Annotated in this window: 59 protein-coding genes; 28 read left to right on the top strand and 31 right to left on the bottom strand. The window is 34.6% G+C overall.

Annotated elements, in window-relative coordinates:
• Nucleotides 1-78: 78 nt before the first annotated feature.
• Entirely contained in the window at nt 79-717 is a 639-nt protein-coding gene (locus tag K0R77_RS09920; protein ID WP_300351852.1) for an MBL fold metallo-hydrolase, read from the bottom strand.
• A 62-nt stretch (nt 718-779) separates the two neighbouring features.
• On the opposite strand from K0R77_RS09920, the gene K0R77_RS09915 reads away from it, so the two are divergent.
• Nucleotides 780-1,991, top strand: coding sequence for a type IX secretion system plug protein domain-containing protein (locus K0R77_RS09915; RefSeq protein ID WP_300351850.1), 1,212 nt, complete (start codon nt 780-782; stop codon nt 1,989-1,991).
• Nucleotides 1,992-2,117: 126 nt separating this feature from the next.
• On the opposite strand, the gene K0R77_RS09910 is transcribed toward K0R77_RS09915, so the two are convergent.
• The 4 genes from K0R77_RS09910 to K0R77_RS09895 form a co-directional block, all read right to left on the bottom strand.
• Nucleotides 2,118-2,378, bottom strand: a complete 261-nt coding sequence (locus tag K0R77_RS09910; RefSeq protein WP_300351849.1) for a hypothetical protein — start codon at nt 2,376-2,378, stop codon at nt 2,118-2,120.
• Nucleotides 2,378-2,605 (bottom strand): hypothetical protein, encoded by a 228-nt coding sequence (locus tag K0R77_RS09905; RefSeq protein ID WP_300351848.1) that lies wholly within the window; start codon nt 2,603-2,605, stop codon nt 2,378-2,380. The genes K0R77_RS09910 and K0R77_RS09905 overlap by 1 nt, the downstream gene beginning before the upstream one ends.
• A 216-nt stretch (nt 2,606-2,821) precedes the next feature.
• Nucleotides 2,822-3,844, bottom strand: a complete 1,023-nt coding sequence (gene hemH / locus K0R77_RS09900; protein ID WP_300351847.1) for a ferrochelatase — start codon at nt 3,842-3,844, stop codon at nt 2,822-2,824.
• Nucleotides 3,845-3,931: 87 nt separating this feature from the next.
• Nucleotides 3,932-4,810: a NifU family protein gene (locus K0R77_RS09895; protein ID WP_300351845.1), complete on the bottom strand. Its 879-nt coding sequence runs from the start codon at nt 4,808-4,810 to the stop codon at nt 3,932-3,934.
• 151 nt (nt 4,811-4,961) lie between these two features.
• Between K0R77_RS09895 and K0R77_RS09890 the strand changes: the two genes are divergently transcribed.
• Nucleotides 4,962-5,477, top strand: coding sequence for a gamma carbonic anhydrase family protein (locus K0R77_RS09890; RefSeq protein WP_300351844.1), 516 nt, complete (start codon nt 4,962-4,964; stop codon nt 5,475-5,477).
• 78 nt (nt 5,478-5,555) lie between these two features.
• On the opposite strand, the gene K0R77_RS09885 is transcribed toward K0R77_RS09890, so the two are convergent.
• Entirely contained in the window at nt 5,556-6,002 is a 447-nt protein-coding gene (locus K0R77_RS09885) for a hypothetical protein (RefSeq protein WP_300351843.1), read from the bottom strand.
• A 64-nt stretch (nt 6,003-6,066) separates the two neighbouring features.
• On the opposite strand from K0R77_RS09885, the gene K0R77_RS09880 reads away from it, so the two are divergent.
• A complete protein-coding gene (locus K0R77_RS09880) occupies nt 6,067-8,193 on the top strand; it encodes a helix-turn-helix domain-containing protein (protein WP_300351842.1) in 2,127 nt (708 codons plus the stop codon).
• Nucleotide 8,194: 1 nt separating this feature from the next.
• On the opposite strand, the gene K0R77_RS09875 is transcribed toward K0R77_RS09880, so the two are convergent.
• Complete coding sequence (locus tag K0R77_RS09875) at nt 8,195-8,644, bottom strand: hypothetical protein (protein ID WP_300351841.1); 450 nt, start codon at nt 8,642-8,644, stop codon at nt 8,195-8,197.
• A 2-nt stretch (nt 8,645-8,646) separates the two neighbouring features.
• Nucleotides 8,647-9,093, bottom strand: a complete 447-nt coding sequence (locus K0R77_RS09870) for a hypothetical protein (protein WP_300351840.1) — start codon at nt 9,091-9,093, stop codon at nt 8,647-8,649.
• A gap of 179 nt (nt 9,094-9,272) precedes the next feature.
• Here K0R77_RS09870 and K0R77_RS09865 point away from each other — a divergent pair, with 179 nt between their 5' ends.
• Entirely contained in the window at nt 9,273-10,277 is a 1,005-nt protein-coding gene (locus K0R77_RS09865) for an LLM class flavin-dependent oxidoreductase (RefSeq protein ID WP_300351839.1), read from the top strand.
• 66 nt (nt 10,278-10,343) lie between these two features.
• Nucleotides 10,344-11,465, top strand: coding sequence for a 3,4-dihydroxy-2-butanone-4-phosphate synthase (gene ribB, locus K0R77_RS09860; RefSeq protein WP_300351838.1), 1,122 nt, complete (start codon nt 10,344-10,346; stop codon nt 11,463-11,465).
• Nucleotides 11,466-11,559: 94 nt separating this feature from the next.
• Here ribB and fmt read toward each other — a convergent pair whose 3' ends face one another.
• The 5 genes from fmt to folK all read right to left on the bottom strand — a co-directional run bounded on the left by fmt (nt 11,560) and on the right by folK (nt 17,628).
• On the bottom strand, nt 11,560-12,507 hold the full coding sequence (gene fmt / locus K0R77_RS09855; RefSeq protein WP_300351837.1) for a methionyl-tRNA formyltransferase: 948 nt from the start codon (nt 12,505-12,507) through the stop codon (nt 11,560-11,562).
• A 114-nt stretch (nt 12,508-12,621) separates the two neighbouring features.
• On the bottom strand, nt 12,622-14,523 hold the full coding sequence (locus K0R77_RS09850; RefSeq protein ID WP_300351835.1) for an ATP-dependent DNA helicase RecQ: 1,902 nt from the start codon (nt 14,521-14,523) through the stop codon (nt 12,622-12,624).
• Between the two features lie 74 nt (nt 14,524-14,597).
• Complete coding sequence (locus K0R77_RS09845; protein ID WP_300351833.1) at nt 14,598-16,043, bottom strand: OmpA family protein; 1,446 nt, start codon at nt 16,041-16,043, stop codon at nt 14,598-14,600.
• 56 nt (nt 16,044-16,099) lie between these two features.
• Nucleotides 16,100-17,191, bottom strand: a complete 1,092-nt coding sequence (locus K0R77_RS09840; RefSeq protein WP_300351831.1) for an OmpA family protein — start codon at nt 17,189-17,191, stop codon at nt 16,100-16,102.
• Nucleotides 17,192-17,214: 23 nt separating this feature from the next.
• Entirely contained in the window at nt 17,215-17,628 is a 414-nt protein-coding gene (folK, locus tag K0R77_RS09835) for a 2-amino-4-hydroxy-6-hydroxymethyldihydropteridine diphosphokinase (protein WP_300351829.1), read from the bottom strand.
• 18 nt (nt 17,629-17,646) lie between these two features.
• Here folK and sppA point away from each other — a divergent pair, with 18 nt between their 5' ends.
• Nucleotides 17,647-19,401 carry a signal peptide peptidase SppA gene (gene sppA / locus K0R77_RS09830; protein WP_300351827.1) on the top strand — a complete coding sequence of 585 codons (1,755 nt, stop codon included), beginning with the start codon at nt 17,647-17,649 and terminating at the stop codon, nt 19,399-19,401.
• A 69-nt stretch (nt 19,402-19,470) separates the two neighbouring features.
• Here the strand turns inward: sppA and K0R77_RS09825 are convergent, their stop codons facing one another.
• From K0R77_RS09825 to lnt, 6 genes are all read right to left on the bottom strand, one after another.
• Nucleotides 19,471-19,731, bottom strand: coding sequence for a GlsB/YeaQ/YmgE family stress response membrane protein (locus tag K0R77_RS09825; RefSeq protein ID WP_300351825.1), 261 nt, complete (start codon nt 19,729-19,731; stop codon nt 19,471-19,473).
• A 57-nt stretch (nt 19,732-19,788) separates the two neighbouring features.
• Nucleotides 19,789-20,742: a signal recognition particle-docking protein FtsY gene (ftsY, locus tag K0R77_RS09820; protein ID WP_263003514.1), complete on the bottom strand. Its 954-nt coding sequence runs from the start codon at nt 20,740-20,742 to the stop codon at nt 19,789-19,791.
• 106 nt (nt 20,743-20,848) lie between these two features.
• Nucleotides 20,849-21,001: a DUF4295 family protein gene (locus K0R77_RS09815; protein WP_082002123.1), complete on the bottom strand. Its 153-nt coding sequence runs from the start codon at nt 20,999-21,001 to the stop codon at nt 20,849-20,851.
• 19 nt (nt 21,002-21,020) lie between these two features.
• Nucleotides 21,021-21,203 (bottom strand): 50S ribosomal protein L33, encoded by a 183-nt coding sequence (gene rpmG, locus K0R77_RS09810; RefSeq protein ID WP_027373683.1) that lies wholly within the window; start codon nt 21,201-21,203, stop codon nt 21,021-21,023.
• A 3-nt stretch (nt 21,204-21,206) separates the two neighbouring features.
• Entirely contained in the window at nt 21,207-21,449 is a 243-nt protein-coding gene (gene rpmB, locus K0R77_RS09805; RefSeq protein ID WP_076451540.1) for a 50S ribosomal protein L28, read from the bottom strand.
• A 209-nt stretch (nt 21,450-21,658) separates the two neighbouring features.
• Nucleotides 21,659-23,299, bottom strand: a complete 1,641-nt coding sequence (gene lnt / locus K0R77_RS09800; protein WP_300351820.1) for an apolipoprotein N-acyltransferase — start codon at nt 23,297-23,299, stop codon at nt 21,659-21,661.
• A 53-nt stretch (nt 23,300-23,352) separates the two neighbouring features.
• Here lnt and K0R77_RS09795 point away from each other — a divergent pair, with 53 nt between their 5' ends.
• On the top strand, nt 23,353-23,781 hold the full coding sequence (locus tag K0R77_RS09795) for a VanZ family protein (protein WP_367182723.1): 429 nt from the start codon (nt 23,353-23,355) through the stop codon (nt 23,779-23,781).
• 106 nt (nt 23,782-23,887) lie between these two features.
• Here the strand turns inward: K0R77_RS09795 and proC are convergent, their stop codons facing one another.
• From proC to K0R77_RS09770, 5 genes are all read right to left on the bottom strand, one after another.
• Nucleotides 23,888-24,691 carry a pyrroline-5-carboxylate reductase gene (gene proC / locus K0R77_RS09790; RefSeq protein WP_300351819.1) on the bottom strand — a complete coding sequence of 268 codons (804 nt, stop codon included), beginning with the start codon at nt 24,689-24,691 and terminating at the stop codon, nt 23,888-23,890.
• Between the two features lie 219 nt (nt 24,692-24,910).
• Entirely contained in the window at nt 24,911-25,273 is a 363-nt protein-coding gene (locus K0R77_RS09785; RefSeq protein WP_300351817.1) for a hypothetical protein, read from the bottom strand.
• Between the two features lie 10 nt (nt 25,274-25,283).
• Nucleotides 25,284-26,297, bottom strand: a complete 1,014-nt coding sequence (gene murB, locus K0R77_RS09780) for a UDP-N-acetylmuramate dehydrogenase (RefSeq protein ID WP_300351815.1) — start codon at nt 26,295-26,297, stop codon at nt 25,284-25,286.
• A 51-nt stretch (nt 26,298-26,348) separates the two neighbouring features.
• Nucleotides 26,349-26,807 (bottom strand): hypothetical protein, encoded by a 459-nt coding sequence (locus tag K0R77_RS09775; protein ID WP_300351813.1) that lies wholly within the window; start codon nt 26,805-26,807, stop codon nt 26,349-26,351.
• 33 nt (nt 26,808-26,840) lie between these two features.
• The gene (locus tag K0R77_RS09770) at nt 26,841-28,046 is read right to left on the bottom strand and encodes a pyridoxal phosphate-dependent aminotransferase (RefSeq protein WP_300351811.1); all 1,206 of its coding nucleotides are present in this window, start codon (nt 28,044-28,046) and stop codon (nt 26,841-26,843) included.
• A 281-nt stretch (nt 28,047-28,327) separates the two neighbouring features.
• Between K0R77_RS09770 and K0R77_RS09765 the strand changes: the two genes are divergently transcribed.
• The 6 genes from K0R77_RS09765 to K0R77_RS09740 all read left to right on the top strand — a co-directional run bounded on the left by K0R77_RS09765 (nt 28,328) and on the right by K0R77_RS09740 (nt 35,113).
• On the top strand, nt 28,328-30,760 hold the full coding sequence (locus K0R77_RS09765; protein WP_300351809.1) for a T9SS type A sorting domain-containing protein: 2,433 nt from the start codon (nt 28,328-28,330) through the stop codon (nt 30,758-30,760).
• A 103-nt stretch (nt 30,761-30,863) separates the two neighbouring features.
• A complete protein-coding gene (locus K0R77_RS09760; RefSeq protein ID WP_300351807.1) occupies nt 30,864-31,319 on the top strand; it encodes a DUF1801 domain-containing protein in 456 nt (151 codons plus the stop codon).
• Nucleotides 31,297-31,947, top strand: a complete 651-nt coding sequence (locus tag K0R77_RS09755; protein ID WP_300351805.1) for a YiiX/YebB-like N1pC/P60 family cysteine hydrolase — start codon at nt 31,297-31,299, stop codon at nt 31,945-31,947. Before K0R77_RS09760 ends, K0R77_RS09755 begins: the two co-directional genes overlap by 23 nt.
• 165 nt (nt 31,948-32,112) lie before the next feature.
• Nucleotides 32,113-32,418: an NIL domain-containing protein gene (locus K0R77_RS09750; RefSeq protein ID WP_300351803.1), complete on the top strand. Its 306-nt coding sequence runs from the start codon at nt 32,113-32,115 to the stop codon at nt 32,416-32,418.
• Nucleotides 32,419-32,602: 184 nt separating this feature from the next.
• Nucleotides 32,603-33,157: a LemA family protein gene (locus tag K0R77_RS09745; protein WP_300351801.1), complete on the top strand. Its 555-nt coding sequence runs from the start codon at nt 32,603-32,605 to the stop codon at nt 33,155-33,157.
• A gap of 3 nt (nt 33,158-33,160) precedes the next feature.
• Nucleotides 33,161-35,113: a DUF2207 domain-containing protein gene (locus K0R77_RS09740; protein WP_300351799.1), complete on the top strand. Its 1,953-nt coding sequence runs from the start codon at nt 33,161-33,163 to the stop codon at nt 35,111-35,113.
• Nucleotides 35,114-35,216: 103 nt separating this feature from the next.
• On the opposite strand, the gene murA is transcribed toward K0R77_RS09740, so the two are convergent.
• Nucleotides 35,217-36,524, bottom strand: coding sequence for a UDP-N-acetylglucosamine 1-carboxyvinyltransferase (gene murA, locus K0R77_RS09735; protein ID WP_300351797.1), 1,308 nt, complete (start codon nt 36,522-36,524; stop codon nt 35,217-35,219).
• Complete coding sequence (locus tag K0R77_RS09730) at nt 36,524-37,192, bottom strand: DUF4290 domain-containing protein (RefSeq protein WP_300351795.1); 669 nt, start codon at nt 37,190-37,192, stop codon at nt 36,524-36,526. The genes murA and K0R77_RS09730 overlap by 1 nt, the downstream gene beginning before the upstream one ends.
• 189 nt (nt 37,193-37,381) lie before the next feature.
• On the opposite strand from K0R77_RS09730, the gene K0R77_RS09725 reads away from it, so the two are divergent.
• A complete protein-coding gene (locus K0R77_RS09725; RefSeq protein WP_300351793.1) occupies nt 37,382-38,815 on the top strand; it encodes an alpha-amylase in 1,434 nt (477 codons plus the stop codon).
• A 138-nt stretch (nt 38,816-38,953) separates the two neighbouring features.
• Here the strand turns inward: K0R77_RS09725 and K0R77_RS09720 are convergent, their stop codons facing one another.
• Together K0R77_RS09720 and K0R77_RS09715 are read right to left on the bottom strand one after the other, a co-directional pair.
• Nucleotides 38,954-39,367, bottom strand: coding sequence for a thiol-disulfide oxidoreductase DCC family protein (locus K0R77_RS09720; protein WP_300351791.1), 414 nt, complete (start codon nt 39,365-39,367; stop codon nt 38,954-38,956).
• A gap of 9 nt (nt 39,368-39,376) precedes the next feature.
• On the bottom strand, nt 39,377-39,835 hold the full coding sequence (locus tag K0R77_RS09715; RefSeq protein WP_300351789.1) for a heme-binding domain-containing protein: 459 nt from the start codon (nt 39,833-39,835) through the stop codon (nt 39,377-39,379).
• Between the two features lie 226 nt (nt 39,836-40,061).
• Here K0R77_RS09715 and der point away from each other — a divergent pair, with 226 nt between their 5' ends.
• The gene (der, locus tag K0R77_RS09710) at nt 40,062-41,372 is read left to right on the top strand and encodes a ribosome biogenesis GTPase Der (protein WP_300351787.1); all 1,311 of its coding nucleotides are present in this window, start codon (nt 40,062-40,064) and stop codon (nt 41,370-41,372) included.
• Between the two features lie 101 nt (nt 41,373-41,473).
• On the top strand, nt 41,474-42,124 hold the full coding sequence (gene upp, locus K0R77_RS09705) for a uracil phosphoribosyltransferase (RefSeq protein WP_300351785.1): 651 nt from the start codon (nt 41,474-41,476) through the stop codon (nt 42,122-42,124).
• Here the strand turns inward: upp and K0R77_RS09700 are convergent, their stop codons facing one another.
• Together K0R77_RS09700 and K0R77_RS09695 are read right to left on the bottom strand one after the other, a co-directional pair.
• Nucleotides 42,125-42,814: an alpha/beta hydrolase gene (locus tag K0R77_RS09700; protein ID WP_300351783.1), complete on the bottom strand. Its 690-nt coding sequence runs from the start codon at nt 42,812-42,814 to the stop codon at nt 42,125-42,127.
• 89 nt (nt 42,815-42,903) lie between these two features.
• Nucleotides 42,904-43,557, bottom strand: a complete 654-nt coding sequence (locus K0R77_RS09695; protein ID WP_300351782.1) for a ComF family protein — start codon at nt 43,555-43,557, stop codon at nt 42,904-42,906.
• 95 nt (nt 43,558-43,652) lie between these two features.
• Between K0R77_RS09695 and queD the strand changes: the two genes are divergently transcribed.
• The 4 genes from queD to K0R77_RS09675 all read left to right on the top strand — a co-directional run bounded on the left by queD (nt 43,653) and on the right by K0R77_RS09675 (nt 46,662).
• Entirely contained in the window at nt 43,653-44,099 is a 447-nt protein-coding gene (gene queD, locus K0R77_RS09690; protein ID WP_300351780.1) for a 6-carboxytetrahydropterin synthase QueD, read from the top strand.
• A 26-nt stretch (nt 44,100-44,125) separates the two neighbouring features.
• On the top strand, nt 44,126-44,899 hold the full coding sequence (locus K0R77_RS09685) for a UDP-2,3-diacylglucosamine diphosphatase (RefSeq protein WP_300351778.1): 774 nt from the start codon (nt 44,126-44,128) through the stop codon (nt 44,897-44,899).
• 195 nt (nt 44,900-45,094) lie between these two features.
• Nucleotides 45,095-46,084 carry an acyl transferase gene (locus tag K0R77_RS09680; RefSeq protein ID WP_300351776.1) on the top strand — a complete coding sequence of 330 codons (990 nt, stop codon included), beginning with the start codon at nt 45,095-45,097 and terminating at the stop codon, nt 46,082-46,084.
• A 32-nt stretch (nt 46,085-46,116) separates the two neighbouring features.
• Entirely contained in the window at nt 46,117-46,662 is a 546-nt protein-coding gene (locus tag K0R77_RS09675; RefSeq protein WP_300351775.1) for a hypothetical protein, read from the top strand.
• A 47-nt stretch (nt 46,663-46,709) separates the two neighbouring features.
• Here the strand turns inward: K0R77_RS09675 and aqpZ are convergent, their stop codons facing one another.
• Nucleotides 46,710-47,426 (bottom strand): aquaporin Z, encoded by a 717-nt coding sequence (gene aqpZ / locus K0R77_RS09670; RefSeq protein WP_300351774.1) that lies wholly within the window; start codon nt 47,424-47,426, stop codon nt 46,710-46,712.
• 236 nt (nt 47,427-47,662) lie between these two features.
• Between aqpZ and K0R77_RS09665 the strand changes: the two genes are divergently transcribed.
• From K0R77_RS09665 to K0R77_RS09630, 8 genes are all read left to right on the top strand, one after another.
• On the top strand, nt 47,663-48,280 hold the full coding sequence (locus tag K0R77_RS09665) for a DUF5715 family protein (protein WP_300351772.1): 618 nt from the start codon (nt 47,663-47,665) through the stop codon (nt 48,278-48,280).
• Nucleotides 48,281-48,360: 80 nt separating this feature from the next.
• A complete protein-coding gene (locus tag K0R77_RS09660) occupies nt 48,361-50,295 on the top strand; it encodes an ABC-F family ATP-binding cassette domain-containing protein (protein ID WP_300351770.1) in 1,935 nt (644 codons plus the stop codon).
• A 314-nt stretch (nt 50,296-50,609) separates the two neighbouring features.
• Nucleotides 50,610-50,966 (top strand): hypothetical protein, encoded by a 357-nt coding sequence (locus tag K0R77_RS09655; RefSeq protein ID WP_300351769.1) that lies wholly within the window; start codon nt 50,610-50,612, stop codon nt 50,964-50,966.
• A gap of 225 nt (nt 50,967-51,191) precedes the next feature.
• The gene (locus K0R77_RS09650) at nt 51,192-53,576 is read left to right on the top strand and encodes a TonB-dependent receptor (RefSeq protein WP_300351767.1); all 2,385 of its coding nucleotides are present in this window, start codon (nt 51,192-51,194) and stop codon (nt 53,574-53,576) included.
• Between the two features lie 52 nt (nt 53,577-53,628).
• Entirely contained in the window at nt 53,629-54,225 is a 597-nt protein-coding gene (locus tag K0R77_RS09645) for a hypothetical protein (RefSeq protein ID WP_300351765.1), read from the top strand.
• 141 nt (nt 54,226-54,366) lie between these two features.
• Nucleotides 54,367-55,701 (top strand): trigger factor, encoded by a 1,335-nt coding sequence (locus tag K0R77_RS09640; protein WP_300351763.1) that lies wholly within the window; start codon nt 54,367-54,369, stop codon nt 55,699-55,701.
• A gap of 284 nt (nt 55,702-55,985) precedes the next feature.
• On the top strand, nt 55,986-57,050 hold the full coding sequence (locus K0R77_RS09635) for a PKD domain-containing protein (RefSeq protein ID WP_300351761.1): 1,065 nt from the start codon (nt 55,986-55,988) through the stop codon (nt 57,048-57,050).
• Nucleotides 57,051-57,068: 18 nt separating this feature from the next.
• A complete protein-coding gene (locus K0R77_RS09630; protein ID WP_300351760.1) occupies nt 57,069-57,611 on the top strand; it encodes a hypothetical protein in 543 nt (180 codons plus the stop codon).
• Nucleotides 57,612-57,671: the final 60 nt, after the last annotated feature.

Here is a 57,671-nt window from a genome sequence, read left to right as displayed (position 1 = left end):
GGGATTTGGATTCCTCTGGAATGACAAATTTTGTGTTAGAAATTCTATTTTTAGAATTTAGCAAAATATCTCCAAAATTTACTTCAAAAACGGATTAAACTGCTTCTCAAAACCAATCTTAGTAGGATTTCCGTGTCCTGAAAAAACCTTTGTTTCTTCATCCAAGACAAAAAGTTTTGTTTTAATTCCTTCAATTAATTGCTCGTAATTTCCTTTGTACAAATCTGTTCTTCCGATGCTTCCTTCAAAAAGAACGTCTCCGGAAATGATAAATTTCTGATTTTCATTATGGTAAACAACACTTCCCGGCGAATGTCCCGGAACGTGATAAATTTTAAATTTTTCTCCATCAAAATCCAATTCGTAACCTTCATTTACATACTGTAAGTCAACATTAATATGATCAAGCTGAAATCCGAATCTCATTCCGCTGATCTGGAACATATCCAAAACTTCTTTATCATCTTCGTGCATCGTTACCGGAACTTTATAAGTGTCAAAAGCCCATTGTAAGCCCAAAACGTGATCGATATGAGCATGCGTTAAAACAATTTTTACAATTTTTAAATCATTTTCTTTGATAAAATTTGCGATGGCAGTAGTTTCCTGATCATTCATATTTCCCGGATCAATCAGCCAGGCATTTTTATTTTCATTAAAAAGAACATAAGTATTTTCACTAGCAAAATTGAAGACGAAAGACTGTATTTGAAACATATTCTGAATATTTTTTTTATCAAAAATACAATATTCTTCAGAGATTCGTTATCTTCGTCATAATGAAAACGTTGCAGATATTTTTACTCGGTTTAGGTTCTTTGGCTTTTGCTCAGAACATTCAAAGTATTCAGTTATTTAATCCTCAAACCAATGACGAGACACCTGTTATTAATATGAATCAGCAGTTGGTGTTGAGTTTTGATGATTTGACCAATTCAAGTAATGTTTACCGATATACGATTAAACATTACGACAGAAACTGGCAGGATGACAATCTGTTTTTTACGGAAATAGCCAATGGAAGTATGAATGCGCTTTTGGATCAGTTTCAGTATTCATTTAATACTATTCAGGCTTATACGCATTATACCTTACAATTTCCTAACGATAAAATAAGACCGAAAATTTCAGGTAATTTTGAAATCATTGTTTATAAAGATTCCGCTGACAAACCGCTTTTCACCAAAAGATTTTCTCTGGTGGAAGATCAGGTAAATTTAGCTTTAAACATCTCGAGAATTGCTGACGCAAGAAATCCAAATGTTAACCAAAGAGTAGAGGTACAGGTAACTTCAAAAGGCGGAGATCTGTCATCAAATGTGAATTCTATGACGCTGAATGTGATGCAGAATAACAATCAGAATATGAAAATTACGAATCTCAAGCCGAGTTCTACTTTGGGAAGTCAGATTTTGTTTCAGCAGATGAGTATTGTATTTCCGGGAAACAATGAATTCTATTATTTCGATAATAAAAATATGAATATGCCTGCAGATATGGTGTATGAAACTGGGTTGAAAGACGGCGTTAATAATACTTATCTTCATCCGGTTTGGGCGTATCCGTTGAATTATCAATATCAACCGGATGTGAACGGGGCTTTTTATTACAGACGAAATGATTTGGGATTAGAAAGAAATGCTGAAAGAGAAGCAGATTATTCTTGGGTGCATTTTTCTTTAGATTCTGATCCGGTGGAAAAAGAATTGTATGTTTTGGGTGGGTTTAATGATTTTAAAGCAAGCAAAGAATCTCAAATGATTTATGATGCAGAAAAGAAAAAGTATGTAGCAAAAATTTTCTTAAAACAAGGTTTTTACAATTACATTCTTGCTACAAAAGAAGCGAACGGTTCTTTAAATTTCGGTGAAGTTAACGGGAATTTCTGGCAGACAGAAAATTTATATCAGGCATTTTTGTACTATAAACCTTTTGGAAGAAATTATGATGGTTTGCTTGGTTATGGTGAGTTTAGAACGCCTGTGAGATAATTAAGGAGAAATTTAGTTAAAAAAAACCTTACAAAATTTTCATTTGTAAGGTTGCTGTTTAAGGTGTACAAGACCTCTACAGATAAAATCAAACTATATAATAATGTCAAAAAAGTCTTAATTAAATTAATTCTTAAAAATCGCAGTAATAAAAAGGCTGTCGTTTTCTTCAAATAAATAATGAATATCAACGGGGAATTTCTCGGTTTTATAAACCTGTACTTCTCTACTTTTTATATCTAATTTTTCGTAATTGCTAAGAATTGTACTGATAGATTCTTTCAAATCATCCAAAAAATATTTGTCTTTATTTTGTTCTTCAGCATTAAACACCCGCATCAACATTCTGATGTCATTTTTTGCAATTGATGACAGCAAAACTTTCATTATGCACAGATTTGTTCAAGTTCTGTAATACTCTCAAAGAAATCAAGTTTTGTCTTATTGTTTTCAGAATGAAACTGAATTCTTTGAAAAACTTCATCCAACTGAAATTGAGGAACATTAGATTTTGGAGTTGTATCTAAATTGTCCACGATTCTAATGAACGCCTCTGCAAGTTCCGGGGTGAAACTTTCAATTTTTCTTTTTAGAATTTCTATACTTGAGTCCATTATTTCTAAATTTTTAAATTGTCTCTGTCTTTTGATAGGGTAAAAGTACAAAAAAATATTAAAAAACAAAACTTACCCCTATTAAATTTTAAATTATTTTAAAATAATTATTCTTTTTACTTGAAATTTGTGTTTTTTCGAGGGGGTGTTGCTAAAATAAATAAAAAAAGGACATCTGATTGCTCAAATGTCCTCCTATGTTTTTTTTAATTAAATTTAAACGAAATAAAACTCATTCAGTTTTTCTTCGCAAAGTGTTTTTACAACATCAATCCATCGATCCTCATCATTCAAGCACGGAATGTAATGGAAATTTTCTCCGCCACCATGCTCAAACTGATGTTTTCCTTCAACGGAAATTTCTTCTAAGGTTTCCAGGCAGTCAGAAACAAAGGCCGGACAAACGATGGCAAGGTTTTTAATTCCCTTTTTTCCGACAGTTTCTAAAGTTTCATCTGTGTAAGGTTCCATCCATTTATCTTTTCCCAATCTTGACTGGAACGTCACCATTACTTTTTCTTTTGGTAAACCTAATTTCTTAATCACAGAATTGGTCACGTCAAAACACTGATGGCGATAACAAAACTGATGACTTGGATTATTCTCACGTGAACAGCAATCATTAAGATTGCAGGTATTCGTAGGATCTGTCTTATATATATGTCTCTCTGGAACACCGTGATAAGAAAACTGTAATGCATCGAAATTTTCAGGAAGTTTTTCTCTTATGCTTTCTGCAAGACAATCGATATAAATCTCTCTGTTATAAAAAGGCTGAATGTAATTGATTTTGATTCCCGGGAATTTCTTTTTTCTTACCTCTTCTGCTTTTTCAATCACCGTTTCAGTTGTACTCATCGCATATTGCGGATACAATGGAAATAAAACAATTTCCGTCACGCCCTGGTAAACTAATTTCTGAATTCCGGCTTCAATGCTTGGTTGTGCATATCTCATCCCGATTTCTACCGGAACATCAACCAACTTCTGAAGTTTTTTTTGAATTTTCTGAGTGATGACAATTAAGGGCGAACCTTCATCTGTCCAGACTGTTTTATAAGCTTCGGCAGATTTTGCAGGTCGCGTATTGAGAATAATTCCCTGAACCAAAAGTGCACGGAAAAACCATCGGTAATCAATCACTTTCTCGTCCATCAAAAATTCATCAAGATATTCTCTTACATCAGGTACAGAGGTGGATCTTGGTGAACCGAGATTGACTAATAATATTCCTTTCATATAATATAGGTAATGAGTAATTGGTAATGAGTAAGTAATAAGCAGTATACAAAAACATTGCCTATTACTCTTACTTATTGCTGATTTTTATCCGTTTACTGCTTCAACATGTTGTACTAAATCGGGAACGAATTGTTTTAAAATGTTTTCAATTCCACCTTTTAAAGTAGCAGTTGAACTCGGACATCCTGAACAAGCCCCTTGTAAAAGCATTTTTGCAGTTTTGTTGGCTTCATCATATTCTATTAATGAAATTTTTCCACCGTCATTTTCTACTGCCGGAGCCACATATTCATTTAAAATGTCAGAAATTTTCTGCTCGTCGTCTGTATAATCTCTGTTGATGATGTTCTCAACCGGACTTTCGTGCTTCTGAGCAACAATATTTGAAATTTCTCCACCGCTTTGAAGATATTCTGCAATCAAACCACGAACCGCCATCATTACCTGATGCCATTCCACTGAATTGTCTCTTGTTACTGCAACGAAATTATCTGAAATAAAAACTTCTTTCGCAAAATCAAAATCTTTGAAAATCGCCTGAGCCAAAGGAACTCCTTCCGAAGCTTCTCTTGATTTTACTTCTACAAAACCGTCCATCAGAATTTTACTTGAAACAAACTTCATCACATTGGGATTTGGTGTCATCTCTGCATAGATTTGAACCATTTCTTTTTTCTTTTGAAGATAAATTCTTGGATTGGCTAAAAGCTCGTCCTCAATTACATTTTTCAGGTTTTCGGCAATGTGTTCCCATTCTACGGTATCCTGTTTTGCAACTGCAACAAAATTGGCAGTAATGAAAATTCTTTCCACAAAAGGATAATTGAAAACTTCCTGTGCCAAAGGGATTTCTGATATATCTGAATTTCTGTCCAGCTCTAAAGACCCCGGAATCAAATTGTAATCAGCTACAAATTTCATCACTTTCGGGTTTTCTGTTGGCTCTATAAGAATAGTATGCATTTTTTCTTTAAATTTGAGATACAAAAATACGGATTTAGAAGTTAGAAGCTGGCTGTTGGGAGTTAGATTTTTGCTATCACTGTAATTTACAATTTGTGATTTCAAGTTATAATTTCGAATAAGCTCATTATCAATTTTTCAAAATAAAAATATGGCACTTGTAAAAGAACTTTTAGGGAAAACACCGCAGATCGGAGAAAATACTTTTTTGGCTGAAACAGCAACCATTATTGGTGATGTCGTGATGGGAAAGGACTGCAGCATCTGGTACAATGCGGTCATCAGAGGTGATGTGAATTATATCAAAATGGGAGATAAGGTAAATGTACAGGATAATGCCATGTTGCATTGCACGTATGAAAAGTTTCCTTTAGAAATTGGAAATAATGTCTCCATAGGTCACAACGCCATCGTTCATGGATGCAGGATTAAGGACAATGTTTTAATTGGAATGGGATCTATCGTAATGGATGACTGTCTGGTTGAAGAAAATTCTATCGTTGGTGCGGGATCTGTAGTTACGCAAGGAACACATATCAAATCCGGCGAAGTGTGGGGTGGGGTTCCTGCCAGAAAAATAAAAGATATTTCAGCTGATTTACTTGAAGGAGAAGTAAACAGAATTGCAAATAATTATGTGAAATATTCTTCTTGGTATAAAGATTAATTTATTCAATTCCTATAAAAAAACAAAAGCTCTGAACTAATTTTAGCCAGAGCTTTTATTATATATAAAACTGATTGATTACGGATAAATTAAAACTGCTTTTTCAGCCTGACATTTTACGCCGGTTGGTTCTGCAGCCAGCATACAATCTGATGTAATGTTGTATTTCTTGTTAAATTCAGACATCTTTTGGGTATATTCTTCAATTTTAGGAAGAATGGTTGCTTCATTTTTCTTTGGATAAGCAATATATGAAACTGGTCCGCCACAAGCTTTTGTCCCTAAAGGTGAGAAAGCCCAGTCTGCAGCATTTGTACATTTTTCTTTAGTAACCATAGATTCTATAGACGCTTTTAGTTTATCTAATTGCGCTTCATCGTATTTCTGGGAGCTTTCGTCTGCAGGTCTTTCCGAAATATCTTTTGGCATTTCCGCAGAGTCATTGCTTTGTGCAGATTTGCATGAAACCATTGTGAGACTTGCAAATAATACGACTGCAGGAATTTTTATCAACCAATTTTTCATAATTACTTTTTTTAGTGGTCATCAAATTTCGTTCCTTATTTTCATTTTTCGTAATTTTGCAGCGATGAATAATCATTTTTTTGACTTAATAGAACATACCAACCGAAGCGTTTTTCTTACCGGAAAAGCAGGAACGGGAAAGACAACATTCCTAAACGAATTTGTAAAAAAAACCAGAAAGAAACACATTGTCGTAGCGCCTACAGGAATTGCTGCAATCAATGCTGGTGGCGTAACCATTCATTCCATGTTTGGGTTGCCCTTGCGTACTTTTTTACCGACGACAGATAGAATTGACGGGAGTTTGGGTAATAATATTGCAGACCTTCAACAACATTTTAAATACAGAAAAGATAAGCTCAAGCTTTTACGCGAGGTTGAGGTTTTAATTATTGATGAGGTTTCAATGTTGCGTGCCGATGTTTTGGATATGATGGATTTTTCGCTGCGGTTTATCCGGAGAAACAACCAGCGTTTTGGCGGTGTTCAGATGTTATTCATTGGTGATTTGTATCAGCTTCCGCCCGTGGTGAGAGATGAGCACATTTTAAAAATGTTTTATCAGTCGCCTTTCTTTTTCGACAGTCTTGCAATCAAAGATATTCCTTTGCTGACGATTGAATTAACGAAAGTTTATCGTCAAACTGATGAAGAGTTTCTTGAAATTCTCAATGCAATCCGTGATGGTGACGTTGCCAATATTGATTTTGAACATTTAAATGAAAGATATAATCCTGATTTTAATGCGGGTGAAGATTCTTATATTTATCTCTGTTCGCACAACAAATTGGCAGACGATATTAATCAGCAGAAATTGGCTGAAATAAAAGTCGATCCGTCAACTTTTGAAGCAAAACTTTTTGGTGAGTTTAAAGAAAATCAGTTTCCAAACGAACAATTTTTAGAATTAAAGATTGGTGCTCAAGTGATGTTTATCAGAAACGATATTTCTGGTGAGAAAAAATATTTTAACGGAAAATTAGGCGAGATTTCTGCATTAGACGAAAAAGAAATCAAAGTTGTTCTTGAAGGAAGTGAAAGAGAAATTACCGTAAAAAGAGAAGTCTGGGAACAAAAAAAATATTCTTTAGACAGCGAAAAAAATATTAAAGAAGAAGTTTTAGGAAGCTTCGAACAGTTTCCGATAAAATTGGCTTGGGCAGTAACAATTCACAAAAGTCAGGGCTTAACTTTTGATAAAGTGATCATTGATGCCGGAAAAAGTTTCACCGCAGGTCAGGTTTACGTGGCATTATCGCGTTGCCGTACTTTGGAAGGTATTGTTTTAAAATCTAAAATTACTCCCGAAGTTATTTTTAAAGACAACAGGATTTTGCAGTTTCAGGGTGATACTTTTGCCAATGACAATGTTGAGGAAATTCTAAACAGAGAAAAGTATGACTACAGCATCAGAAAAGTGCTTCGTTCTTTAGATTCTCAATGGCTTTTAAAAGAAGTAGAGTTGTGGAATAATCTTTCGATTACCACAAAAAGCATCGACCACGCAAAATCTAAACAACTTTACCTGCAATTGAAACGTGATGTTGTCAATTTGGGTAAAATTTTTGAAAAATTAGAACGAATTATTTTCCAGAAGGTGAATAATTTCATCAATAAAACTGATGAGTGGAGCGAGATTGAAAACAAAACCAAAGGTGCTGTCAATTTCTTTTTCGGTGAAGTGAAAGACAAAATTTTCAGTCCGTTAAAAGAATTTTATTCTGAAATAAAAGGTGTAAAAGGTCTGAAAAATTATAATGAAGAACTCAGAAGCTGGCTCGAAGATATTGAAGATTATCTGAATGGTCTGAAAACCGCTCATCTTTTGGAAACGAAACTTTTAGACGAAAAAAACGACAAAGAAGTCAGCATGAAAATTGCAAAAGTTCCTTCTCAGGTTTTGACTTTCCAGTTGTTTGAACAAGGGAAAACCATTTCAGAAATCGCTTTGGAAAGAGGTTTGGTCAAAGAAACGGTCTTGGGACATTTGGCAAGATTTGCCGAACAAGGTTTGCTTGATTTGTCGAGAGTGATTACTTCAGATAAAATAAAAACTTTCGAAAAGGCTTTTAAAACTGATCCAAAAGAAACTTTAAACGAATGGAAAACTGCGTTGCCTAATGATTTTGATTTTAATGAAATCAGGATTTTGATTAATCATTTTAATTTTTTGAAGGAGAAAGGGAAGTAGTTTAGTAAATACGATCAATTACGTGTAAGATAATAGTGTCATCTACTTTGAATTTTCTGTCAGAATCAGACTTTTCAATGGTTAATTTTTCTGCTTTGTGAGAACTTTTATTAAAGATGTACGCTTGATTTGTTTCTAATAGAAAAGCTGTATGATAATTCAATCGATCAGATTGTTTCAAACTATCAGCTATTTTGAATATATTCCAAGGGTTATTATTTTCATTTTTAATAATCGCATTATAAAGATTTGTATCATTATCGATAATGAAATAGTTGTGTTTTTGACTTTCTAACCATTTTTTAAAAACTCGTTTAATATTTTCCTTCTTGGTATAAATAATATATTTATCTGTTTCTAATAATATTGCACTGTCTTCAGTATAACCATTACAGCTTTTTAAAGAAATAATTGATAAGAAAAATATTAGAATTAGATATAGATTTTTCATTTTTAAATACTACTTAATTTTCTTTTGTTATTATCCCAATACGTTGCAGTTCGGCTTTCATTCATGAATTCAACTTCTTTATTTTCAATTTCGTTAAATCTGCTTTTATCCGTTTTCACAAATTTAATAATTTCGAAATTTCTCTCATCAAGAATATCAAAATCAACCAGGTTCAAATACTCATCAATAAAGCTTTTATCAATCATAATTTTTCCGCCACCACACCAATGTCTGTCTTGCCCATTTTTTTTGATTCCTGAAACCCAATATTCTTCACCAGTTTCAATGTTAAAATAATTTCCCCGAGTTCCTGGGTTTTTCAGTTTTTTCAAGGCTTTTCCATTAAAATAAATTGTTTGTCCGGATTTTGAAAATTCCACAAAACCAATCCATGCTAATCCATTATGACCGCTTGATTTGTTCTCCAGGTACATTATTTTTGATTTCATAATTTAAATTTAGTAAAATATTTGATAAAGTTCGTTGTTTTAATGTTTGTTAAAATTGACATTCTTCTAATAGTTTTTCCCACAGTACACAATATATTCCATCAATTACAAAAAGTAACTAATGAAATTTATTAACTCTAAATTTGTATTTCATTTTCCTAAAAGAAAAATGTTTAAATATGAAAAACTTTGAAATATCTGTTTTAGACCTCGCTCCCGTAAAGCAGGGAAAAAGCATTAATGATACTTTTCAGGACAGTTTGTCTTTGGCAAACTTTGCTGAAAATTTAAACTATAAAAGATTCTGGCTTGCCGAGCATCACAATATGGAAAGCATTGCCAGTTCTGCAACATCTGTTCTGATTGGTTTCATTGCCAACGGAACAAAAAAAATCAGAGTAGGCTCCGGAGGGATTATGCTTCCTAATCACAGTTCATTGGTGATTGCCGAACAATTCGGAACCCTAGAATCTCTTTTCCCCGGAAGAATCGATCTTGGTTTGGGAAGAGCTCCCGGAACGGATGGTTTGACGGCGAAAGCTTTGGGAAGAAATCCTGCCATTATCAACGAGCAATTCCCAAGACAGATTTTAGAATTGCAAACTTATTTTTCTAAAGAAAATTCTGATGCGTTGGTTCGTGCGATTCCCGGTGAAGGATTAGATATTCCAATGTATATTTTAGGATCGAGTACAGATAGTGCTTGGTTGGCTGCAGAGCTTGGTCTTCCATACGCTTTTGCCGGACATTTCGCCCCGGAGCAAATGGAAATGGCTTTTAAAATTTACAGAGAGCATTTCGAGCCTTCAAAATATTTGGACAAACCTTACATTATTGCCTGCGTGAATGGAGTAGCGGCAGAAACTTCCGAAGAAGCTCATTTGCTTTCCACAACTTTGTTTCAGGCATTTATCAATATTATCAGAAACGACAGAAAGCCTTTCCCGGCACCCGTTACAGATATGGATAAGATCTGGTCGCCAATAGAAAAATCGATGGTTTTACAGAAACTGAAATTTAGTTTTATCGGAAACCAATCTGAAATTGCCGAACAGCTTAAAAACTTTCAGGAAAAATACCAGGTCGATGAATTGATGATCAATTCTCATATTTATGACCACCAGAAAAGACTGCAATCATACGAGATTATTAGAAGAGCCGCAGACTCGTTATCCAAAGCCTAATAAACCATTCATATTAATTGTTGATGCTTATTTTTATGAGTATCTTTGCGAAAATTTAAAGTAAAAATGTCTGATATTAAATTAAATACTATTCCAGAGGCTATTGAAGACCTTAAAAATGGTAAAATAATCATAGTGGTAGATGATGAAGACAGAGAAAACGAAGGAGATTTCCTATGCGCTGCTGAATTGACAACTCCTGAACTTATTAATTTTATGGCTTTCCACGGAAGAGGATTGATCTGTATGCCGCTTCCAGAAAAGAGATGTGACGAGCTTGGTCTTGATATCATGGTAAGCAGAAGCAGTGATCCTAAAGAGACTGCATTTACTGTTTCTGTCGACCTTTTGGGCGACGGAACTTCTACAGGTATTTCTGCAGGTGACAGAGCTAAAACAATTTTAGCATTGATGGACGAAAAGTCCAGACCTACAGATTTCATGCGTCCCGGTCATATTTTCCCGCTTCGTGCAAAGAAGGGTGGCGTTTTAAAAAGAGCCGGACATACAGAAGCAGCCATTGATCTTACCTGTCTTGCAGGTTTGAAAGAAGGTGGTGTGATCTGCGAAATCATGAATGATGACGGAAGCATGTCTCGTTTACCTGAGTTGTATGCATTTGCTCAGAAACATGATATGAAGATCATTTCTATTGAAGATTTGATTCATTATCAGCTTAAAAAAGGAAATCTTATCGACAGAATTGAAGAAAGAGATGTGAAAACAGCTTATGGTGATTTTCATTTCCTAGCTTTCAGAGAAACTTCTAACGACCAGATTCACTTTGCATTAACAAAAGGAACTTGGACGGTTGATGAGCCGGTTTTGGTGAGAGTACAGTCTTCAGATTCGTATTTTGATGTGTTGACAAGATTAAACAATGGTGAAAAACCACAGTTAGAAAAAGTAACCAATATGATTAATGAAGCAGGCAAAGGCGCTATTATTTTCATTAATAATGTATCTAATTCTGAAAATACATTAAGGAAACTTCAGCAGTTTTTAAATTATCAGGACGGTCAGCAAAAACATCCTACAGCTGCTTTCAATTACAGAGATTACGGTATCGGAACGCAAATTCTTAAAAATTTAGGAATTAATAAATTTAAAGTAATCACTCAGAACCCTAATGTAAAACCACAAGTTGGCGGTTATGATGTTGAGGTGACAGAAATGGTTCAGCTTTAAAAATTAAAATGTCAATTTTTGATTACGTTTACAATTCACTTGCGAAGCAAAATTGACGACTCACAATTCACAATAAAAAAATGGCTTGAGTTTATCAAGCCATTTTTATTTCGTCAAAGTTTCTAAATCCGTTTAAAAAATCCTTGACGTTCATTCTTTTCTTTCCTTCTAACTGCAATTCGAGAGGAAAGTAAATTCCGTCCTTTGTGTAAATTTTAAATTCGTTTTTTGAAATATCTAAAGTGCCCGAAGTTTTTCCGTGATCAGAAATTTCAAATTTTCCAACGTAAATTTTCAGTCCTTTTTCTTCTTCTCCAATTTTTAAAGTCGTGAAAGCTGCCGGATAAGGTGACATTCCTAAAATGAACTGGTGAACTTCTTTTGATGATTTATTAAAGTCAATTCTGGTGTCTTCTTTAAATATTTTGAAAGCATTTTTCGGATGCTCAACCTGTGGTTGAGGTTTTTCTGTAATTGAATTTTCAGATAAGCCGTCAAGCGTTTTTACAATTAATTTTGCCCCCATTTCCATTAGTCTGTCATGAAGACTTCCTGCGTTTTCGTCAGGTAAAATTTGAATTTCTTCCTGTAAAAGAATATTTCCTTCGTCTATTTTTTCATTAATGAAAAATGTTGTAGCTCCTGTTTTTTCCTCACCGTTTATTACAGCGTAATTAATTGGTGCAGCACCACGATAATCAGGAAGTAAAGAAGCGTGCAGGTTGAAGGTTCCGATTGCCGGCATTTCAAACAAAATTTTCGGCATCATTCTGAAGGCAACGACAACGAAAACATCAGCGTTTAAGTTTTTTATTTCTTCTAAAAATTCGGGATTTCTAAGTTTTTCGGGTTGTAAAACATGAAGATTGTTTTCAACAGCATAAACTTTTACAGCAGATTGATTGATCTTTTGTCCGCGTCCGCTTGCTTTATCGGCAACTGTCACTACGCCTACAACTTCATGATTTGATTGATGAATAGCTGCCAAAGCTGTCTTTGCAAACTCAGGCGTACCAAAAAATACGACTTTCAATGATTTCATTTTGCAAAGATAAAGGTCTTTAATTTATTTAAAAAATTAAAAGGTTGAAAATGGGAAAGTCTTTAGTTTTGCTTATTGCTTATTGCTTATTGCTTATTGCTTATTGCTTATTGCTTATGTCAACGCATAGGTTCTGAAATTCAGCATTTTCACTTTTCCGGAATCCAAAAGAAAAATCAGGTTTTCTAAAATATCTTCTTTTGGGAGAAAATTTAACTGAATTGAAAGTTCTTCTATGGTTGCGGGCTTTTCAGCTAATAAATTAACAATTTCAGAAGACATATTTTTTCCAAAAATAGATTTTTTATTCTTTTCACAAACCGTACATTGTCCGCAGTTTTTTGAATTTTTCTCCCCAAAATAGGCAAGAATCAGTTTTATTTTGCAGTAAGTGGAATCTTCGATATAAAATTTCATTTCTTCCCACTTCTGAATCTTGTTTTTCTGGATCTGTTCAAACAGTTTCCAGTACATACTATTGGTCACTCGTTCGTCTCTTGGTTTCAGAAATTTTACACTAGCTAAAGCTCCGTCAATATATTCAAGGTAATTTTTCTGCTGTAATTCTTTTAATCTTTCTTTAATTAAATGAATGCTTACTCCGATTTTATCACTCACTTTTTGTTCGCTGAACATTACTTTGTGTGTAGTAATTCCTGAAACTGAACGAAGGAGAAGTTCAATAAAATAAGCATCTTTTTGAGGAATCTGATCTATTTCATCTGCTTTGATCAAAAGTTCCAGCGATGACAAACTTTTGCTGCTGTTATAATAAATAATTTCCTGGGTATGAAGAAAATTTAAAACATTTTTAATTTTTGCTGTCGATAGTTTTGTGAAATTCTGAATTCCGGAAATATTTAATTGAAAAACTTTTTCAGGAAGCTCAAATTCTGCCACTTGAAATTTTGAATATAGATAGGAAATGATTTTCAGAAATTCCGCTTTATTGGGAACCTGATTTCGTAAAATCTGATCAAAATTTAAAACTTCCTGCTGATTCCAAAGCATGAATGCAAAACTTTTTTTTCCGTCTCTTCCGGCACGCCCGATTTCCTGATAATAATTTTCAATCGACTGAGAAGGGGAGAAGTGAATAACGAATCGCACATTGTCTTTGTCGATTCCCATTCCGAATGCGTTGGTAGAAATCAAGACGTTCTGATCACTGTTGTTCCAGGAATTCTGTCTTTCGTTTTTTTCTTTTGTCGTTAAACCTGCATGGAAATAATCTACATTGGTAATTTTATTTCTGTGAAGAAATTCGGTAAGTAGTTCTGCATCCTTTCGCGTCCTTACATAGATGATTCCGGATTCTTTGGCGTATTTTAAAATATTAAAAATCCGCTGATATTTGTCAGACACTTCTTCTGAAAAAATTTTAATATTATCCCGTTTAAAACTTTTCTGAAAAACGTTCGGCTTTTTTAATTCAAGCTTATTTTTTATTTCCTCTAAAACTTTTGGTGTTGCTGTCGCTGTTAAAGCCAAACATGCAATCTCAGGATTGTTTTTTCTGAAATCTTTAATGTTTTGATAACTCGGTCTGAAATCTTGACCCCATTCAGAAATACAGTGTGCTTCATCCACCGCAATGAATGATAACTGTATTTCTTCAATTTGTTGAATAAACTGAAAATTTGTTAATCTTTCCGGGGAAATATAAAGTAATTTGGTTAATCCGTCTTTACAACGGTTGTAAATAACTTCTGCGTCAAAATCATCAAGTTCAGAAGAAAGATATTCAGCTTCAATTCCTCTGAATTTTAATTGGTTTACCTGATCTTTCATTAAAGCCAATAAAGGAGAGATTACAAGACATACTCCCTCTCTAAGTAAAGCGGGAAGCTGATAACAAAGTGATTTTCCTGCACCGGTTGGTAACAATACCAAAGTGTCTTTTCCGGTGATTACAGAGTCAATAATATCACCTTGAGAATCTCTAAAGGTGTCATAACCCCAAAAATGTTTAAGGGTTTTGTTTTTAAGCTCCTGAAAATCGTGTGACGAAATCATAGTGTAAAAATAGAGAAACTAATTTAACAAAAAAGTCACGCATAGCGTGACTTTTAAAATATGTAAGAAGTTTATTATTTAGCTTCGAAATATACTCTTCTGTTTGCTCTGTTTTTCCATTCAGGACATTTAGTAGCAGGCTCACACTCTGGGTATTTAAGGTCTTTTTCACCTCTACCTACAGCGTTTAATTTAGAAGAATCTACGCCATTTTTGATTAAATAGTTTTTCACACTGTTTGCTCTTCTTTCAGATAGTTTTTGATTATACTCATCAGAAGCTCTTGTATCAGTTGCTCCAATTACAGTGTAAGCACCGTTTGAAGAATTGATATAGCTTACAGCATTATTAAGAATCGGTGTGTTTGAAGGTAAGATTCTGTCAGAATTTAAGTCAAACTCAATTCCTTCCATATTTGTAACTGTTTCGTCAACAGGACCTACAGGCGTTGTTGGTGTAAGAGGACAACCATCATTTTCAACTGGTCCTGGAACTGTTACACATTTATCGTAAAGATCAATTACACCATCTAAATCTGCATCAAGAGCTACACCCGCACCGTCAACTCTTGCACCTGCAGGAGTATCAAGCTGTCTGTCCCAATCATCGCAAACTCCGTCGTTATCTGCATCACCTTTTTTACAAACTTCGATATCCTGATTTTTATTAGCCAAAACATCTAATTTGTAATAAATTTCCTGCAATGGATCATGCCACATTAAGTGAGATTCGTGTTTTCCTAATTTTAAAGATAAACCTACAGTAGCATTGAAGAAATTGTCAGAAATCTGGTCTTCTCTTTTGTTAATGTTACTATATTGTGCACCTCCACCATCAAATTCATCGTCACCTGTGTAAACATACATTAATCTTGTTTCAAGATCGATTCTTCTGTTTACTTTAAATTTAAGTCCGGCTCCGGCCTGACCGAAGAAAGAACCAAATTTGAAAGGCTTCACTTCAGTCATCAGTCTCTGACCTGCTGCATCTTTTAAATATGCTCTGTAAGCCAAAGTACCAACACCAGCATAACCGTGAAGTGCCCATCTGAAAGTAGATTTGTTGTCAACTCTTCTTAAAAGATTTGAGAAATTAATATCTCCCAAGATTGAGATTGCATCATATTGAGTTCTCGCACCTTCTTGTCCTGCAACAGCAGCATCTTTAGTGTTGAACCAACCTTGTCTCGTTTCACCTCTATCATATTGTAAGTTGATACCGAAAGCGTGAGTGATTGCTTTGTCAACACTTACATAAGCTGAATAACCAAAAAGATTTTTTCCGTTACCGTTTTTTATTGATGTTAAATCTCCAGACTGTACTAATGGTACACCTGCACCAAATGAGATAGCCCAATCATTGAATCTTTTTGATTTTTGTGTAAATGGGGAAACATTAGCAGAACCAGATGAGAATGTATTTGGATATCCTTCATTTGAAACTACCGCTATTGAATCTTGTGCAAACGCCGCAGTAGGAACCGCTAAAGCCAATGCAACAATTGCTAAACTTAATTTCATAGTGTATTTTTTTATTTAGTTAATTAAATGATTTGTTTATTTTTTTGATAATTTGATTATTTAGGACAACCATTATTATCTGCGGGTCCTGCTACAGTAACACACTTATCATATAAGTCAATTACTCCATCAAGATCCATATCTAAAGCTACACCTGCACCGTCAACTCTTGCTCCGGAAGGTGTGTTCAATTCTCTGTCCCAGTCATCACAAACTCCATCATTATCGTTGTCACCTTGCGTACAAACTACAAGTTCACTCGCTGTGTTTTCAAGCAGATAAGTTTTGTAATAAACTTCCTGTAATGGATCGTGCCATGCTAAGTGAGACTGCTGTTTTCCTAATTTGAATGATAGACCTAAATTGAAAGTCATCATTGCATCAGAATAAGAATCATTGATTAAATTATAATTAAGTCTGTACCCATTTGATCCGGGTGCTTCTCTCACATTACCTCCACCATCAAATTCTTCATCAAAGCTGTTGATATACATCACTCTTGCTTCTACGTCGATCAATCTGGATACATTATATTTCAATCCAACTCCGGCTTGCATAAAGAATGATGCAATACCTAATTTCTGATCTACCATAATAGGGAAGTTGTTTGTCTGCCATTGAGAGATATCATTATCTATCAATTCAGTTTTATACCCTTGAAAACCTCCTCCCAAATAACCGTGAAGCGCCCATCTGAAAGGTGACTTGTTATCAACTCTTCTTAGTAAATTTGAAAAGTTAATGTCTCCCAAGATAGATACCTGATGGAATTTTGTCCATGCATTTGCTACACCTGCTTTAGGATTTGTTGGAAGTTGAGCCTGCTGATTAGTCTCACCCATCTGGTATTGCAAACTCACACCAAAAGTATGTGTGATCTGCTTGTCTATGCTTGCGTAAGCATTCCATCCCCAATTGATTTTATCTCCGTAAAAAGATGTGACGTCCGCAAATGTCATAAAAGCGGGACCTCCACCAACTGATACAGACCAGTCGTTGAATCTCCTTGCTTTGTTGTCAAATTTTTGAATATTTGCAGAACCGGAAGAAAAAGTATTGGGATACTGATCTGAAGTATTAACCGCAATACTGTCTTGAGCATAAGTTGCAATAGGCAAAGTGGCCAATAAGAATAAACCTAATTTCATACAATATGTTTTATGTTTTTTGATTAAATAAAATCTTTTAATAATATTCTGGAAAATTCCCTTTCAAAAAGATGTTTTTTATGAGGGATCTCTAATCTTTCTGAAATAAAATTTAGCGCATCGTAAGTAACAATATCAATATCTATGATTCTATCTGTGTAGCTCCCCGATATTCTTGAATCATTAATTCTCCCCATTTCAATTTCAGTTTCTTTAATGAAATTTAATAGCTGAATTGGTGAAAGATGCGTAAATATTATTGATGCAATATTACAAAAATTATTTGAACTTACAAATTCTACAGGGTCAGATGTTAAATATTCACTATTTTTTAATATTTCACTTACTTCTTTTAGCTTTTCCAATGCAGTATCAATGTTCTTTTTTTTATCACCAATGTTACTTCCCAGTAACAAAACTACCTTATGCTGCGACATATTGAAAAATGATTATTTATGAAGAGTTTCTTTAAAAACGTATTGGCAAATATAGTCGCAATTGCGATATTGTGTGTTGTATTTTTCTTCTTTTTTATTATAATGATTGCATTTGGATCAATGAGTAATGAAAAATCTGTGAGTGTGAAAAAGAATTCTGTTTTAACAATTAACCTTAAAACAGATATTATAGACAGTCCTACAGAAGAGCAGCAAAGTATTTTTATTATGAACAAAAAAAATACAAGCGTACTTATATATGATGTTTTGCAAGCTGTTAAAAAAGCCAAAACTGATGATAATATTAAAGGTATCAGCATTGAAGTTGATAATCTGAATGCAGGAATTACACAAATCGACGATTTGAGAGCTGCTATTCAGGATTTTAAAAAGAGCGGAAAATTTGTTTATGCTTACGGCAATACGGTTTCTCAATCTTCTTATTATCTAGGATCTGTTGCAGATCAGTATTATCTTAATCCGTCCGGCGGAATTGAGTTGAAAGGTCTTTCAACAGAAGTGACTTTCTTTAAAGACTTTGCTGAAAAATACGGAATTGGTATTGAAGTAATCCGTCACGGGAAGTTCAAATCTGCGGTTGAGCCATTTCTAAGAAATGATATTTCCCCTGAAAACAAAGAGCAGTTGAGTACGCTTTTGAATGATATTTGGGGTAATACAGCTTCTAAAATAGCATCTTCAAGAAAAATGGATGCTGCCCAGTTTAAAACTGTAGTTGACAGTTTGTACGGAATGATTCCGGATCAGAGTTTACAATATAAACTTGCTGATAAACTCATTCAGAAAACTGAATATGATCAAATGATCAGAACCAAACTTAGTTTAAAGGAAGATGATAAATTGAATAAGATTTCTTTGACGAAGTATATCGATTCTTTCTCAGATAAAGATAAATCCGGAGAAAAGGTTGCTGTGCTATATGCATCAGGCTCTATCAATAATGGTGACGAGTACAGTGATATTTATTCTGATAAGTATATTGAGTATATCAAAGATCTGCAGGATGATAAAAAGGTAAAAGCTGTAGTATTAAGAATTAATTCTCCAGGAGGAAGTGCAAATGCTTCGGACGAAATTTTATTTGAACTTCAACAACTAAAAAAGAAAAAGCCTTTGGTTGTTTCTTTCGGTGATTATGCAGCTTCTGGCGGTTATTATATTGCAATGGCTGCAGATAAAATTTATTCTGAACCCAATACACTTACAGGATCTATCGGAGTTTTTGGTGTGTTGCCTTATTTTAAAGAATTAGCCAACAGAAACGGCGTACGTTCTGATATTGTTGCTACAAACGCTAATGCAGCATATTATTCTTCACTGAATGGATTAACGCCTTACGGAGTAAATGTGATGACCAGAAGTGTAGAAGGTACTTATAAAAGATTTGTACACTTTGTGACTCAAAACAGAAAAAAATCTTTTGAAGATATTGATGCGATCGGTGGAGGCAGAGTGTGGAGTGGAACCCGTGCAAAGCAAATTGGTTTGGTAGATGAGTTGGGAAGTCTGGAAGATGCTGTGAAATTTGCTGCGCAAAAGGCAGGTTTAAAATCATACAATGTTTCTTCTTATCCTAAGAGTAAAACATCATTCGAACAGATTTTTGAGGATTTAAATGAAGATGATATTTCTGCAAGAGTGATCAAAAATAAAATTGGTAAAGCAAATTATGAAATTTTCCAACAGATGACGGATCAAAAACTAAAGTCTGAAGTGAAAATGGAAATGCCTTATCAGATTAAAATCAACTAAATTATATTGTTCATAAAAAAATCCGGATTTGAAATTTTCAAATCCGGATTTTTTTATTATGTGAAATTTTTAGTTCTTTTTGGTTAGCATTTCATAAAGCCAAATAACCAGTACTGCACCACCGATGGCGAGAAACCAGCTTTTAAAATTCCAGAAAGAATCTACATCTCCCCAATGTAAAACATAAACGCCGATAAGACCGCCTACGAATGCGCCAACAATTCCCAATATAATAGTGATAAGCCAACCACCACCTTGTTTTCCTGGCATAATTAATTTAGCAAGTGCTCCTGCTATCAGACCGAAAATAATCCATGTAATGAATCCCATAGTTTTAATTTTTTAACGTTAATAAATTTGGTTTATTTTTCAAGAAATAAAGATTAGTTATCTCTTCTTGAAGAATGAATCTACAAACTCTGTACCATTAAATAACTGCAGGTCCTGCATCTTTTCGCCAACACCTATATATTTCACGGGAATCTGGAACTGATCAGAGATTCCGATTACTACACCACCTTTTGCGGTTCCGTCTAATTTTGTTACTGCCAAAGCATTAACTTCAGTCGCAGCTGTAAATTGTTTTGCCTGTTCGAAAGCATTTTGTCCGGTTGAACCATCCAATACCAATAAAATCTCGTGAGGAGCATCAGGAATTACTTTCTGCATTACTCTTTTGATCTTTGAAAGCTCATTCATCAAATTGATCTTATTATGAAGTCTTCCTGCAGTATCAATAATGACAACATCTGCATTTTGTGCAACTGCGCTCTGTACCGTGTCAAAGGCAACAGAAGCCGGGTCTGAACCCATTTCCTGTTTTACGATCGTTACCCCGGCTCTTTCGCTCCAGATGGTAAGTTGATCCACTGCTGCTGCACGGAAAGTGTCTCCAGCGCCCAAAACTACTTTTTTTCCATCAGCTTTAAATTGATGAGCCAATTTCCCGATTGTAGTTGTTTTCCCGACACCATTTACCCCTACAACCATAATGACATAAGGTTTTTTTGAAGTGTCGATGTTTCCTGTATTTGCCTGTGGATTTTCTAAAAGTAATCCTGAGATTTCTTCGCGCAGAATGCGGTCAAGTTCGCTTGTATTGACGTACTTGTCTCTTGCGATACGTTCTTCAATTCTCTGGATAATTTTGATGGTGGTAGACGCTCCTACGTCGGAAGCGATAAGTATTTCTTCAAGATCATCAAGAACCTCGTCATCTACTTTGCTTTTGCCGACTACGGCTTTGGTCATTTTTTCAAAGAAACCCTGATTTGATTTTTCCAAACCTTTATCTAAAGTTTCTTTTTCTTCTTTCTTAAAAATATTTTTAAACCAACTCATCTTAGAATTTTGATTTTTATAAGCTTACTTTGTCTTGTACACACAAAGATAACAAAAAAACTACCCAAAATATGAGTAGTTTTTGTATTGTAAATAAAGTAACTGATTATTTTTTCAAATAAGCGTCAACTTCGTCTGCATTCATTACTTTTTCTTCGAAAACGTAAGCTTCTGATTTAGAAGACTTCACCATTTTCACAACTTTAGTCATTTTTTTTGACTGTCCGCTTTGTAGGGTTGCTACTACTTTCTTTGCCATGGTAAATTATATTTATAAATTACTTGATTTCTTTGTGAAGGGTAGATCTCTTAAGAACCGGATTGTATTTTTTCAATTCCAATCTTTCTGTAGTGTTCTTTTTATTTTTAGTAGAAATGTATCTAGACATTCCTGGCATACCACTTTCTTTGTGCTCTGTACATTCAAGAATTACTTGAACTCTGTTTCCTTTTTTTGCCATGATTTAGTTCTTTTTAATCAATCCTCCTCTGATGCCTCTTTCGATAGCCTCTTCGATTCCAATCTTGTTAATAACTCTCAATCCATGAGCTGATACTTTTAAAGTAACGTGCTTATCCTGCTCTGGAAGGTAAAATTTCTTCTCCAATAAGTTAATTTCAAAACGACGCTTCGTTTTGTTATTAGCGTGGGAAACGTTGTTACCAACCATTGCACGCTTTCCTGTTATCTGGCAAATTCTTGACATATCTCGATGTTCTTATTTGTATAATATTTGAGGTTGCAAAATAACGAATAATTTTTTAGACAGACAAATTTTATACAAAACTTTTATAATAATAATTTGCCTTTTCAATTTATTTTGAGTCAAACGAGATTTAATAATTGTTTGATAGAGCGTTATTAAGCGATTTCTAAATTTTTATCTTAAATGCATCTTTCAATAATTTAAAATAGCTAAGCTTTCTTTTTCTGCAATTTATTCTGAAACCATTTAATTAAAAAATAAAAAAGAAGGAAGCCAAAAGAAAATATCGAAAATCTGGTGAGCAGATCTCCGGCTTTCACATAAAATGTTTCGTGATCATAAAGATTGACTTTAGCAAATAAAGCAGTCTGATCACCATAGAAAGTATCTTCCAAAACTTCGCCTTTGGCGTTAATATGGGCAGAAATTCCACTGTTGGCTGATCTTGCAATTTCTCTTCTGGTTTCGATCGCTCTCAGTCTTGCGTAAGACAAAAGTTGTTTGTGACCTTCTGTAACGCCCCACCAAGAATCGTTGGTGACAATCGCTAAAAAGTTAGCTCCTTTCTTTACATATTCGGTAACAAATTCTCCGTATATACTTTCATAACATATAATCGGAGCGATTTTTCCTTTATTATAAGGATTTGAAAATGCCACACGTTCTTTATCTGTTCCGAGAGAAGCTACAGTTCCACCTAAATTCAGCATTGCGTTGCCCAAGATTGGCTTGAAAACACTCATGTAAGGAAAAATCTCAACACCGGGAACCAATTTTCCTTTGTGATAAACTTCCACTTTTTGGTTGGGAACAATCTGTATCGCAGAATTGTAACTTTCAATCCACAATTGGGGATTCAGCTGATACGCTTCTTTTGGTAAATTTTCTGTGCTTTTGTAGAGTCGATGGGATGAAATTCCTGTTGTGAAAACAGAGCCCGGATGTTTTGCTAAAAATCCTTTCACATCATTCAGAAGGCCGCTTTTTTCAAATGCAGTTTCTGAAATCGAACCTCTTCCCGGGATTGCTGTTTCGGGAGCAATATAATAATCTATTTTACCTTTTGTGTTTTGTTCTGCAAGTGAAAGCAGTTCGTTGACAATAGTGATGCTGTCTTTTAAATATTTTTCGGCATAAGGATCGAGAGCGGGCTGTAGCATCAAAACATTGACTTCACCAATTGGTTTTTCATCAAAATTATTAAATTTTACTAAAGAAATAATCATCGGTGCAATGATTAATAATGCTACAATAGAAGAATTTCGGATAAGATCTTTTCTTTTTCGTCCGGCTTCAAAAGCTCTTATGGTGTAAAATATCAGAACATTAATCAATAATATCCAGAAGCTTCCTCCTGTTGATCCCAAAGTGTCATACCATTGAATTAATTTTGGATAGTCTGAAAAAACATTTCCCAAATTCAACCACGGCCAGGTAAATTCCCAATTTAAATGAAATTTCTCAAAACTCATCCAGATCGCTACAAAAAAAGCCAGCCCCCAATAGCTTCCCTGCGCATTTTTATACCAATGATAGCATTGGAATACCAGTGAATATAATAATGAATTGACCAAAACAGGGAAAACAACTGCCAATATCGAGTGGCTTCCGTCCGGATTTTTTGAACCGTATAGCCAACCTGTAGTGACAATATTCCAGATGATAAAACAGAGGTAAGAAAGTCCGAAAACTACCCAGCTTTTTCTTTTAAACTGTGAAAATTTAGACACGCCGTGTTCCATCATCAGAAGCGGAACAAGTGCGAAAAATATAAAAAACGGAATTCCGTACGTGGGCCACGATATGGACAAAAGCATCGCTGAAATGAGCGTAAGTAAAACGTATTTCATTAAATTATTTTAACACAACAAATTTAATGCTTTTGAAATGAATAACTTTGCAAATGATGTTAAAGAAATCTTATAAATTACTCATTCTGCCTTACACGGTTTTTCTGCTCTATCTCATGTTTTTCGGGATGGGAAGATTTCAGTATGAAGATAATATTGTAAGAATAAAGCCGATTGTTTCCACGCTTTGGTTTATTCACGATACGGTAAGATGGGTTGATATTTTTAAAATTGTTGTTGGAAATGTTGTAATGTTTATTCCATTCGGGTTTTTGGGTTGGGTTTTCCTTCAACTAAAAGATTTGAAAAGTCTGATTATTGCTTTTGTTTCTGCTATTGTGATTGTTGAGGCACTTCAGTATTTTTCAAGACTTGGAGTTTTTGATATTGATGATATCATTCTCAATACTTTTGGAGTGTTTCTAGGATGGAAAATCAAGAAAATGCTGGAAAACAGATTCAGCAGATTAGTGGTTAAATAATTGAATGTAAAGTTTTGTCATTCCGTAGGAATCTAAGCGATGATATTGAAATACCAAATCTAAATTCCTACAAAATGATAAATTGAATATAGTTGTTTTTAAAATTCTATCCGTTCAGTTCTTTAGCACGTTTTTCAGCGTTTAAGATTCCTTTTTGTAGAATTTCTTTAAAATTGTTGTCTTCAAAAGTTTTCAGGGCAGCTTCGGTTGTACCGCCTTTTGATGCAACATCTTTTATCAGTTCTTCAAGATTTTTATCAGAATTGTTAATCAAATGATAAGCTCCCAACATGGTTTGTTTTACAAAAAGTTTGGAAAGATTTTCATCAATTCCCATTTGCATTCCTGCTTTGATCATGGCGTCAACAATGTAGTAAAAATACGCAGGCCCGCTTCCTGAAAGTGCGGTAACGCCATCGAGTAAATCTTCATTTTCCAAATAAACTGATCTTCCGGTGCTGTTTAAAAGTCGCTCGACATTCATTAATTCATTGAAAGCAATTCCCTGTGCCGAAGTGTAACCTGTAATTCCCATTCCCAAAAGAGTAGGGGAATTCGGCATTGCTCTTACCACCGATTGATGATTGAGAAGTTTTTGAATTTTAGCTATTTTGATTCCTGCCATGATGGAAAGAATCATTTGGTTATCTTTCAATTTAAATTTAAAATTCTCTGCAACATGCTGAAAATCCTGAGGTTTTACAGCAATAATGATTAAGTCTGCATCTAAATCTTTAACATCATCAAAAATTGAAATCTTAGATTTGGGAAATTCTTCCAATATTTTTGGGATTTTAGATTCGTTTCTCGTGATAAGCTGTAGGTTTTCAGGCTTTATCAGTTCGTATTTCAGGAAAGATTTTGAGAAAGATAGGCCCATGTTTCCGGCTCCGATGATGGCGATTTTCATTTGTGTGTGTTGTTTTAAATTTTGTTATTCTTTTAAATACTTTCTAAAAACTTTAGAGTAATTATCATAAAATTAATTAATTCTATGTTTTTAAATTGAATTTTATGAGGCTTTTTGTTTATTTTTCCGGTAGCATAGTAGTTTTTAATAACTACTGATTTTTTATTAACGTCCAAAACTTCACCAATTGAAAAAATATCCTTGTCTTTTTTCGCGCTCTCAACAATGCAATGAAAATTTTGTTTTTTTAATTGATTTGAAAGGCGATTCGAAGTTTTTTAAAGAAGTATTATCGATTATTTTGTAATTGAATTTAATCAGATTTTCTTCAGAATAAATATGTTTTGAAACTTTATTAAACTTATTATGGCGAATACTTTTAAGTCTTTCGAAAGGCAAAATTTTGATTCCGCTCATTGAGAAATCATATGTTTCTTCAATCATTATAAAATCGTCAGAAAATTTCACGATAAAACCGGATATCGAAGATTCATCATCAAGAACAATTCTCACAAAATCAATTTTATCAATATGCTTTTGAATTAACTTTTTAAATTCTTTCTCGGTTAAATCTTTTGACATGATGATTTTTTTAAATGATATTCACTTCCCTTTCCAATTCAATCCCAAACTTCTCCTTCACAGAATCAATAATCATCGTCGAAAAATCAAAAATTTCTTTTCCGGTTGCGTTTCCTGTTGCGTTGATGATGACTAAAGATTGTAATTGATGAGAAGCTACGTTTCCGATTTGTTTTCCTTTCCAACCACATTGTTCGATCAGCCAGCCAGCCGGAACTTTTACGAAATCTCCGTTCGGATAGCCTTGAATAGTTGAAAATTTCGACTTTAAATCTTCAAATTGAGTTAAAGGAATTGTTGGGTTTTTGAAAAAACTTCCTGCATTTCCTATGACTTTTGGGTCGGGTAATTTACTTTGTCTGATATTGATGACGGCTTTAGAAACATCCTGAATGGTTGGTTTTTGAATTCCTGAATTTTCCAGTTCGGTTTTTATTGCGCCGTATTCGGTTTTAATGATGTGATTCTCCCTTGTTAATTTAAAAGTGACTTCCAAAATCACGTATTTTCCTTTCCCTTCCTGCTTAAAAATAGAATCTCTGTAGCCGAATCTGCATTTTTCAAGATCAAATTCTTCAACTTCTAAAGTATCAAGATTTAGAACTTTACAACTTACAAAAGTATCTTTTATCTCGGTTCCGTAAGCTCCGATATTCTGCATGGGTGAAGTTCCTACGTTGCCGGGAATGAGCGATAGATTTTCCAGTCCGCCGTAGTTTTTATTTAAGCAAAACATTACAAATTCATGCCAGTTTTCTCCTGCTTTTACTGTCACCAAAACTTCGTTTTCGTTGATGTTTTTTTCTGAAATTCCTTTTAAATTAAGCTGAATGACTAATCCGTCAAAATCCTGAGTAAATAGAACATTGCTTCCTCCTCCCAAAAAAAGAAGCGGGAAAGATTGAGATTTTACGGGTTTGAGGGATTCAATCAATTCTTCCACCGAATGTACTTCTGTGAAATATTTGGCTTTTACATCTACACCGAAAGTGTTATATGCTTTTAAAGAAAAATTTTCCTGCATTGATAGAAGAAGTTAAATGTTTTTGATTGTTTTTTTGCGAAAAATATAGATCTATTGAGGTTGTTTAGGAAGTATGTTTTCGAGTTTAATTTTAAATTCCTCAAATTGCCTATAATGAGTGTCGCTGTAAGCATTGACGAAGACGTGAGAATTTTTCGTGGTTTTAATTTGAAAAGTTTCATCTATACCATCAAGATACTGAATGCTTGGTGAGCTTTCTATCAGGCTTAAATCTTTGATTTTAAATGAAGAAGTCAGATTTTTCCAGGTTTTAGGAGTGATGGCTTTGTGCCACTCTTTGTGTTTTTCACCTGCGTTCATGCCTGTTTCAAGGTGTATGGAATCTTTTGTTATTTTTATGATTCTGTAATTGCCTTGTTCGCCACCAACGTTGGATAATCCAATAAATGTGATTTCTTCCGGATTTCCTGATGAAGAATTATTGTCTGAAGTTTTTTTGCTGCATGAAAAAAATGTCAGCAATAAAAACATTGAAAAAAATATTTTCAAAACATTGTTTTTTATTGCTGACACCATTTTTACTTAGAAATTAAATTCCAGTTTATATTTTTCGAGCGCATCTTTTAAAATGGCTGCACTTTTTCTAAGATCTTCCTCTTTAAGAACGTAAGCGATTCTTACCTGTTTTTTTCCTAGTTCAGGATTGCTGTAAAACCCTCCTGCCGGAGCAACCATGATGGTTTCATTGTTTAAAGAATATTTTTCAAGAAGCCATTGAGCAAATTTTTCGGTATCGTCTACCGGAAGTTCTGCAACGCAATAGAATGCACCTTTAGGTTTTGGGCAGATTACTCCGGGAATAGCATTTAGTAAATCCACCAAAACATTTCTTCTGTGTGTGTATTCTTCTCTTACGGCTCTGATGTAGGCTCCGTCATTTTGGTGAGCAGCGGTTGCGGCAATCTGTCCTAAAAGTACAGGGCTTAATCTTGCCTGTGCAAAAAGCATTGCGGCATCGTGAATTTTTTTAGAACGAGTAATCAGGCATCCTATTCTTACGCCACACATAGAATAGCGTTTAGATTCTGAATCGATGATGATGCAATTTTCGCTCAGTTCAGGAAAAGCGAACATTGAGATTTGCTGTTTTCCGTCATAAACATATTCTCTGTAAACTTCATCTGAAATAATGACGATGTCGTATTTTAAAGCAATATCGGCCAATTGCTGAAGTTCTTCTCTTGTATAAAGATAGCCGGTTGGGTTTCCTGGGTTGCAAATAACGATTGCGCGGGTTTTTGCAGTGATTTTTTTCTCAAATTCTTCGATCGGAGGTAAGGCAAATCCTGTGTCAATTGTAGAAGGTACGGCAACAACGTTTACATTGAATGTACTTGTGAATCCGTTATAGTTTGCGTAATATGGTTCCGGAATAATTACTTCATCGCCATCATCACACAGAGTAGAGATTGCAAAATTCAATGCTTCTGATCCTCCGTTTGTTACAATAAAGTTGTCGGGAGTAAGGTCTGTAAAATCCAACGAATGGTAATATTCAGTCAATGCTTTTCTGTACTCAATATTTCCTTCTGAAAGTGCGTATTCCAATACTTTTAAATCAATGTTTTTTAAAGCATTCAAAGCTGTTTCCGGAGTTTCGATATCTGGCTGTCCGATATTTAAATGATATACTTTCGTTCCTCTTTGTTTTGCTTTTAGGGCAAAAGGAACCAGTTTTCTTACCGGTGAAGGCGGCATCTGTTGTGCTCTGTTTGAGATATTAGGCATTGTTCTAAAATTTGTAAGGCAAAAATAGGATTAAATTCTTAATAAGTAAAAAACTATGGAGCGAATGTTATATTTTGTTTAAATTTAAATTATGTTTAAAATTTTAACAAAAATTTTAATTTTATCATTTGATAAGATTTTTATTAATGTAGTTGTGTTAATATTATGAATTTTTGTAAATTGTATTTTTTTGACTGATTATATTAATTTGACTTGATTTATGTAATTTTAATTGATATATGTTGGTTTTTTATTAATTTAGCGCATATTAAATTAATTATATGAAAATAAATCGATTTTTTGGAATTGCTAGTTTTGCTTTAGCGGTTTCATCCTCAAGTCTTATGGCTCAGAACTATCAGACGATGTCAGTTGCTTCCGGATATAATGAAGATGTAATTGCTAACGGAGTGGGACCGTCATTGAATTCCACTACTTCTATTTTAGATGGTGATTCATACACCTTTGTTGCGAAGAATTTTTTAGCTACATCAACGAGTACACCAATCACGTATGGTGTTCCTGTAGATGGGATCATAACATCAGTTGTGACAACAACACCAGGATTAAGTTATCAATTAGGAAGCCTTAGTGCAAATAATTCTTTAAGGCTTTCTAATACGAATCTTACGGGAACATTAGTTTTTGCAACTCCAAAAGCTGCTACTAAGCTGTATATGCTTTCTACCAGTGGAAGTGACTCTTCTACACTTACAGTGACTGTTAATTTTTCAGATGGTACCAATCAGCAGGCAACAGGAATTGCTGTTCCAGACTGGTATAACGGGTCAGGTTTTGCGGTTCAGGGTTTAGGAAGAATTAATAGAACTTCAGACGGTTTAGATGCAGCAGGCGGTACGAACCCAAGGATGTATCAGGCGGCTATTAATATTGATGCAGCCAACCAGACAAAGCTAATTCAGAGTGTTACAATAACAAAAACATCTACAAGTGCTGGTTATCCTAACATCTTTGCTTTCTCTGCAGATGCATACTCAGACTGCGCTCCTCCTGTGCTTCAGGCCACAACAGGTATTACATCTACGGGAGCTACAGTGGCTTGGGCTTCCTCTGCAAGTACACAAGCTACGTCTTACGCAGTTTATTACAGTACGAGTGCTACAGCACCAACTTCTACAACAGCGCCTCAACTCAATAATTTAACCGGAACATCTACACCTATTAGTAGTCTTAATCCTAATACTACTTATTATTACTGGGTAAAAACTAATTGCAGCAATGCAACGGGTCAAAGTGTTTGGTCGTTTTCGGGAACTTTCAAAACGGCATGTGGTCCTGTAACTTCATTATCTGAAAATTTCGATTCTTATGCTACGGGTACTACTCTTCCGGATTGCTGGGTAAGAAATTTTGTAAATGGGACGATGTCAATTAGTTCAACTACACCTGCTTCGGGAACAAGAAATGTTTATCAAACGAATACATCTACTCAGACTCCTAGTACTGTAGTTTTACCAGAATTTAGTAATATTAATGCAGGTACTCATTGGTTGAAATTAAAAGCTAGGGTTAATACTGCGACCGGAACATTAAATGTCGGTTACGTAACTAATCCTACAGACGCAAGTACTTTTGTGTTGCTACAAGCTTTAAGTATTACAAATACAAACTACACAAGTACTAATCCTGAGTATACTGTAATTGTACCTTCTTCAATTCCTGCGAATGCAAGATTGGCAGTACGTAATACTGCTGATGGAAAAGGTTATTACTGGGATGATGTAGTTTGGGAGCCGGTTCCTTCATGCTTTCCTCCAACAGCTCTGACGCCTTCTGCTGTTACAGCAACTTCTGCTACATTAAACTGGACGGCACCTTCTTCTGCTCCTGCAAGTGGATATGAGTATGCTTACACAACTGCAAATACAGCACCTACAGTAAGCGGGACCCCTGTTTCAGGAACCTCTGTTACGATATCTCTGCCTTCTTCTAGTACAACATATTATTTATGGGTAAGGTCAAAATGTACTGCTACTGATATGAGTGTTTGGACAAGTGTTTCTGTTACTACTAAAGCTGTAAATGATGAATGTTCTGCACCTGTAGCTATTACTCCTGGAGGTACATTCGGGACTAATCCGGTGATTGCAACAACTGTAGGAGCAACTGGTACTTCAGATACAACTGCTACTCACAGCTGTCAAAATACAGGTTTCAATGATACTTGGTATTCTGTAGTGGTTCCTGCAAGCGGCAATCTTACGATAGAGACACAATCTGTTTCTGGGTCTTCTGTTACAGATACAGTTTTAGGTGTTTATACAGGGTCTTGTGGTAGTTTGACGCAAGTTGGTTGTGACGATGACAGCTCATCTGACGGAAACTTCTCTCTTGTTTCATTAACGGGTCAGACTCCTGGAGCTACTTTGCTGATTGGTGTTTGGAATTATTCAAATTCTACAAATGGACAGTTTAGAATTTCTGCTTATGACGCCACTTTAGCAACTTCAGAAGTTTCTGCTGTTAAAAAAGATATCAAAGTTTATCCAAATCCTTTCAAAGATGTAATCTACATTTCTGAGACAAAAGATATCAAATCAGTAACTGTTTATGATGTCGCAGGTCGTATCGTAAAACAGGTGAATGATGCTTCTAAAGAAATTCATGTAGGTGAATTGAAAGAAGGAATGTATTTAGTGAAAGTTAGCTTCAAAGACGGAACAGAATCTGTTGCAAAAGCAATCAAAAAATAACCTTTATTTTTAAATTATTTTTTAGCAGTTGTACAAAAGTATGGCTGCTTTTTTATGTAATTTAAATTTTGTTAATTTGAAAACCAAAAAAAACTGTTACACTATGCAAATTACTGCAACATCTGTAGAAGATTATATTTCAAAACTTTCTGAAGAAAGAAAGGAGGTTTTTAAAAGACTTTTTGATACCATTACCGAAAATTTACCGGAAGGTTTTAAAAAAGGGGTAAGTTATGGAATGGTCGGCTGGAATGTGCCTTTAGAGACATTCCCTGCAGGTTATCATTGCACTCCCGGTACTCCGTTGCCCTTTATGAGTTTGGCTTCACAGAAAAATTTCATAGCATTGTATCATATGGGAATTTATGCAAAACCTGAACTTTTAGATTGGTTTGTTGCTGAATTTCCAAAACATTCAAAAAGAAAATTGGATATGGGAAAATCCTGCATCCGTTTCAAAAAAATAGATGAGATTCCTTTTGAATTAATCGCTGAACTGAGTAGAAAAATGACTGTTGAAGAATGGGTTAATATTTATGAAAACAATTTTAAAAAATAATTTTTTACGGATATTTGCGATTGCATTTGTTTTAATTCTGTTTTCTGGTTGCAGAAATTCGATTGCTTCAGATCTGAAAAACGGTGATCTGCTATTCGTTACAGCGAAAGAAAGCGGGCTTTCAGGAGCGATCAATAATGTTACTCAAAAGCAGAAAAGCGCCTCATTCGATCATATTGGAATTGTACAAAAAGACGGAAAAGATATTTTTGTACTTCATGCTGCCCCGAAAAATGGTTCTCAAAAGCAAGATTTGGATAAATTTCTAAAAGATCAGGCGAATGATGGGCAAAAAATTGTGGTTTACAGGCTAAAACCTGAATTCCAGAATGCTATTCCCGATGCGATAGAAAAAGCCAATTCAATGTTGGGGAAACCGTATAATTTCAATTATATTTTAGACGAAAACTCTTATTATTGTTCAGATTTTATCGAAAGATTATTTAGAAAAGATGATATTTTCAAATTAGAACCCATGACTTTCATTGATCCCAAAACCGGTAAAACCAATTTGTTTTGGGATGAGTTTTACCAAAAGAAAAATCTCAAAGTTCCCGAAGGTGAGCCCGGTTGCAATCCAAACGGATTAGCTGCTTCAGATAAATTACAAAGAATTAAAGAGCTTTAAAGATCAAGAGAAGATAAACATCTTCTCTTTTTTTAGTTAAAATTAAAAAATAATACCCTACTAATTTGGTAGACTATTATTTTTTTATACTTTTGTCAGGAATTAATAATTAAATATTCAAAAATGTAATTCAGAAAGTATTGTTCATCACAAATTGTTTTAGCTATGATTACGCCAAATTTGCAGGCTTTGCCAAAAAATGTACACCTTATCAAAAAAGATTTGATCATCGAAGTAGAACTGAATGGGAAAATGAAGTTTGACCATCTTTTAAATGCGATTTACCAGCAAATGGGAATCTGTTATAAAGTACTGAGTGCAAATGTGGAGTATATGAACGGAGCAAATTTCGGATCATTTCAATTACATATCAAAGCAAATGCAGAAGAATATCAGGAACTTGAATTTTTTCTGAACAACAATAAACTTATGAATACGACTGTTGATTATACCTGCAGAAAGTATTCGTAAGCTGTAAGTCCATATAGTTGAGGGCGTTCAATTTATTGAGCGCTTTTTTTATTATTTGAAAATTAAATCGAGTTCTCAGTCTTGAATTTTTGCTACCTTTTGCTTCAAGGCAAAAGTAGAATAGATATTTTTATTCAATTATCCGAGAAAAAGATTATTTTTAACTAAAATAAATTACAAAATTATGGTTATACTTATTGTTGTTCTTGGTATTTTAATAATTGCGGTGCTGTATGGAGTTTCCATTTATAACCGTCTCGTAAAACTTAAAAACCTCGTTCAGGAGGGATGGAGTAGTATAGATGTGATGTTAAAAAAGCGTCATGATTTAATCCCGAATTTGGTTGAAACGGTGAAAGGTTACGCTACACACGAAAGAGAGACATTAGAAAATGTGACAAGAGCCAGAAATCTTGCTGTAGGAGCAGATTCTGTAGAAGGCAAAGAAGCGGCGGAGAAAAATCTGAACCAGGCGATGGTGAATTTATTTGCCGTTGCAGAGCAATATCCGGATTTGAAAGCGAATACAAATTTCCAGCAATTACAGGCAGAATTGAGTTCCATTGAAAACGATATCGAAAAATCAAGAAGATATTACAATGGTACGGTTAGAGAAAATAATACTCTGGTAGAATCTTTCCCAAGTAATATCGTTGCAAATATGTACAAATTTGAAAAAGCTAAATTTTTTGAGCTGGAAAATATTGCAGAGAGAGAAGTTCCAACAGTAAAATTTTAAAGAATGAAAAAGATTTTAGCATTTCTTTTTCTCGTTATATTTTCTTTTAATTATGCTCAGGAAGCAGAAGGAGCAGAAGCTGTAAGTTCAGAATCAGTCAATTTTAATGAAGGTTCTGAAAGGATTATTAATTTTCATGCAAATATTGATGTTGATAAAAATTCAGGGCTGAATGTTACCGAAAAAATAAAAGTACACAGTCTTGGAGATAAAATCAAAAGAGGGATTTTTCGTTCACTTCCGCTGACTAGAAATCTTAATAATACCACTCAGAAAGTACAATATAATGTGAATTCTGTAAAGAAAAATGGTGTCGACGAAGATTTTCATGAAGAATACGAAGATGGTTTTCTTAAAATTTATGTCGGAAACAAAGATGTCATTCTAAGTCCTGGAGATTACGATTACGAAATACAATATACCACAGAAAAGCAGATCGGTTTTTTCCCAAAATATGACGAGTTGTATTGGAATGTCAACGGAAATGATTGGGATTTTCCTGTTGACAGTATTTCAGCAAGGATCAATCTTCCTGAAGGTGCAGGAATTTTACAGAATTCATGTTATAAAGGTTCTTACGGAAGTAATTCTCAGGATTGTACAGCCAAAGTTTTGTCAGAACATTCTATTGAATGGAGCGCAAAAGATCTTGGTTCCGGTGAAGGTTTGACGGTTGCTGTCGGTTTCAAAAAAGGAGTGATGATTCCGCCACCGCCGCCAACTTTTCTCGAGAAATTCGGAATTTTGATTGCAGGAATTGTCATCTTTTTAGGATTGCTGCTTTATTATTATTCAACATGGAAAAAATATGGTGTCGATCCAGAAAAACCGATTGTTTATCCGCAGTTCAATTCTCCTGATGATCTTTCACCGGCTTCTTTGGGATATATTCAGAATGAAAATTTTAAAAATAAATTTCTCACGGCGGCTTTGGTGAATTTAGCCATTAAAGGATATGTTCAGATTATCGAAGGTGAAGATTCGGGTATTTTAGGTTTGTTTAAATCTAAAATGTTTACGGTTAAAAAACTGAAAGAACCTGATCAAATTTTACCAAAAGAAGAAATTGGTTTGATGAATAGCCTTTTTACAAGTGGTAAAGACAGCGTTACATTTGACGGAGAGTACAGTTCTAAAGTTGAAAGTGCTGTCAGAAGTTTTCAGTCAGCTCTTAAATTTCAATATGATCCGTTATTGAATGAAGGGAATAATTCCAAAAAATTAATAATTCCCATTCTTGCCATTTTATTTGTTTATTTTCTCGGACTTTTCCTGAGTTTCAGAATTTTCCCCGAATTTGAAAAAGTGTTTTTAGGGCTTGTCCTTCTCGTGATTTTAACGGTGGCTTTTGGTCTTGCGATTGTTTTATTTAAATTCTATCCCGGTTTATTTAAATTGTTCTTGGTTTTTCCGGTCGTCGCATTTGTCGTTTTAGGAATACTTATTCATAATGAAAGCGATTTTACGATTGACAATAACTTTAATGTTTGCTATATTTTTATCATTTTGAGTTTTATGTCTTTGGTGATTTATCAGTTTTTAATTAAACGTCCTTCAGAAGAAAAACTCAGAAAAAAATCTCTCATTGAAGGTTTTAAAATGTACATGGGAGCAGCGGAAAACGAACAGATCAAATTTCATAATCCACCCGAAATGACTCCGCAGTCTTTCGAAAAACTTTTGCCTTTTGCAATGGTTTTGGGTGTAGATGATATTTGGGGTAAGAAATTCGATGATTTGCTCAAAAAAATGTCATACGAATATCAAAGCAACTGGTATGTTGGCTCATCTATGAATCATTTTGCAATGGTAAGTATTCTCAATTCCAGCCTAACCAATTCTATACAATCTGCAGCAACAGAACCTTCAAGTTCAGGAAGCAGTTCCGGTTCAGGATCGGGTGGAGGAGGTTTCTCCGGCGGCGGTGGCGGTGGCGGTGGCGGTGGTGGTTGGTAAAACCAAGCCATTCATATTCATTGATTAGTATAAATAAAAAGCGTTCAGAATTTATTTTCTGAACGCTTTTTTATCTGTATTTAAATTTAATCTCAATTAAATCTTAAATTCTCTCAATATCAGCTCCGATCGCTTTCAGTCTTCCGTCGATATTTTCGTAACCTCTGTCAATCTGCTCAATATTGTGAATAATTGATTTTCCTTCTGCAGAAAGTGCAGCAATCAGAAGTGCATTTCCTGCTCTGATGTCCGGAGAAACCATTGTAGTTCCACGAAGTGGTGATTCCTGATTCAAACCGATAACGGTTGCTCTGTGTGGATCACAAAGGATAATTTGTGCTCCCATATCGATCAGTTTATCAACAAAGAATAATCTTGATTCAAACATTTTCTGATGTACCAAAATACTTCCTTTTGCCTGTGTTGCCACTACCAAAATAATTGATAATAAATCTGGTGTAAAGCCTGGCCAAGGCGCATCGGAAATTGTAAGAATAGATCCGTCGATAAATTTCTGAATTTTATAATGTTCCTGGGAAGGAATGTAAATATCATCCCCGCTTTGCTCAAGCTCAATTCCCAGTTTTCTGAATGTATTTGGAATAACACCAAGTTGATTCCAGTTGACGTTTTTGATGGTGATCTCAGATTTCGTCATGGCTGCAAGACCAATCCACGAGCCAATTTCTACCATGTCAGGAAGCATTGTGTGTTCTGTACCGTTTAAATGAGTAACTCCTTCAATCGTCAGTAAGTTTGAACCGATTCCTGAAATTTGAGCTCCCATTCTGTTCAGCATTTTGCAAAGCTGTTGCAGATAAGGTTCGCATGCTGCGTTGTATATTCTTGTTTTTCCTTTTGCTAAAGCTGCTGCCATTACAATATTAGCAGTTCCTGTTACGGAAGCTTCTTCAAGAAGGATAAATTTTCCGTTAAGTTCTTTGGCTTTTAAAGAATAGAAATATTCATTTTCATCATAATGAAATTCGGCACCCAATTCTACCAATCCCTGGAAGTGTGTGTCTAATCTTCTTCTTCCGATTTTGTCACCTCCCGGAGTCGGCATATAAGCTTCACCGTAACGAGCCAACATTGGCCCCATCAACATGATTGAACCTCTCAGTTTTGCACCGTCTTTTTTAAATTCGTTAGATTTAATATAATCGAAATTGACATTATCTGCCTTAAAAGTAAAGTCACCGTGGGCATTTTTCGTCACTTTTACCCCGAAATCTCCCAAAATCTCAATCAGCCTGTTGACATCATGAATGTCCGGAATATTTTTTATTCTTACTTCCTCATCAGTTAACAAAACCGCACATAAGATTTGGAGAGCTTCATTTTTTGCCCCTTGTGGAGTGATTTCACCTTGCAGTCTTTTTCCTCCTCTTATTTGAAATGTCCCACTCATTATCTTCTATTCTTATTATTGTTGTTATTGGTAAATCTCCTTTTGTTTAAATTGTTGTTAGTATTGCCTTGATTTCTGTTATTGTTGTTCTTGTTGAGATTATTGCGGTTAGCTGTTGCATAATAGATCTTGCTTTTTTCAAGAGATTCAATATTGGTCAGATCAAGTCGGTTTGCAGATAATTCTTTAAGATGACGGAAAATTACATCATCGGTTACGTGTTCTTTATTGTAGACATTGTAAGACTTCTTCATATTATTGGCAATTACCTCGATCAGGGCTTCTTTTTCGTCTCCCGGTTCCAATTCGATTGCTTTTTCTATTAATTGAAGAATACTTTTTCCGTAAAATTTAAAATCACCCTGAAGCTTAGGATATTCCATTCTTTTGGGTTTTTCCTCAAGCTCTTCTTTGGTTGGGAAAGGGTAAACGGGATCAATATCAAGATCATGTTTAGCCAAAATATATAAATGATCCCAAAGTTTATGTTTGTAATTTTCTTCGTCGCGTAGTTGTGGGTTTCTCTGACCCATAAAATCAATGATTGCCATTGCCATTTCGTTTCTTTCTTCTTTTGTAGAAAGCTCTTTGCAACGCTCAACCAGTTGTTGGATGATTCTGCCGTATTCCGGCATATTAAGCTGAGTTCTTTGGGTATTGTATTCCATAATATGCAAATATATGGATTAATAAAAAAAGGGGCCTGAAAAAGTTAAAAGTTTATATTTTTTTAATAAAAATGGTACAACAATTTATACACCAATTTTAAAATCAAAGTAAATTATTTTGTGTTTTATGAAATTTATTTCGCAAAAAGTGTAATTTAGTTGCCAGTATAATAATTAAAAACCTTTTATATGAAAAAAACACTTTTTTTAGTTTCTCTATTGGCTTTAGGCATTATCAGTTCTTGTCAGAATAGTGATGACACGATCAACGAAACACCTAAACAGTTTGAAGTACATGACAAAACGGTAAATGTTACCACTCATGATGGTAGACCTTTCAGTACAGGTGCCTCTTCGGCAAATGGAAAATTCGTTGCAGGTCCGGGAGGCGGAGTAATGATGCAGGGCTTTTACTGGGACGTTCCGGATGGTGGGGTTTGGTGGAATACCGTTAAAGATAAAGTCACCGATTGGTCAAATGCGGGGATGAGTGCAATTTGGCTTCCGCCGGCTTCAAAGGCGCAAAACGGTGCTTATTCAATGGGTTATGATCCTACAGATTACTATGATTTCGGAAATTACAATCAAAACGGAAGTGTAGAAACCCGTTTCGGATCAAGAACTGAACTGGAAGCATTGATTACAAAAGCTCATGCAGAAAACATGCAGGTTTATGCCGATATTGTAATCAATCACAACAGTGGCGGACAATCCCAGGCAAACCCTTTTACGGGAACAAACACGTGGACAGATTTTTCCGGCGTTGCTTCAGGTAAATTTCAGAGAAGCTATAATGATTTTTACAAAAATTCTTACGGCAATAATGACGAAGGAGCTTTTGGAGGTTTTCCTGACCTTTGCCATGCCAATCCTTATGTGCAGAACTGGCTTTGGGAACGTGAAGATTCTGTCGGAAAATATTACAAAAATGTAATGAAATTTGACGGTTGGAGATTTGACTACGTAAAAGGTTTCGGACCTTGGGTTGTCAATACATGGAATTCTAATATCGGCGGCTTTTCTGTCGGAGAATTATGGGATTCTAATGTGAATACTCTGGAATGGTGGGCAAATAATGCAAACAGTTCTGTATTTGATTTTGCTGCTTACTACAAAATGGATGAAGCTTTTGATAACGGAAATCTGAATGCTCTGAATGATGATATGATGTGGAAAAGAAATCCTTACAAAGCTGTGACATTCGTAGCCAATCATGATACGGATATCATTAATAATAAAAATCTGGCTTATGCGTATATTTTAACTCATGAAGGTTATCCTACGATTTTTTACAGAGATTACGAAGAATGGTTAAATAAAGAAAGACTAAATAACCTGATCTGGATTCACAATAACAAAGCAACAGGAAATACTTCTATTCTTTATACCGATAATGATGAGTATATCGCAAGAAGAAATGGCTACAACGGAAATCCTGGATTAGTTGTGTATATCAACAGTTCTTCAAACTGGCAGGAAAGATGGATCCAGACAAACTGGGCGAGTCAGCAAATCAAAGACTTTACAGGTCATTCATCTTGGTATCCTACAACTCAGGGAGACAAATGGGTGAAAATTCAATGTGCGCCAAACAGCTATACAGTTTGGTCATTAAATCAATAATTGAAAAAGGAGAGCGATTTGCTCTCCTTTGTTTATAATAATGTTTGTCGTTCCGGAGGGATTTCAGTATCGTAATTTAAATATAATTTAGATTCCTTCGGAATGACAAACTCTACGGTTAATTATTTAGTAAAAAAATTAAATCTCAATAAATTTCTTTCTCTGATGAGGTGTCGGCAAATAACATTTCTGGTTTGCAAGTTTCATCCTGTTTTCCGAAATTTTATCATAAACTTTATCTCTAAAAAAAGACGGAAATATTTTCCCCATTGCCGAAAGTTTGTAAATTCCGCCAAGTAAATTAGCTATTTTTAAAACGGCCTGAGATTTTGTAAAATAGTAGCTTTTGGGTTTCCAGAGATATAGGGTGTTGAATTGCTTGGTTTCTAAACCTCTTTCAGAAAGAAACTTCTGACCGAATCCTGATTGCAGAGAAGCAAACATAAATTGGTCGTTTTTATCCCTTTCCAGAATCCATTGAACCCAAAAATTACAGACGCCGCACTCACCGTCAAAAAATACGATATGTTTATCGTTCCAGTTTTCCTGCATGATGTTTTTTTATTGCATTTTTATCTTGGTATCTTCTATTTGTTTCTTAAAATAAGTAACAAGTTCTTTCCTTTGCTGATCAGTCAGTTTAGCATCTTGATGTCCGATGTAATATGATTCTAAAGGCATTTCTTTCTTTTCAATCATTTCAATACATTCTTCCATTTTGTGTATTTGTCTTTTAGGTTCATACATTGCAAACGTAGAGAAATTTAAATGCTTTCTGCCTTCGTTGATATTGTTCTTTAAAAACCAGGAAGACGGAGCAATGCTGGAATACCAAGGATATTTCGTTTCATTTGAATGACAATCATAGCACGAAGTATTGATGGTCTTTGCGATATTTTCCGGAGTGTTTTTAATTCTCAAAAAATCCATTCCTTTGTTTACAGGAGGATTGGTTTTGTCGATAGGAAAAAACTGAATGATGACAAACGCAACCAGCAATATAATAAGTATTTTTTTCATAACTAAATTAATAAGTTGGATATTGATTAAACCAGATCTCATGCCTAGCTATAAATTTATGAAAAAATATTGAGTATAGATTTGTGAATTAGATATTTGGAAAAAAACGCTTTTAGATTTCTAAATAATAAACCTTATCTTTGCAAAAAATTGGGCTCCAATAGTTGGAGTAACTCATTGATAATCTGATCCTGAGTGCAATCTCATGGGTTATTAAACATTTTTTATGTCAAATATTGTTGCAATCGTTGGGCGTCCCAACGTAGGAAAATCCACACTTTTTAATCGTTTACTAGAAAGAAGAGAAGCTATTGTAGACTCGACTTCCGGAGTTACTAGAGACCGTCATTACGGAAAATCTGACTGGAATGGGGTAGACTTCACCGTCATTGATACAGGTGGTTATGAAGTAAACAGCGAAGATGTTTTTCAGGAAGAAATTTCAAAACAGGTACAGCTAGCGATTGACGAAGCGACGTCAATTATTTTCATGATGAACGTAGAAGAAGGTCTTACAGACACAGACTACGAGATTCATGAGATGTTGAGAAGAGCAAAAAAACCGGTTTATATTGTTATTAATAAAGTAGATTCTGCTAAAGAAGAATTGGCTGCTACGGAATTTTATCAGTTAGGAATCGAAAAATATTATACATTATCATCTGCTACAGGCTCTGGAACAGGTGAGATTCTTGATGATGTAGTTAATGATTTTCCAACTACAGATTATAAAGATCCGTTCGAAGGTCTGCCGAAAATCACTATTGCAGGTCGTCCAAACGTAGGGAAATCTACTTTGACGAATGCTTTGCTTGATGCGGACAGAAATATCGTAACCGATGTTGCCGGTACTACAAGAGACAGTATTCAGACGCTTTACAATAAATTCGGACACGAGTTTGTTTTGGTCGACACTGCAGGAATGCGTCGTAAGTCTAAAGTAAATGAAGATTTGGAATTTTATTCTGTAATGAGGTCTATCCGTTCAATCGAATTTTCTGATGTCGTGATCATTATGGTTGATGCGACTTTAGGATGGGAATCTCAGGATATGAATATCTTCGGTCTTGCTCAGAAAAACAGAAAAGGAATTGTGATCGTTGTCAACAAATGGGATTTGGTTGAAGATAAAACAACAAATACCGTAAGAGATTTCGAAAAATCAATCAGAGATAAAATCGGTCAGTTCAGCGATATTCCGATTCTTTTTGTTTCAGCTTTGACGAAACAGAGAATTTTAAAAGCAGTTGAAATGGCAATGGTTGTTTATGAAGACCGCAAGAAGAAGATCAAAACTTCAAAATTAAATGAAGTAATGCTTCCGATCTTCGAACGCACACCACCACCTGCCAACAAAGGAAAGTTTATCAAGATTAAATATTGTGTACAGCTTCCGACACCATCGCCACAATTTGTATTTTTCTGTAACTTGCCTCAGTATGTAAAAGAACCGTATAAAAGGTTTACAGAAAATCAACTTAGAAAAGAATTCGGCTTCACCGGAGTTCCGATTGAAGTGTATTTCAGACAGAAATAGCCGAAGATATAAAGGTTTAAAATCATAAAATCCCTCTCAGTAAATTTCTGAGAGGGATTTTATTTTATATTTCATAGTTTTGTTATCAGAATAATCAAATTATGACCGTAGAGCTATCTAAAACTTTTTCTTTAGTTAATGTATGGATTAACGAGCTTCGAAATGTAGAAATTCAGCATGACCGAATGAGATTCCGCAGAAATATGGAACGCATAGGAGAAATTGCAGCTTTTGAAATCTCTAAAGATTTAGAAACAAAGGAAATTGAAATTCAGACACCTTTAGATACTATAAAAGTTCAGGAAATTGCCGTTCAGCCAGTGATTACAACGATTTTGCGTGCGGGAGTTCCTTTGTTTGAAGGGATTTTAAATTACTTTGACAAAGCAGACTGCGGTTTTGTGGCGGCTTACAGAAAGCATGATGCCAACGATTATTTTTCTATAAAACAAGATTATTTAACCTGCCCTAATATTGATGGAAGACCATTAATTGTTGCAGACCCAATGTTGGCAACAGGAGCTTCTTTAATTGAAGCCATAAAAGATTTGCTGACCAACGGAACTCCTTCTCAGCTTCACATTGTTGCAGCAATTGCATCCAAGCAAGGTGTGGAAACTATTGAAAAAGCTTATCCACAAGCAAAAATATGGGTGGGAGCCATTGATGAAAATTTAACTTCAAAAGGTTACATCACGCCAGGTTTGGGCGATGCCGGAGACTTGAGTTATGGGGAAAAACTTCAAAGATAATTAAGGTATATTCCAGAAATCTTTCATTAAATCAAATAATAAATTTGTTCGTACTTTTTCCATAGGATGTTTCGTGTCAGGAAGTACGGCTAATTTTGCATACGGAATTGTCTTATAAACATTGATGCTTTCTTCCAGACTTACCATGTTATCTTTGTCTCCGATCATGATCTGAACGGGAATATCAAGTGTAGATAAATTATCACTTTTCAGAGGTGGATTTTTACCTAAAGAAATCATCATTTCAGCAATTGCGGGAAGTAGTTGTTTCCATTGACTGCCGTGCTGATTTTCTAATTGTTCGGCATAATTGGGGATTTTTTCAATAATAACATCAGGATTTAGCATTCTACTTTCTTTCAGGGCCTGTTCTTCCGTCCAGTCAAATTTTGTTCCTAAAGTCATGATCGATTTTACAGCTGAAGGATTTTCCAAAGCATAACAAAGCGCAACGTAACCTCCCATACTGTGCCCGAAAATATGAACGTCCTGCAGATTTTCTTTTTCAATAAATTCAGCTAATTCTTGTGTGTATTTTTCAATGGTAATTCCGTTTTCAGGTAAACTGAGATTTCCATGTCCGGAAAATAAAGGAGTATAAATGTTGAAATAGGTTGAAAGTTTTTCTAAATAAGGATTAAAAATATCACTGTGACCTAGAGCTCCGTGCAATAAAATCAGGTTTTTCATAACTAATTAGTTTGCCAGAAAATTAGCAAAAACATCTGAAATAAAGAATTAAAATTTTTGTTAGACAAATATTCGGTTAACTCATAAGTTTACTCGTCCATCGCCATCACCAAAACACTTACCTTATTGTTTCTTGAGTTTAAAATTTCCCATGCAATCGTTGAAAGTGTATTTCCTGTGGTAAAAACATCATCAATCAGCAGAATGTGTTTTCCGGAAATTTCTTTTGTAAGTGAAAAAGTATTTATGGTTTCCAGGCGATTTTTTTTATCTTTCAAAGCCTGGGCTTTAGAATAATGATTTCTTTTGATCAAATCATGATCTTGCGGAATTTTATAAAAATCTGACAAAGTTTTTGTGAAAAGGTGAAGCTGATTGTAACCTCTTTCCTTTTTCTTCTTCGGATGCAGCGGAACGCTCACCAATAAATCAGGTTTTCCTTTTTTAAAATCCAATCGTTCTGTTACCCAATCAGCGAGGATTTTTCCGGTTTTCTCTCTGCTTTTATATTTTAATTCGTGAATGATCTTTCTGCTCAGATTCTCTTTTTCAAACTGCATCAAGGCGTAAGCATTCTCCACGGGAAATAGCAATTTACATTTTTCTTTAAGATTGTTTTCTTCAGGATATTCAAAATGGGTAAAGTGAATGTGTTCAAAACAAATATTGCAAACCAAAGCATCGGAATCAATAATCCTGTTGCAATGAATGCAACGATTCGGGAAAAATAAATCTAAAATCATTTGTGTTTCTTTGAAGATAAATTTAATGAAAATTTCAATACATAAGCATTTTGTCTGAGTCTAAATTTTCTAATCAATTTCTCTATCTTTGCACCATGATACGTATTACAAAAATTTTTACATTCGAGACTGCTCATGTTTTATACAATTATGACGGGAAATGTAAAAATATGCACGGACATTCTTATAAACTTTTCGTTACCGTAAAAGGAAAACCAATCAACGATCTGGAAAATCCCAAGAATGGAATGGTAGTAGATTTTGGGGATATTAAAGCAATCGTGAAGGAAGAAATTGTTGATGTTTGGGATCATTCAGTTTTGATCAACGGAGTTTCTCCACACAGGGAAATGGGTGAAGAATTGGAGAATAAAGGTCAGAAGGTAATTTACTGCAACTTCCAGCCGACCTGTGAAAATATGTTGTATGCCATTGCTGCAAAGATAAAATCAAAACTTCCGGCAGATGTTTCTTTAGCGTATCTAAAGCTTCATGAAACTGAAAATTCTTACGGAGAATGGTTTGCAGACGATAATCAATAATTTTTTCAGAATTTAAAATTGAAAAGGTGCTAAAAACAACCATTAATTTAGAGCCCGGAAAGAAGGTGTACTTTGCATCAGATCAGCATTTTGGTGCGCCGGATCCGAAGCAGAGCAAAATTCGTGAAGAAAAATTTATCCGCTGGATGAATGAGATCAAAGAAGATGCTCAGGTTTTATTTCTGATGGGTGATTTGTTTGATTTTTGGCATGAATGGAAGCATGTGATTCCGAAAGGTTATGTGCGTGTTCTTGGAAAAATCGCTGAATTAAAAGACAGCGGCGTTCATGTTTATTTTTTTGTGGGAAATCATGATCTTTGGATGAAAGATTATCTGGAAGAGGAAATTGGTTGCACTGTTTTTTACAAAAAACAATATTTTGAGATTGCCGGAAAACAGTTTCTTCTGGCTCATGGTGACGGTTTGGGACCGGGTGACAAAGGATACAAGAGGATGAAAAAAGTCTTTACAAATCCTGTTGCGCAATGGTTTTTCAAATGGCTTCATCCTGATATTGCAATGAAAGTGGCTTTGTATCTTTCACAGAAAAACAAGATGATTTCGGGAGATGAGGACAAAGCTTTTTTAGGGGAGGATAAAGAATTTTTGATTATTTATTCAAAAGAAAAACTGAAAACAGAGAAAATCGATTACTTTATTTATGGTCACAGGCATTTGCCGATGGTTTTGAATTTGAATCCGGATTCAAAATATATCAATCTCGGAGACTGGATTTCTTATTTCACATACGGAGTTTTTCAGAAAGATTTTGAACTGAAAACTTTCGAACAGAAATAAAAAAAATTACCTCCGAAGAGGTAATTTCCGAATAACAGTTTCTACGGCTGTTATTTCTAATCCATATTCCGCAGATTGATTTGCAATAACCTGACCAATTTTTTAGTTTTAATATTAAAAAACCGTGAAGTTTTCATTTATAGTTGCTAAATGATTCAGAATGGATCAATAAAGCTTTAAAAAATATTTAAAAAATTGAAAAGCATATTTGACATAAAAAACGAGCAGGAATTTCTGGATGTGGCACTGACAACTTTTCGCTATCAATACAAAAATATTGAGGTCTACAGAAAATTTGTTGATTATCTGAATCTTGATGTTGAGAAAATAAATTCGTTAGATAAAATTCCGTTTTTGCCGATTGAAATGTTTAAAAATCATCAGATTTTGGATAAAAATATTTCGAGTGATCTGTATTTTCAAAGTTCGGGTACAACGCAGATGAATTTATCTAAACATTTTATTGCAAACGAAAATATTTATCAGGAAAGCATCTATAAAAGTTTCGAGCAGTTTATCGGAAAGCCTGAAGACTTTATTTTTTTAGGGCTGCTTCCTAGTTATCTTGAGAAAAAAAATTCTTCACTGATCTACATGGTTGATTATTTGATGAAGAAATCTGGTAAACCTGAAAACGGTTATTTTCTTTACAATCATGAAGATTTATTTCAGCTTTTACAAAATTTAAAAGACAAAAAAGTCATTCTCTTCGGAGTTTCATTTGCTCTGTTAGATTTTCTTGATTATTGTCACTCAAACTCTCAACTACTCGAAATTTCAGACACATTAACTGTTATAGAAACTGGTGGAATGAAAGGCCGGAAAGAAGAAATGACAAAAGATGAACTTTTAAAAATTCTTCAGAATGGTTTTAAAACTAAAAAAATATACTCAGAATATTCTATGACAGAATTGCTTTCGCAGGCATATTCTTTAGGTGAAAATATTTACAAATGTCCCAACTGGATGAGGGTTCTGATCAGAAATGCCGAAGATCCTTTCGGATACGAACAGGCAGGAAGAACGGGGGCGATCAACATTGTCGATTTGGCAAATATTCATTCGTGTTCGTTTATAGCAACTCAGGATTTAGGTAAATTGCTGACTGATGATGAAAAGAAATTTCAGGTCTTAGGAAGAATTGATCATTCAGATATTCGCGGATGTAGCTTGTTAGTTAGTTAAAAGAACTTTGCGTTAAAATTAAAGTATTAAAAGTGTTAAAGATAGAAGAGCTTGTTCACGCTTACATTCATGCAAATTGCGATTTTGAAAAGGAAATTGTTCTCAGTAATCATTTCCATTCAGATTGGGAAGCAGATATTTTGATTATTGATTTTGAAGGTTTCAGTCACGAAATTGAAATTAAACTTTCAAAAAGTGATTTCAAAAATGATTTTAAAAAATCATACATCAATGCTAAAACCGGAGAGCAATTTCTAAAGCATGATAAAATATGTTGTGGCGATTATCCATGCAATTCGTTCAGCTTTTTGCTTCCGATGGGAATGATTGAGCATACTCAAATTCCGGAACATTGCGGAATTATTGAATTTTATCACAATGTAGATAATTGGGAAACGGAGTTTTATCTCATTCGCCCACCTAAAAAAGTACATGAAGATTCTTATTGGAAGCTGAATGACAAAGATCTTTTCATCCGGAAAATGGCTTTAAATTTACTTCAGCGAAAAATGGAAATCAAAGGAAAGCATGAAGAGCTTATTTTTAAAAATCCTTTTGAAATAAAGAAACTGAAATAGAAAAATCCTGCCATAAGACAGGATTTTGTTTTGATATGTAGTTGTAATTATTTTGCCTGTTCAGGTCTTTCCATTAATAAATTATAAGTGAAAGCTGCTGCAACCCCGCCTAAAACAGGAGCAACAACAAATAACCATAATTGTGAAAGTGCTGCGCCACCTGCGAAAATTGCCGGACCAATACTTCTTGCAGGGTTTACAGAAACTCCGGTAACTTTAATTCCTACAATGTGAATCAAAACCAAAGAAAAACCAATCGCTAAACCTGCGAAGCCTCCATTGATATTTTTCGTAGAAGTTGATCCTAAAATCACCATCAGGAAAATAAATGTGAAAATGAATTCTGCTACAAAAGCTGCGGTAGTATTATAAGCGTCTAAATATCCTGTTCCCCATCCGTTGGAACCCAATGCCCATTCTTTCATTTCTGCACCAGGATGATTTGTGAAAATCACATAAAGAATTCCGGCTCCGATGATTGCACCAATGATCTGTGCAATAATGTATCTGATTGCCTCATTCATTTTCATTCTTCCGGCTGCAACCATTGCAATTGAGATTGCGGGATTGATATGACATCCCGAAATGTGTCCGATTGCGTAAGCCATTGCGACTACGCTTAAACCGAATGCGAAAGAAATTCCCAGAAGTCCGACTCCTGTAGTGCCGTCTGCGCCTGCAATTACTGCGCTCCCGCATCCCATTAGAACAAGTACCATAGTACCGAGCATTTCTGCCACAAATTTTGAAGTTTTTGAAATCATCTTTTTATGTATTTTAAATTGTAAAGCGAATGTACAAAAATTAATTATTCAGCATTATAGTTAATAAAATAAAATGTTTTCATTAATTGGTTTACTTTCTTGTTTTTAATCTATTATTGTTTGAAATTGTTTGTTAAATTTCTACTCATAAATTTTTATGTCGTTTTATTAAATTAATATCTTTGGCAAATAACAAAATCTGCAATTTTCAAATTTAAATTTTCAAAATAGTTTCTATGAGGAAGTTTTTGTACATCATTCCATTGGCATTTCATCAGCTTGTTTACGGTCAGGCTTCAAAGAAAACGCTTCCTTGCTATGATCTTACCGAAGTTTTGAAAGTAACACCGACTGCGCTTTACAAACCTCATTTAGATGCTTCAAAAAGCTTTAATGTAAATATTCTCAAAAATACTTCTCAGGTTCAGAAATATATTAATAAGGGTAAATTTCACAGCGTAAAAAAGACAGGAAAAGGGTATAAAGTTCAGAAGCTCGATTACAGCAGACCTTATTTGGTTTCAAAAGCTAAAGCTACTTTAGAAAAAATGGGAGCGAGATTCAGTAAAGAAACAAAAGGGCACACTTTTACTGTTTCTTCCATTACCAGAACGTTGGAAGATCAATGCAGATTACGAAAAGTTAATACAAATGCATCACTCGGAATCAGCTCACACAATTATGGTAATTCTTTCGATATTTCTTATGTGAGATTTAATAATAAACTAAGACCAGACCCAAAAATGGAGGTTGCCCTGGAAAAAGTTTTAAAGTATTATGCCAATGCAGGGCGTATTTTTTACATTAAAGAGCGACAGCAAAGTTGTTTTCATGTGACTGTCAGGAATTATTAAATTTAAAGTCCTTTATTTTCCGTATTTTTGCACCCGAAAAATATACAGTAGACATTATTCATCATTAATTATTCATAAAGATGCTTTCGGTTCAAGGTTTAGGCTTACATCATTCGGGAAACTACTTGTTTCAAAACGTTAATTTCACCATTAAAAAGGATGATAAAATTGGTTTGGTTGGTAAAAACGGAGCGGGGAAATCCACTTTGTTGAAAATGCTTTCCAAAGAAATTACTTTTTATGAAGGAATTGTAGTTCCGGAGGGAAATATCACCATCGGTTTCTTAAAGCAGGATCTTGATTTTGTGAAAGGAAGAACCGTTTGGGACGAAACGATGCAGGCTTTTGAGCAGATTAATGCATGGAAAAATGAATTGGAGGAAGTCAATCATCAGTTGGCAACAAGAACCGACTACGAAAGTGATGCCTACACCGATATCATCAACAAAATGACCGAGCTGAATGATCTTTTGATGCATCATGACGCTTATAATCTGGAAGGTGATATTGAAAAAGTTTTGTTTGGTTTAGGTTTTAAAGCTGATGATTTCCAAAAAATAACGGATGAATTTTCCGGAGGCTGGAGAATGAGAATTGAATTGGCAAAACTGCTTCTTCAAAAAAATGATTTGATGCTTCTCGATGAGCCTACCAATCACCTGGATATGGAATCCATTATCTGGCTCGAAAACTTTTTGAAAGATTATCCCGGAGCAATCGTTTTGGTAAGTCACGATAAACAGTTTATGACAGCGGTTTGTAACCGAACTTTTGATGTAAATAACAGGAAGGTAGACGATTACAAAACCAATTACACTAAATATTTGGTCATGCGCGAAGAGCGCCGTGAAAAACTGATTCAGGCTAAAAAGAATCAGGATGCGGAGATCAAGCAAATGGAAGATAACATTAATAAGTTCCGTGCGAGTGCTACCAAAGCATCTTTTGCACAATCGCTTATTAAAAAATTAGATAAAATTGACCGTATTGAAGTTGATAACGAAGACGTTTCTAAATTCAATATTCGTTTCCAACAATCTGTTGTTCCCGGAAAAGTAATTTTCGAAGCAGAACATTTAGGGAAAGCTTACGGTAAAAAACAGATTTTTGATGAGGTAGATTTCATTGTTCAGCGAGGCGACAGAATTGCTCTTCTTGGACAAAACGGACAAGGAAAAACAACTTTAGCTAAAATCCTGGCCGGAGATATCAAAGATTATTCAGGTTCTTGGAACTTAGGTCACAATGTGAATATCGGATATTTTGCTCAAAATCAGGAGGAAGTTTTAACTCCAAATAAAACCGTTTTGGAAGAAGCAGAAGATTCTGCAACTGAAGAAACCAGACCGAGAGTAAGAGATTTGCTGGGATCTTTCTTATTTCAGGGTGAAGCGGTGAATAAAAAAACAAAAGTACTTTCCGGAGGAGAAAGAAACCGTTTGGCGCTTTGTAAACTGTTGCTTCGTCCTTTCAATACATTGATTATGGATGAGCCTACCAATCACCTTGATATTCAGTCTAAGGAGATTATCAAATTGGCTTTACAGAAATTTGAAGGAACTTTGATTGTGATTTCTCACGACAGGGAATTCCTTCAAGGACTTTGTGACAAAATTTACGAGTTCCGTGACGGAAGAATGAAAGAATTTTTAGGAAGTGTGAATGAATATCTTGAATTCAGACAAAAAGAATCGATCAGAGAGATTTCTGCTGAAAAAGCAAAGCTTCATGATGAGGATGCGAAGATTGTAGAAAAGGCAAAAGCTGAAGAAAAACAAGCCAAAGCTGAAATTAAATCTACTGTAATCGTAAGCAAAGAGCAAAAAAATATTCAGAATAAAATCAAAAAAGTAGAAGAGAAAATTTCTGAACTGGAAATAACCATCGAAAAAATGGAATCTACTTTTACTACAGAAAATCCTTCTGAGGAAACTCTAGAAAAATACAATAAAACGAAAGAAGACCTTGATGCGGCTTTGCAGGAATGGGAATATCTTGGAACTCAGCTTGAGTAATCTTTTTTAAAAATATAAATAATTAGGATGGGTTTTAAGCTCATCCTTTTTTTGTGAAAACTTTAAACCTTCAAAGTAGCGTTTTTGAAAAAAAATCATCTTCAAAGATTTCAACTTATTAAAAAAAAATTGGCGAATAGCTTTCAAAGCTTGTTAAGCCTCGTAGAAGCGAAATGTTTGTAGAAAAATATCCGAAGAATAATTTTGAGCTCTGTAGGAGCGGCACTCAATGTAAATGATTACAATCGTTATTAAATAACCATAATTTAATCTTTATTTAAAATCTTTTAAAATATTATTCTTATTTTTACCAAATGATTTTTAAAGAAAGCGGACAATTGAAAAGCTTCATCTCAAAACTGTTGTTTGGGATCTACTTTCTTGCGCTGTTTTCTTCAAGTTTTCACAGTCATGATTCTTCTGACGTTTTTATAGGTTTTAATCTTAAAAAAACAGAAAACACTATTTCAAAAAACCTTGCCAAAGAAAAAGCCGGCGACTGTTTGGCTTGTCATTTCTTGTCAACCGGAAATACTTTAATTCCTGAAGAGTTTAATTTTACTTTAGAACATTATACTCATAAAGTAGAGCAGATTCTTACTGTTCAGGAGAAAATATGGTCTCAGACCAAGTTTACTTTTCAACTTCGCGGTCCTCCCGCAATTTCATAATTCATAGACTTTTTCGGATTTTTTTTTGACTTAAATTTTTAATATTTAAATATTTCTTGATGGAATTATACCATGAAGTCATCGTTAAATTATTAATAATGAAAAATGTATTAAATTATATTTAGGTAAATTAATGCATCGTACAATTTCCATTGTATAAAAAATCCGACCCATAAATTTTTACGAAATGTACTTCTTAAAAAGTACACAATCAATCTATTTACAATGAAATTGATATATAGTTTAATGCTTATCTTTTGTGGATTTGCATTTACAAACGCACAACAGACTTACGCTGTAGAAGGAACTGTTCAGGATTTTCACGATAAAACAATGCTGGAAAATGCAGTGGTGAAAATCGGTGATTTCACTACAAAAACAGGAAAAAACGGTAAGTTTTCTTTTGATAAAATTCCTGCGGGAAAATATATACTCATTGCTAAACATCCTGATTGTAATGATTATACTGAAAATGTAGGAGTTACACAGGATTTGCATCTCACGATCACGCTTGAGCATCACGTTCAGGATATCGAAACGGTTACAATTCACGGAAGTCATAAAAGTAACGGTTCTTTAGTAGTTAAAACGCTCGATAAGTCTGAAATTGAGAGAAATTCCACGGATAATTTAGGGAATTTATTAACTAAAATTTCAGGGGTTTCTGCGCTAAAAACCGGAAATAATATTTCAAAACCTATTATTCATGGGCTTTACGGGAGCAGGATATCTATTTTGAATAACGGAGTAAAGCTTGCCGAACAGGAATGGGGAGTTGAGCATGCGCCAAATGTTGATATCAATAATTTTCAACATATTGATGTCATTAAAGGTGCTTCAGCATTAAAGTATGGAAGTGATGCAATTGGCGGAGTTGTCATTTTAGAACCCGAAATCTTCCCGAAAAAAGATACGATCAAAGGTTCGATTGGGCTTTCGGGGATTTCTAACGGAAGAGGTTTGGCTCTGGATGCGGATGTTGCCAAAATCTGGAAAAACGGATGGGCTGTAAAATCTGGAGGAAGCATCAAGAAATTTGGAGATCAGCATACCCCTGATTATAATCTGATGAACACTGGAATGGATTTTTCTTCCTTTAATTTTACCGTTCAGAATAATTCTTATGAAAAAGGAATTTCATTTGATTATTATTTAACAAACCAAAATATTGGAATTTACAGAGGTTCTCACGTTGGAAACAACGAGGATTTCTATAATGCAATAACTTCTAAAATACCCGTTTATACAGGAAATTTTAGTTACGATATCGACAATCCGAGACAGGTAATTGAGCATCACATTGCAAAAGTTTCCGCCTTTAAAAGATTTGAAAATATAGGGAAAGTTTCTGCAACGTACAGCTATCAGTTTAATCACAGACAGGAATATGACATCAGAAGAGGTGAACTGAAAGATACACCTTCTTTGGATCTGGAATTAATGACGCATCAGTTCAATCTTAATGATTTACTGGAAAGAGGGAAGTTTTCTTTGGAAACAGGAATTGACGCAAGTTTTCAGAACAATTATTCAGATCCTGCGACAAAAGCGAGACGTCTGATTCCGAATTATGACAAATATGCTGCTGGAATTTATTCGATTTTTAAATATAAAATTTCACATGATTTCAATGTAGAAGCCGGTGCGAGATATGATTTCACCCGTTATGACGTGACCAAATGGTATGACAAAAGTGATTGGGAGAATAGATATGCAGATTCTTATCCTCAGTTTTATGTAAAAACAGATCAGAATAGAATTTTGACTCGTCCTCAGTTAAATTATCAGAATTTTTCATTCAACGCGGGTCTGGAATATCACCCAGCTTCTAATTTTGATTTGAAATTTAATTATGCAAAAGTGGGAAGAACTCCGAATATTGCAGAATTATTTTCTGACGGATTGCATCACTCGGCGTCGGTGATCGAAATTGGAGATATGGGGCTGAAAAATGAACAGGGACATCAGTTTAATTTAACAGTTGATTCAAAATTCAATGTGTTGAAAGGATTGAATATCTCTGTGAATCCGTATCTTTTTATCACTAAAAATTTCATTAATGAAGTTCCGACGGGAGTTCAGAATACAATCAGGGGAGTTTTTCCAGTTTGGTCTTATCAGCAGATTGACGCAAAAATGTATGGGGTAGATCTTGATGTTAATTTTAAACTCACAGATAATCTGACCTATATTGGAAAAGGAAGTTATGTTTACGGACAGGATGATACTCACGATGTTCCGTTGATTTTAATGATGCCTTCAAATTTTTCCAATGCATTGCAATTCAGTAAAGAAAACTGGAATAAGTTTTATTTTACGTTAGAAAATCAAACGTTTCTGAAGCAAAACAGATTTCCGGTTTATAATGCAGCCATTCCTATTTATATAAATGGGGAAGAAGTAGAGAGAACGGTTGATTTGAGTACTCCGCCAAACGGTTATTCTCTTTGGAATATCCAGACAGGAATCAGTATCAGCAAGAATCTTTCTGCGGGTCTTATCGTAAATAATCTTTTCGATGTTTCGTACAGAGACTATCTCAACCGTATGAGATTCTTTGCGGATGAGGCAGGAAGAAACTTTATTTTAAACTTTAGATACAGATTCTAAAGATTTCAAAAAAATTATTAAAACAAAATTTACAATCTTAAAATTTACAAAAATGAAATTATTCAATACAAAAAATATCATCAAATTATTAGCTGTTTTATTTATTACCATTACAGTAGTTTCTTGTCAGAGAGACGGATCTGCAGCAGAAGACGACCTTCCACAGGAAGATCTTACCAATATTATTTTAAAAGTAAGAGATATTTCACCGGGAAGTACAGCTGCAGCAATAGCATATAATTACAGTATGGGAGCAGGTGGAGCGCAGGCAATTCAATTACAGGATGGTAAAACTTATGAAGTCATAGCGGAGTTTAAAAATGGAAACGAAGATGCAACACAGGAAATTAGAGATGCAAAAGATGAACACTTTTTAGTTTTTAACTTTCCTAATTCTGATATTGTTTTGACACGTACAGATGATGCTTCTTCTACAAGAGCTGATGGAAAAAGAGTAGGATTGAAAACTGAATGGGTGGTGAATAAAGCAAAAAAGAATCTTGCTGCAACAAGCCAGTTGATTTTTACACTTTATCATGAGCCGGCAACCGTTTCAGAAGAGTCTGAAGTAAGCGGAAATGGTATCATTTACGGAAAACAAACCGGAGGAGAAACAGACGCTCAGGCAAATTATAATATTACTAATTAATATCTCCTTAATCTTATTAACAAAAACCACTGAATTTTTCGGTGGTTTTTAATTTAACAATATTTGGCTTTATAAGTTAATTTTAATTGATAGATTTTCATAAAATTTTCATATTTTTGCAACCTAAAATTTTAATCAATAATGAAGGTTACCGCAAAAAACCATGATGATGTAAGTGCATTGCTTACAGTAACATTGGAGAAATCTGACTACAAAGAAAAAGTAGAAAAGCAATTGATTAATTATGCTAAAAACGCACAGGTTCCTGGTTTCAGAAAAGGAAAAGTGCCTTTAAGTATGGTTAGAAAGCAATATGAAGCAGGCATTGCATTCGAAGAAATCAACAAGCAAGTTTCTGATGCTTTAAATAACTATATCAACGAAAACAAATTAAGATTAGTTGGTCAGCCAGTTCCTCAACCTGTAAATGATTTCAATCATAACGCAGAGAAGTTGGAAGTTGCTTTCGAAGTAGGTTACGAACCGGAATTTACTATAGATTTAGCTAAATATGAAGCTCCACACTATAAAGTAGAAGCTTCTGAAAAGGAAATCAACAAAAGCATCGAAAACATGCAGAAACGTTTTGCTGAGCAGGTTCCGCAAGACAAGATCACGAAAGATTCTTATATCAATTTAGAGATTTCTCAGGTTGTAGAAGAAGATGCTGAAGGTGAGCACCACCACCATCCGAAAAATGTTACCATTACTGCTGAAAACAAAGATGCTTTCAAATTGGTAAAAGGTTTGAAAATGGATGAGTCTGTAAAAGTTTCTAAAGAAACTTTAGCTGCTGACGAAAAGTTAGCTAAAGAATTAGGATTCACTAAAGAAGAAGCTGAGCATTTGCACCACGCTGAAGTAGAAGTGAAAGTAAAAGATTTCTACAGCTTAAACCTAGCAGAACTTAACCAGGATCTATTTGATAAAGTATACGGTGAAGGAAACATCAAAACTGAAGAAGAGCTTAAAGATAAAGTGAAATCTGAGTTAGACGAATACTTCCAGCAAAATGCTGACGTACATTTCGTAAACAAAGTATTAGAGCAGGTTTCTGAAAAAGAAGAAGTAAAACTTCCTGAATCTTTCTTGACTAAGTGGTTGGTATTCTCTAATCAGAACATCCAGACTGAAGAGCAAGCTAAGGAGATTCTTGAAAACGAGAAAAACCAGTTGAAATATCAGATTATCGAAGGTAAATTGATGTCTGATAACGATATTCAGTTAGATTATGCTGACGTTTTGGCTCAGGCTGAGCAGTTGGTAAGAAATCAGTTGGCAATCTACGGAATTCACCATTTAGGAGACGAAGAAATCCAGAAATATGCTGTTGAAATGTTGAAAGACCAAGAGCAGGTAAGACAAATCTCTTCTGAAGTTGCCATGGCAAAACTAAAAGATGTAATTCTTGAAAAAGCTACTAAAAAAGAAACTGCAATTTCGCACGACGAGTTTTTAGAAGAACTTAAAAAGTAATTTACTTTTTTATATAAATTAAAACCCACCGATTTGGTGGGTTTTGTTGTTTGCGCTAGTATGGATTTATATTGAAGGTTTAAACAGGATCACATACGTTATAACCATCTGTCTGTATAAAAAAAATTGCCTCCTAAAGTTATTGATTGATGGGCTTAGCAAGCTACATTGCCCTTATTTTATGAAATATATAAACAGAATATGAGGAAACTGTAAAAATATAATCTTAAAAATTTGTCTAAAATTAAAAACGTGAATATATTTGCATCAAACACAAAAACCAAATGAAGAAAAGAAGAATCAATTTCTTACCCAATATTGATCCCAAAATATATATGAGTTTCGGAGCTATCCTGTTCCTGAGTCTTATCTTTTTAGTGTATCAATACTTTCACCACGTTGATTGCGAAAATGCGAACTATTACATTCATGCTGATGAATATATCGTTAACAAAGTTGTTGAGTTCAACGATAATACTGATGGAGCCAAATCCTGGGAGTGGGATTTTGGGGATAGTACCGGTTTAGACAAAAGACAACGTACTCTCCATTCTTTTAAAAAACCAGGAGAATATATCGTAAAGCTTACCATCAATGGAAACTGTACTCACGAGAAACTAGTGACTATTACCAGCATCAGCCAACAAACAGGATATTTGCCGGCAATTATCAGTCCAAGTGTAGTAACTGTAGGAGAAAGCATCTATTTTGATGCTGAGAAAGAAGGCGGAGAATCCTGGGAGTGGAGTTTTGGAGAAACCACAAGAACCGATGCATTGGGGAAAAGCCCTTCCTATAAGTTTAAATCTGTTGGGGAAAAGAAAATTACACTCATCGTAAACGGTGATGTAGAACATACTGCTGTTAAAACAATTTATGTAGCTCCTAAAACTATAAAAGCAAAGCATAAAATTGACATCAAATCTTATGAATTTGAGAGACCTCATGTTGCTTTTTCATTACCAATAGGGAATGCACAGAAAGATCCTCTTGTGGATATGCTGCAATATATTCCGGTTTCTCCAAAGACAAAATCCAAAAAAGATTCTGTCATTACAGAGAAAAATGCTCCTGAAATTTCCAATGAACAATTTCGGCTATTGCTTAATCAGGTAGCTGCACAGACAAAAACAAAGGATGATCTCAAAGATTACCTCTGTGGAAAATATGATATTCCTGTGGTAGTTAATGATGATAAATTGATTCCTTTTGACCAGTTCTGCCAGAATATTGCAGGTAAGAAAATTAAAATCACCGCTCTAAGATTAAATAAAAACCAAAAAAATTGTATCCAGAATATCAATATCCAATATAAGGTTAAGAAATATTTGATTTGGATGAAAGAATAAAAATTAAAACACAAACCGATGAATCAAGAAGAAGTTACCTACAATCAGGAAGTCACCAAAGCAATCAATATTGCCCAAAAAATAGGAAGAGAAAATCTAAACCCCCACTACACAGGAGCACATCTTATTAAAGCCATGCTCACCAGAGATTTGTCTTTGCAAAAACATTTGGAAGCCCTCGGAGTCGATGTATTTTATTTGGAAGAATGGGCAGAAGTAAGAATTGAGGAGCTCCCGAAATCTCCAAACAAATATTCTTGTGAACCCGATGAAATTATTGATGAGATTTTCGCAGAAGCCGATTCTGTGAGAGAATTGCTGGGTGAAGAAGAAATCTCACTTTTTGCCGCGATGGTTGCCATTAGCTCGCCAGGAGTTGCATTTAGCTTTGATCAAATGAAAACCTTTCCGGTTACGCGGAATGAATTGCTGAAAGATGTATCAGCATTCGGAGGAACTCAAGAAATAAAAACTTTAGAATCTTCTAAAAAGATCAACAAGGGATTTGTACAGAAATATTGCATTGTACGTCTTCAAACCAACTTAGACATTTTGGTTTAAATCCTTAAGGAGGATTTTCGGTTTATAAACTTACTAATTTTTGTTGGTTGTACATTTGTC

This window comes from Chryseobacterium sp., assembly GCF_029240215.1.
Lineage (GTDB): Bacteria > Bacteroidota > Bacteroidia > Flavobacteriales > Weeksellaceae > Chryseobacterium.
Note: the sequence above shows the minus strand (reverse complement) of the source record. Positions and strands in the feature narration are given on the sequence as shown.

What these genes read in the sequence shown, in the direction of transcription:
- K0R77_RS09750 (WP_300351803.1), top strand. Translation starts at nt 32,113, where the DNA reads ATGATTACGCCAAATTTGCAGGCTTTGCCAAAAAATGTACACCTTATC.
- K0R77_RS09875 (WP_300351841.1), bottom strand. Translation starts at nt 8,644, where the DNA reads ATGAAAAATCTATATCTAATTCTAATATTTTTCTTATCAATTATTTCT.
- K0R77_RS09720 (WP_300351791.1), bottom strand. Translation starts at nt 39,367, where the DNA reads ATGCAGGAAAACTGGAACGATAAACATATCGTATTTTTTGACGGTGAG.
- K0R77_RS09730 (WP_300351795.1), bottom strand. Translation starts at nt 37,192, where the DNA reads ATGGAATACAATACCCAAAGAACTCAGCTTAATATGCCGGAATACGGC.
- K0R77_RS09905 (WP_300351848.1), bottom strand. Translation starts at nt 2,605, where the DNA reads ATGGACTCAAGTATAGAAATTCTAAAAAGAAAAATTGAAAGTTTCACC.
- queD (WP_300351780.1), top strand. Translation starts at nt 43,653, where the DNA reads ATGATACGTATTACAAAAATTTTTACATTCGAGACTGCTCATGTTTTA.
- K0R77_RS09765 (WP_300351809.1), top strand. Translation starts at nt 28,328, where the DNA reads ATGAAAATAAATCGATTTTTTGGAATTGCTAGTTTTGCTTTAGCGGTT.
- K0R77_RS09870 (WP_300351840.1), bottom strand. Translation starts at nt 9,093, where the DNA reads ATGAAATCAAAAATAATGTACCTGGAGAACAAATCAAGCGGTCATAAT.
- K0R77_RS09755 (WP_300351805.1), top strand. Translation starts at nt 31,297, where the DNA reads ATGAAAACAATTTTAAAAAATAATTTTTTACGGATATTTGCGATTGCA.
- sppA (WP_300351827.1), top strand. Translation starts at nt 17,647, where the DNA reads ATGAAGAGTTTCTTTAAAAACGTATTGGCAAATATAGTCGCAATTGCG.
- K0R77_RS09655 (WP_300351769.1), top strand. Translation starts at nt 50,610, where the DNA reads ATGATTTTTAAAGAAAGCGGACAATTGAAAAGCTTCATCTCAAAACTG.
- proC (WP_300351819.1), bottom strand. Translation starts at nt 24,691, where the DNA reads ATGAAAATCGCCATCATCGGAGCCGGAAACATGGGCCTATCTTTCTCA.
- K0R77_RS09770 (WP_300351811.1), bottom strand. Translation starts at nt 28,046, where the DNA reads ATGCCTAATATCTCAAACAGAGCACAACAGATGCCGCCTTCACCGGTA.
- K0R77_RS09865 (WP_300351839.1), top strand. Translation starts at nt 9,273, where the DNA reads ATGAAAAACTTTGAAATATCTGTTTTAGACCTCGCTCCCGTAAAGCAG.
- folK (WP_300351829.1), bottom strand. Translation starts at nt 17,628, where the DNA reads ATGTCGCAGCATAAGGTAGTTTTGTTACTGGGAAGTAACATTGGTGAT.
- K0R77_RS09890 (WP_300351844.1), top strand. Translation starts at nt 4,962, where the DNA reads ATGGCACTTGTAAAAGAACTTTTAGGGAAAACACCGCAGATCGGAGAA.
- K0R77_RS09815 (WP_082002123.1), bottom strand. Translation starts at nt 21,001, where the DNA reads ATGGCAAAGAAAGTAGTAGCAACCCTACAAAGCGGACAGTCAAAAAAA.
- K0R77_RS09650 (WP_300351767.1), top strand. Translation starts at nt 51,192, where the DNA reads ATGAAATTGATATATAGTTTAATGCTTATCTTTTGTGGATTTGCATTT.
- K0R77_RS09915 (WP_300351850.1), top strand. Translation starts at nt 780, where the DNA reads ATGAAAACGTTGCAGATATTTTTACTCGGTTTAGGTTCTTTGGCTTTT.
- K0R77_RS09840 (WP_300351831.1), bottom strand. Translation starts at nt 17,191, where the DNA reads ATGAAATTAGGTTTATTCTTATTGGCCACTTTGCCTATTGCAACTTAT.
- upp (WP_300351785.1), top strand. Translation starts at nt 41,474, where the DNA reads ATGACCGTAGAGCTATCTAAAACTTTTTCTTTAGTTAATGTATGGATT.
- K0R77_RS09880 (WP_300351842.1), top strand. Translation starts at nt 6,067, where the DNA reads ATGAATAATCATTTTTTTGACTTAATAGAACATACCAACCGAAGCGTT.
- murB (WP_300351815.1), bottom strand. Translation starts at nt 26,297, where the DNA reads ATGCAGGAAAATTTTTCTTTAAAAGCATATAACACTTTCGGTGTAGAT.
- K0R77_RS09645 (WP_300351765.1), top strand. Translation starts at nt 53,629, where the DNA reads ATGAAATTATTCAATACAAAAAATATCATCAAATTATTAGCTGTTTTA.
- ribB (WP_300351838.1), top strand. Translation starts at nt 10,344, where the DNA reads ATGTCTGATATTAAATTAAATACTATTCCAGAGGCTATTGAAGACCTT.
- ftsY (WP_263003514.1), bottom strand. Translation starts at nt 20,742, where the DNA reads ATGAGTTGGTTTAAAAATATTTTTAAGAAAGAAGAAAAAGAAACTTTA.
- K0R77_RS09850 (WP_300351835.1), bottom strand. Translation starts at nt 14,523, where the DNA reads ATGATTTCGTCACACGATTTTCAGGAGCTTAAAAACAAAACCCTTAAA.
- K0R77_RS09640 (WP_300351763.1), top strand. Translation starts at nt 54,367, where the DNA reads ATGAAGGTTACCGCAAAAAACCATGATGATGTAAGTGCATTGCTTACA.
- rpmB (WP_076451540.1), bottom strand. Translation starts at nt 21,449, where the DNA reads ATGTCAAGAATTTGCCAGATAACAGGAAAGCGTGCAATGGTTGGTAAC.
- hemH (WP_300351847.1), bottom strand. Translation starts at nt 3,844, where the DNA reads ATGAAAGGAATATTATTAGTCAATCTCGGTTCACCAAGATCCACCTCT.
- rpmG (WP_027373683.1), bottom strand. Translation starts at nt 21,203, where the DNA reads ATGGCAAAAAAAGGAAACAGAGTTCAAGTAATTCTTGAATGTACAGAG.
- K0R77_RS09920 (WP_300351852.1), bottom strand. Translation starts at nt 717, where the DNA reads ATGTTTCAAATACAGTCTTTCGTCTTCAATTTTGCTAGTGAAAATACT.
- K0R77_RS09665 (WP_300351772.1), top strand. Translation starts at nt 47,663, where the DNA reads ATGAGGAAGTTTTTGTACATCATTCCATTGGCATTTCATCAGCTTGTT.
- K0R77_RS09740 (WP_300351799.1), top strand. Translation starts at nt 33,161, where the DNA reads ATGAAAAAGATTTTAGCATTTCTTTTTCTCGTTATATTTTCTTTTAAT.
- K0R77_RS09725 (WP_300351793.1), top strand. Translation starts at nt 37,382, where the DNA reads ATGAAAAAAACACTTTTTTTAGTTTCTCTATTGGCTTTAGGCATTATC.
- murA (WP_300351797.1), bottom strand. Translation starts at nt 36,524, where the DNA reads ATGAGTGGGACATTTCAAATAAGAGGAGGAAAAAGACTGCAAGGTGAA.
- K0R77_RS09895 (WP_300351845.1), bottom strand. Translation starts at nt 4,810, where the DNA reads ATGCATACTATTCTTATAGAGCCAACAGAAAACCCGAAAGTGATGAAA.
- K0R77_RS09785 (WP_300351817.1), bottom strand. Translation starts at nt 25,273, where the DNA reads ATGTCAAAAGATTTAACCGAGAAAGAATTTAAAAAGTTAATTCAAAAG.
- K0R77_RS09630 (WP_300351760.1), top strand. Translation starts at nt 57,069, where the DNA reads ATGAATCAAGAAGAAGTTACCTACAATCAGGAAGTCACCAAAGCAATC.
- K0R77_RS09700 (WP_300351783.1), bottom strand. Translation starts at nt 42,814, where the DNA reads ATGAAAAACCTGATTTTATTGCACGGAGCTCTAGGTCACAGTGATATT.
- K0R77_RS09760 (WP_300351807.1), top strand. Translation starts at nt 30,864, where the DNA reads ATGCAAATTACTGCAACATCTGTAGAAGATTATATTTCAAAACTTTCT.
- K0R77_RS09795 (WP_367182723.1), top strand. Translation starts at nt 23,353, where the DNA reads ATGATGTTAAAGAAATCTTATAAATTACTCATTCTGCCTTACACGGTT.
- K0R77_RS09695 (WP_300351782.1), bottom strand. Translation starts at nt 43,557, where the DNA reads ATGATTTTAGATTTATTTTTCCCGAATCGTTGCATTCATTGCAACAGG.
- der (WP_300351787.1), top strand. Translation starts at nt 40,062, where the DNA reads ATGTCAAATATTGTTGCAATCGTTGGGCGTCCCAACGTAGGAAAATCC.
- K0R77_RS09715 (WP_300351789.1), bottom strand. Translation starts at nt 39,835, where the DNA reads ATGAAAAAAATACTTATTATATTGCTGGTTGCGTTTGTCATCATTCAG.
- K0R77_RS09845 (WP_300351833.1), bottom strand. Translation starts at nt 16,043, where the DNA reads ATGAAATTAAGTTTAGCAATTGTTGCATTGGCTTTAGCGGTTCCTACT.
- K0R77_RS09660 (WP_300351770.1), top strand. Translation starts at nt 48,361, where the DNA reads ATGCTTTCGGTTCAAGGTTTAGGCTTACATCATTCGGGAAACTACTTG.
- aqpZ (WP_300351774.1), bottom strand. Translation starts at nt 47,426, where the DNA reads ATGATTTCAAAAACTTCAAAATTTGTGGCAGAAATGCTCGGTACTATG.
- K0R77_RS09825 (WP_300351825.1), bottom strand. Translation starts at nt 19,731, where the DNA reads ATGGGATTCATTACATGGATTATTTTCGGTCTGATAGCAGGAGCACTT.
- K0R77_RS09910 (WP_300351849.1), bottom strand. Translation starts at nt 2,378, where the DNA reads ATGAAAGTTTTGCTGTCATCAATTGCAAAAAATGACATCAGAATGTTG.
- K0R77_RS09635 (WP_300351761.1), top strand. Translation starts at nt 55,986, where the DNA reads ATGAAGAAAAGAAGAATCAATTTCTTACCCAATATTGATCCCAAAATA.
- K0R77_RS09885 (WP_300351843.1), bottom strand. Translation starts at nt 6,002, where the DNA reads ATGAAAAATTGGTTGATAAAAATTCCTGCAGTCGTATTATTTGCAAGT.
- K0R77_RS09745 (WP_300351801.1), top strand. Translation starts at nt 32,603, where the DNA reads ATGGTTATACTTATTGTTGTTCTTGGTATTTTAATAATTGCGGTGCTG.
- lnt (WP_300351820.1), bottom strand. Translation starts at nt 23,299, where the DNA reads ATGAAATACGTTTTACTTACGCTCATTTCAGCGATGCTTTTGTCCATA.
- fmt (WP_300351837.1), bottom strand. Translation starts at nt 12,507, where the DNA reads ATGAAATCATTGAAAGTCGTATTTTTTGGTACGCCTGAGTTTGCAAAG.